Origin of the sequence: Dankookia rubra (genome assembly GCF_004355005.1) — a bacterium.
In the GTDB taxonomy this organism is placed as follows: Bacteria; Pseudomonadota; Alphaproteobacteria; order Acetobacterales; family Acetobacteraceae; genus Paracraurococcus; species Paracraurococcus ruber_A.
The window spans coordinates 55581-112114 of sequence record NZ_SMSJ01000013.1 but is presented as its reverse complement, the minus strand read 5'-3'; the positions used below and the strand labels follow the sequence as shown (position 1 = coordinate 112114).

The following is a 56534-nucleotide window of genomic DNA, read 5'->3' as shown; positions in this document are numbered from 1 at the left end:
AGACGCAGATGAGGGGCTGGGCGCATGCGTCCGACGGGGGAGAATTCCTTCTCTCCCGGCCTTCCTTCAGCCTTCCTCGTCCAACGCCCGCCCGGCCCGGTGCCGCCGCAGCAGCCTGAGCCCCAGCAGCACGGATCCCGCCAGCATCGCCGCCGCCAGGCCGATCTGCCAGGCGCCGTCCACCCGCACGCCCTTGCCCAGCAGCGCGAAGACCAGCGTTTGCGGGAGGTAGCCGGCCGCCGAAGCCGCCAGGAAGGGCGCCGCGGCGATCCCCGCCATCCCCGCCAGCAGGTTCAGGGCCAGGTTGTTGCCGACCGGCAGCAGCCGCAGCGCGAGCGTGGTGTCGAAGGGGCTCTCCGCCAGCGCGTCGCGGAGCGGCCGCAGCCGCTGCCCGAAGCGCCCGGCCAGCCGCCGCTCCGCCCAATCCTGGCCGACCCAGCGGGCCCAGAAGAAGGCGATGGCCGCCCCCAGCAGCTGCGCCGCCAGACCAAGCCCGGTGCCGGCCACCGCGCCGAAGGCATAGCCGCCGAGAAAGGCGACGCCCTGCCGCGGCAGCCCGGCGGCGCTGGCCAGGGCCCCGACCAGAAGGAAGATCGTTTCACCGAGCAGCCCCCGGCCGCGGATATAGTGGTCCACCCAGTCGGTGCCGGGCGCCGCCCCCAGCGCCCGCAGCAGCAGCCCGCCGAGGATCAGCCCCGCCGCCAGGACCAGCAGCTTGCCGACCGGCCGCAGCCGCGCCGAGGTCATTCCCGGGCGTCTGCGACCGGGGCCTCGAGCTGGGGCCGCTTCCAGCGCCGCTGCAGCCAGGCGACGCCGACCAGGTCGAAGAGGCTCACCGCCAGCCGGTCCAGCGTGCCGTAGTTGGAGGTGCCGCGCACCCGCGGCCGGTGGTTCACCGGCTCGCTCACCACCCGGCCGCCCTGGCGCAGCACCAGGGCCGGCAGGAAGCGGTGCATGTGGTCGAAGGCCGGCAGGTCGAGGAAAAGCGCGCGCGGGAAGACCTTCAGCCCGCAGCCGGTATCCGGCGTCGCGTCCCGCAGCAGCCGGGCGCGGACGCCGTTGGCGATGCGGCTCGACCGCCGCTTCACCCAGCTGTCCTTCCGCGTCACCCGGTGGCCGGCGACCAGGATCTGGCCGCCTTCGGCCTCGGCCCGGGCCAGCAGGCGGGGGATGTCGGCCGGGTCGTTCTGCCCGTCGCCGTCGAGCGTCGCGATCCAGTTGCCGCGCGCCGCGCGCACCCCGGTGACCACCGCGGCCGACTGGCCGCAGCTGGCGCGGTGCCGCAGCACCCGCAGCGGGGCGCCCGCCGCCGCCGCCCGCAGCGCCGCCGGGGTGCCGTCCGAGGAGCCGTCGTCGACATAGACGATCTCGTGCGGGATGCCGGCCAGCGCCGCCTCGATCTCCGCCACCAGCGGCGCGATGTTCGGCGCCTCGTTGCGCACGGGGACGACGACGGAGAGCGGCAAGCGGGGAAGCGGCGGCGCAGCGGCTGCCGTGCGGCCCGGGGCGCCCTGCGGCGCCAGCGCGTAGGAGGCGCCCTGCGGCGCCGGCGCGTCGGCCGCGGGCGCCAGATGATCGGCGGGGGGCATGGCGGCGCGGGTAGCAGCCCGGCGTTCGGCCTGCAAGCAGGGGCTGCGGGCCATGACGCCCGCGGATGCGCGGCGGGGGGCGCCGCCCTATACTTGCGTCATGCCCTTCGACGCCCAGGCCGATGCCGCCCATCGCTCCGCCCCGCAGCGGGCCTCCGCCAACCGCGCCATCGCCGCCTGGCTGCTGGCGGTGGCCGCCATGGTCTGGGTCATGGTCGCCCTGGGCGGCGCGACGCGCCTGACCGGCTCGGGCCTCTCGATCATGGAATGGGCGCCGCTGTCGGGCGCGCTGCCGCCGCTGTCGGAGGCCGAGTGGCGCCGGCTCTACGCGCTGTACCAGACCATCCCGCAATATGCCCTGGTCAACCAGGGCTTCGGGATCGAGGGTTTCAAGGAGATCTTCTGGCTGGAATGGGCGCACCGGCTCTGGGGCCGGGTGATCGGCCTGGCCTATGCGCTGCCGCTGGCCTGGTTCTGGCTGCGCGGGCGAATTCCCGCCGGCCTCAAGCCGCGCCTGCTGCTGCTGCTGCTGCTGGGCGGCATGCAGGGCGCGGTCGGCTGGTTCATGGTCGCCTCGGGGTTCGAGGCCGACCGCACCGCCGTCTCCCCCTATCGGCTGGTGATGCACCTGTCGCTGGCGCTCGGCCTTTATGCCGCGCTGCTCTGGACCGGGCTCACGCTGCTCCGGGGCGCCCCGCGGCCGCTGCCCGCGACGGCCGGCACCGTGCGCCGCCAGGCCAAGGCGGCGGCCTGGCTGGTGGTGGCGGCGATGCTGGCCGGCGGCTTCGTCGCCGGCATCCGCGCCGGCTTCGACTACAACAGCTTCCCGCTGATGGACGGCCGGGTGGTGCCGGACGGCTACTGGCGGCTGGAGCCGGCTTGGCGGAACCTCACCCTCAATATTCCGGCGGTGCAGTTCAACCACCGCCTGCTGGCGACGCTGGCGACGCTGGCCGCGCTCGGCGCCGCGATCGCCGGCTGGCGCAGGTTGCCGCCGGGCGCGGCACGCAAGGCCTGCCTCGGCCTCGGCGCCGCGGTCTGCCTGCAATATGCGCTCGGCGTCGCCACCCTGCTGATGGTGGTGCCGGTCTGGCTCGGCACGCTGCACCAGGCCTGCGCGGTGCTGGTGCTGACCGCCGCGCTGGTCGCCCTGCACTGCCTGCGTGACACCCGGAGCGCCGCATGACCCATGACGGGACAGGCCAGGACGGGGGGACCCATCCGGGGACCGGCGACCCGGCCTCGGCCGCCGCCCTCTCGGCCGCCCTCTCGGCCGCCCTGGCCGCGCTGCCGCTCGGCGTCTGGGTCGTCGGCGCCGACGGCAGGCTGGCCTTCGCCAATGCCGCGACCCGGCAGGTCACCGGGATCGACCCCGCCGAGACGCCGCCCGGCCTGCCGGCCGCCGAGCTGGTGCGGCGCTTCGCCTATCGCGGCATCTACGGCGAGGGCGACCCGGCCGCCCTGGCCGCCGAGCACCTGGCCATCGACCGCAGCCGACCCTTCCGCCGGCAGTTCCGCCGCACCGACGGCGCCAGCTTCGAGCAGGCCGGCGTGCCGCTGCCGGGCGGCGGCTATGTCGCCGCGGTGATCGAGCTGACCGGCCACCTCGCCCGGGAACGGGAGGCGCAGGCGCGCGCCCGGCGGCTGGAGAGCCTGCTGGCGCAGCTGCGCGGCGGCGTCGCCGCCTACGACCCCGAGCGCCGCGTGCTGTTCAACAACCCCGCCTACGAGGACCTGCTGGGCCTGCCGCGCGGCGCACTCCGCCCCGGCACCTCCTTCGAGACGCTGTTCGAGATGCTGTCCGCGCGGGGCGAATTCGCCAATACCGACGCCGCCGCGGTGATCGACCACCGCCGCCGGCTCGACCGCACCCGCCCGGTCGCCTACCAGCGCATCCGGCCGAACGGCCAGGCGCTGCAGGTCGAGAGCCAGCCGCTGCCCGAAGGCGGCTACCTGGTGGAGCTGACCGACATCACCGCGGCGAAGCGGGCCGAGGACGAGGCGCGGCGCCGCGCCGCGCTGCTCGACGGCGTGCTCGCCTCCCTGCCGCACGGCGTCGTCGTTTATGGCGCGGATGGCCGCGTCGCCATGGTCAATGCGGCATACCAGGCGATCATGGCCGGCGCCGAGCTGGCGGTCGGCGAGCACCGCGACGACATCACCCGCCGCCGCGCCGCGGCAGGCGAGTACGGGGCGGAAACGCCGGCGATGCTGGCGCTGATGCAGCTGAAGGCGGTGCCGCAGCAGCTGGCGCCGGTGCAGCGGACCAGGCCGGACGGCCGGGTGCTCGACCTGCGCTACGCGCCGCTGCCGGATGGCGGCATCGTCCAGGTCACCACCGACATCACCGACCTGCACGCCGCCCGCGCCGAGGCGACCGCGCACGCGGCGCAGCTGCAGGTCATGCTCGACAACATGCGGCACGGCATCGCGCTGTACGACGCGGAGCTGCGGCTGGTGGTCTCGAATGCGCTGGCCGCCCGCCTGACCGGGCTGCCGGCGGAATCGATGCAGCCGGGGCGGCACATCCATGACCTGGTGCGGGAACAGGCGGCGCGCGGCGTCTTCGGCGAGCCGGCGGAGACCGGGCGGGTGCTGGCCTCGGCGCTCGCCATCGACCGCCGCCGGCCGAGCAGCCGCACCCTGCACCGTCCCGACGGCACGGTGGTCGAGGTGGTGACCGACCCGACGCCGGATGGCGGCTATGTCGTCAGCTTCAGCGACGTCACCGCCTCGGCCGCAGCGCAGGAGACGGCGCAGGCGCAGGCGGCGATGCTGCAGGTGGCGCTCGATTCGATGCGGCACGGCTTCATCCTGTACGACGCCGCGGCGCGGGTGATCGCCGCCAATGCGCTCGCCGCCGCGTGCTGCGGCCTGGCGCCGGCGGATATCGCCCCCGGCCGGACGCTGGAGCAGGTGCTGCGGCGGCAGCGGGCAGCCGGCGTCTTCGGTTCGGGCGAGGCGGCCGAGGCGACCTTCCGCGCGCTGCTCGCGCTCGACCGCAGCCAACCCTTCGAGGCACGGCGGCACTTGCCGGACGGGCGGGTGATGGAGATCCGTTCCGCGCCGACCCCGGCGGGCGGCTTCGTCATCACCCTGACCGACGTCACCGCCAGGGCCCAGGCCGAGGCCAGGGCCGAGCAGCGCGCAGCCGTGCTGCAGACGGCGCTGGAATCGATGCAGCACGGCTTCGTGCTCTACGACGCGGCGGCCCGGCTGGTCGCTGCCAACAGCCTCGGTGCCGCCTATAGCAGCCTGGCGCCGGAGGAGCTGGTGCCGGGCCGGCCGCTCGCCTCCCTGCTGCGGGCGCAGCGCAAGGCCGGCGCCTTCGGGCCTGAGCCGGCAGCGGCGGTGCGCGAGGCCGAGCTGGTCGCGCTCGACCGCGGCCGGCCGCACGAATACCGCCGCACCACGCCGGATGGCGGCATCCTCGAGGTCCGCTCGGCGCCCACCGCCGAGGGCGGCTTCGTCGTCACCCTGACCGACATCACCGCCCTGGCCCGGGCCGAGGCGGCGGCGCGCGACCGGGCGAACCTGCTGCAGGCGATGCTCGACCACATGCGGCACGGCATCGTGGTCTTCGGGCCGGACCACCGCGTGCTGGCGGCCAACGAGCTCTGCAGCACCCTGGGCGGGATGGCGCCCGGCACGGTGCGGCCCGGACGCGGCCTGCCGGAGCTGGTCGCCGAGCGGGTCGCCGCCAACGGCCCCTTCGAGCCGGCGGCGGCCGCGGCGGCGATCGCCGAGGATCTCGGGCTCGACCGCCGGCTGCCGCTGCGGCGTGAGCGGCTGAACGCGCATGGCCGGGTGGTGGCGGTCAGCTCCGATCCGCTGCCGGATGGCGGCTTCGTCATCAGCTACGTCGACACCACCGAGGTGAACGCGGCCAAGGCCGAGGCGCAGCACCGCGCCATGCTGCTGCAGACCATGCAGGATTCGATGCGGCACGGCATCGCGCTGTTCGGCCCCGACCAGCGGCTGATCGTTGCCAACCGGCTCGCCCCCGACCTCGCCGGCCTGCCGGCCGAGGAGATGGTGCCCGGCATCACGCCGCACGACCTGGCGATGTGGCAGCTGCGCCGCGGCGTCTTCGGCCAGGGCCCGGATGCCGAGGCCGAGGCGCTGGAAGTGGCACGGCGTGACCGCAGCCGATCCTACCCGGTGCGCCGCCGCATGCCGGACGGACGGGTGGTGGACAGCGTCTCCGACCCCACGCCGGATGGTGGCTTCGTCATCACCTGGACCGACACGACGGCGCAGGTCGCCGCCGAGGCCGCGGCGGCGGAGCGCATGGCGACGCTGCAGGCGATGATCGACACCATGCACCACGGCGTGGTGCTGTTCGGTCCCGACCACCGCTTCATCGCCGACAACCGCCTGTCGCGCGAGCTGGCCGGGGTGCCGGATGCGGCGGCGCGTCCCGGCGCCAGCTTCGATTCGATCACCGCGGCGCTGTTCAGCGCCGGCGCGACCGGCGACCCCGCGCTCGACGAGCAGCTGGCCGGCATGTCGCTGCAGGCCGACCGGTCGCGCCCGCTGCACTACATCCGGCCGACGCGGGACGGCCGGACGCTCGAGGTCTTCTCCGACCCGATGCCCGATGGCGGCTTCGTCATCACCCTGTCCGACATCACCCCGCTGGCGCGGGCCGAGGCGGAGGCGAAGCGGCGCGCCGCGACCCAGGCAGTGATGCTGGACGTGATCCGCCACGGCATCGCGCTGTTCGGCCCGGACCACCGGCTGGTGGCGGCCAACCGGCTCGCCTGCGACCTCAGCGGAGTGCCGGCGGAGATGCTGCACCCCGGCATGCGGTTCGAGCACGCGGTGCGGTACCAGCGGGAGGCCGGCGTCTTCGGCCAGGGCGAGGAGGCTGCGGCGATCGAGCGGCTGGCCCTCGGCGCCGACCGGACGCGGACGCTTCGCTACCACCGCCGCAGCCCGGATGGCCGGCTGATCGAGGTGGTGTCCGACCCGACCGCGGATGGCGGCTTCGCCCTCACCTATTCCGACATCACCGCCCTGGCCGCGGCCGAGGCGGCGGCGGAGTCCCGCGCCGGCATGCTGCAGGCGGCGCTCGACCACATGCGGCACGGGCTGCTGATCTACGGGCCGGACCGCCGGCTGCTGGCGGCCAATGCCCTGGCGGCGGAGCTGTCCGGCCTGGTGCCGGAGGACGTCGCCCCGGGTGCCGGCTTCGACGACCTGGTCCGGCGGCAGCATGCCGCCGGCCAGTTCGGGCCGGAGCCGGAGGCGACGGCGGTGCTGCACCGCCTGCTGAGGGCCGACCGCAGCAAGCGCGGCCGGCGGATCCGCCACACGCCGGATGGGCGGCAGGTCGAGGTCTTCACCGACCCGACGCCGGATGGCGGCTTCGTCATCAGCTTCACCGACATCACCGCCCGGGCCCGGGCCGAGGCCGAGGCGAAGCAGCGCGCCGGCCTGCTGCGCGACGCGCTCGACAGCATGCGGCACGGGCTGATGCTGTTCGGCCCCGACCGCCGGCTGCTGACCGCCAACCGGCTGGCCGGGCCGGATTACGGCATCCCCGATCTCCGCGGCCGGGAGGGCGTGCTGTTCGAGACCCTGGTGGCCGAACAGGCCGCGGCTGCGGAATTCGGCGATGCCGCGCCGCGGCCGCTGGGCGAGGAGGTGCTTGCGCTCGACCGCGGCCAGCCGGCCCGCTACCGGCGGCGCCGGCCGGACGGCCGGGTCATCGAGGTCGGCTCCGACCCGACGCCGGGCGGCGGCTTCGTCGTCACCCATACCGACGTGACCGAGCTCGCCCGGGCACAGGACGAGGCCTCGGCGCGGGCCGCCGTGCTGCAGCTCATGCTCGACAACATGCGGCACGGCATCGCGCATTTCGACGGCGACGGGAGGCTGGTCACCGCCAACCGGCTGGCCGCCGAGTTCAACGGCATCGACCCGGCGCTGGTGCAGCCCGGCGTGCAGGCGCGCGACCTGGCCATGGCGTCGCTGCGCGCCGGGATGATCAGCGCCGAGGAGCTGCAGGCCGGGCTGGCGGATGACTACTCCCGCCCGCAGCGCCGGACCCGGATGCAGCCGAACGGCCGGGTGATCGAGATCTTCACCGACCCGACGCCGGATGGCGGCTTCGTCGCCACCTACAGCGATGTCACCGCGCTGACCGAGGCGGAGGCGAGGGCGCGCGAGCGGGCCGGCATCCTGGAGGTGATGCTGGACAACCTGCGGCACGGCATCCAGCTCTTCGATGCCGACCAGCGGCTGGTCGCCGCCAACCGGCTGGCCGCCGATCTCGCCGGCTATCCCACGGACCAGCTGCCGCAGGGCGCCTTGCTGTCGGAGCTGGTCGCCGAGCAGATCCGGGTCGGCGCGATCCGGGGCGACCAGCTCAGGATGCAGGCGATGGCGCAGGCGATCGACCGCACCCAGCCCGCCCGCTACACCCGGCCGCACCGTGACGGCCGCATCATCGAGGTGACCTCCGACCCGACGCCGGGCGGCGGCTTCGTCATCACCATGGCCGACATCAGCGCCCTGGCCGAGGCGGAGCAGGCGGCGCAGCACCGCGCCGCGCTGCTGCAGGCGATGCTCGACAACAGCCGGCAGGGCGTCATCCTGTTCGACATGGAAGGCAGGATCCTGGCGGCCAACGGCATCGCCGCAGACCTCAACGGCGTGCCGCCCGAGCTGATCCAGCCCGGCGCCACGATCCGCGCGCTGATCCGTGCCCAGGGCGAGCTCGGCTATTTCGACGCCGAGACACTGGAGGAGGCGCTGTCGCTGGTGCCGGAGCACGCCGCCTGGCCGACGCCCTATTCCCGCCGCCGCACGCTGGGCCAGAACCGCATCGTCGAGGTGACCACCGACAGCGTCGGCGGCGTCGGCTATATCCGCAGCTACCGCGACATCAGCGAGGAATTGCGTGCGCGGGCCGAGCTGGAACGGGCCAGGGATGCGGCGGAGACGGCGAACAAGGCCAAGTCGCGCTTCCTCGCGACGATGAGCCACGAGCTGCGGACGCCGCTGAACGCGGTGATCGGCTTCTCCGAGGCCATCACCGTGGACCCCGACCCGGTGCGCGGCAAGGAATACGTCCGCTCGATCCACGAGGCCGGGCGGCACCTGCTCTCGCTGATCGACGACATCCTCGACGTCACCCGGGCGGAGACGGTCGGCTTCACCACCACCGAGGGCGAGGTCCAGCCGATCCCCCTGCTGGAGGGCGTGGCGCGGGTGATGCAGGTGACCGCCGCCACCGCCGGCGTCGCCGTGGTGCAGGCGCTGCCCGCCACGCTGCCGCTGCTGCGGGCGGACGAGCTGCGGCTGCGCCAGGTGCTGCTGAACCTGGTCTCCAATGCGGTGAAATTCACCCCGCAGGGCGGCCGCGTCACCATCTCGGCCGAGGAAACGCCGGAGGGCGGGCTGGTGATGCGGGTGACCGACAGCGGCATCGGCATTCGGCCGGAGGACATCCCGCGCGCCTTCGAGCCTTTCACCCAGCTCGATTCATCGCTGTCCCGCCGCTTCCCCGGCTCCGGCCTCGGCCTATATCTGTCGCGGGCCCTGGCCGAGGCGCAGGGCGCGACGCTGACGCTGGACTCCATTCCCGGCGCCGGCACCACGGCCGTGCTGTGCTTCCCGAAATCCCGGCTGATCACCCCGCTCGCGGCGTAGGCCGCCCGCATCCACGGAAGGGTTCTCCCATGCCGCTCGACACGCCGCTGTCCGTCACCGACCGCCTCTTCTTCGCCGAGCTCGACCGTGCCGGGTCTGAGCGGATCCTGAAACAGGCGCTCGACGGCGCCGAGGACGGCGAGCTCTTCCTCGAATATCGCGAGAGCGAGATGATCTCGCTCGACGATGGCCGCATCCGTTCCGCCACCTTCGACGCGACCAAGGGCTTCGGCCTGCGCGCCGTGGCCGGGGAGGCCGCGGGCTATGCCCATTCGGGCGAGCTGTCGGAGGCCGCGCTCGCGCGTGCCGCCGATACGGTGGGCGCGGTGCGGCAGGGCCGGTCCGGCACGCTCGACGTCGCGCCGCGCGCAACCAATGCCCGGCTGTACGAGGACGCCAACCCGCTGGCGCGGCTCGACTTCGGCGCCAAGACCACGCTGCTCGGCGAGATCGATGCCTATGCGCGCGCGCGCGATCCGCGGGTGAAGCAGGTCATGGCGTCCATGTACGGCGAGTGGCAGGCGGTGCAGATCCTCCGCCCCGACGGCACCCGCGTGGCCGATATCCGCCCGCTGGTGCGGCTGAACGTCGCCGTGGTGGTGGAGCAGGACGGGCGGCGGGAGACCGGCAGCCACGGCATGGGCGGCCGCTTCGACTATGCCCGGATCGTCACGGAAGATTCGTGGAAGGCGGCGGTGGACGAGGCGCTGCGCCAGGCCCTGGTGAACCTGGACAGCGTCCCCGCCCCGGCCGGGGAGATGGAGGTGGTGCTCGGCCCGGGCTGGCCGGGGATCCTGCTGCACGAGGCGATCGGCCATGGGCTGGAGGGCGACTTCAACCGCAAGAAGACCTCCGCCTTCGCCGGCCTGCTCGGCCAGCGGATCGCGGCGCCCGGCGTCACGGTGATCGACGACGGCACCCTCCCCGACCGCCGCGGCAGCCTGACCGTGGACGACGAGGGGACCCCCACCAACCGCACCGTGCTGATCGAGGACGGCGTCCTGGTCGGCTTCCTGCAGGACCGCCAGAACGCCCGGCTGATGGGCGTCGCGCCGACCGGCAACGGCCGGCGGCAGAGCTATGCCCACAGCCCGATGCCGCGCATGACCAACACGGTGATGCTGGGCGGCGCACAGGCGCCGGAGGAGATCATCCGCAGCGTGAAGCGCGGCCTCTACGCGGTGAATTTCGGCGGCGGGCAGGTCGACATCACCTCGGGCAAGTTCGTGTTCTCGGCCAGCGAGGCCTACCTGATCGAGGACGGCAGGCTCGGCGCGCCGGTGAAGGGCGCGACGCTGATCGGCAACGGGCCGGACAGCCTGACCAAGGTGGCGATGGTCGGCAACGACATGGCGCTCGACCCCGGGATCGGCACCTGCGGCAAGCAGGGCCAGGGCGTCCCCGTCGGCGTCGGCCAGCCGACGCTGAAGCTGGCCGGGCTGACCGTGGGCGGGACGGCGGTGTGACGATCCGCCCGGCGCGGCCCGAGGAGGCGCCGCGCCTCGCGGCGATCGTCGAGGCCGCCTATGCCCCCTGGGTGCCGGTCGTCGGCCGCCGGCCCTTCCCGATGCAGGACGACTACGCCGCCCGCATCGCCGCCGGCGAGGCCTGGGTGCTGGAGGAGGCCGGCGCGCTGTGCGGCGTGCTGGTGATCGAGACGCATCCCGGCCACCTCATGCTCGACAACATCGCCGTCGACCCGGCGCGGCAGGGCAAGGGCGACGGCCGCGTCCTGCTCGACTTCGCCGAGGCCGAGGCGCGGCGGCGCGGGCTGCCGGAGATCCGGCTCTATACCAACGTGCTGATGGAGCGGAACATCGCGCTCTATGCGAAGCGCGGCTATGCCGAGACCGAGCGGCGGCAGGAGAAGGGCTTCGCCCGGGTGTTCATGGCGAAGCCCCTGGCCTGATCGGCCTCACACCTCCGCGTGCAGCAGCGCCCGCCCGGCATCGCCGCCCCAGGCGCCGTGGTACAGCGCCAGCAGCCGGTCCGCCTGGGTCAGCCCGCTGGCGACGATCTCGTCGAGCGGCGCGAGGTAGACATCCTCGCCCAGGTCCCGCGCCCGCAGCCCGTCCCGCGCGATGGCCAGCACGTCGCGCGCGACCTCGCGCACCGGCCGGCCGCGGATCGTGGCACCCAGCGCCTCCCGCGGCGCGGCCAGCCGGAGCGCGCGGATCTCGTCCACGCTCCAGTCCCGCACCAGCGCGGCGGCCGCCTTCTGCGCCGCATCGTCGTACAGCAGCCCGACCCAGAGCGCGGGCTTCGCCACGATCATCGCCGCGCTGCCGGCATCCGACCCGCGCATCTCGAGGAAGCGCTTCAGCCGCACATCGGTGAAGGCGGTCGTCACATGGTCGGCGAAGTCGCCCATGGTGGCGCGCTCGCCCGGCAGGACATCCAGCTTGCCGTCGAGGAAGTGGCGGAAATTCCGCCCCGCCGCGTCCAGCCAGCGGCCGTCGCGCATGACGAAGTACATCGGCACGTCGAGCAGCCATTCGGCGAAGCGCTCGAAGCCGAAGCCCGGCTCGAAGACCACGCCGGGAATGCCGGTGCGGTCACCGTCGGTATCGGTCCAGACCTGGCCGCGCATGCTGCGGAAGCCGTTCGGCTTGCCCTCGGTGAAGGGCGAGTTGGCGAAGAGCGCCGTCGCCACCGGCTGCAGGGCCAGGCTGATCCGCAGCTTCTCGACCATGTCGGCCTCGTCGCCGTAGTCGAGATTGGCCTGCACCGTGCAGGTCCGCTGCATCATGTCGAGCCCGAGCGAGCCCACCGTCGGCATGTAGCGCCGCATGATGGCGTAGCGGCCTTTCGGCATCCACGGCATCTCGGCGCGGCTATGCGTCGGGTGGAAGCCGAGCGGCGCGAAGCCGACCTGCATCGGCCCGGTGACCTCGTGCACCTCGCGCAGGTGCTGCTGCAGCTCCAGCCAGGTGGCGTGCAGGTCGGGCACCACGCCGCCCGAGAGCTCAAGCTGCCCCGCCGGCTCCAGGCTGATCGAGGCGCTGCCGCGCTTCAGCCCGATCGGGTTGCCGGCATCGAGGATGGGCTCCCATCCCTTGGCCTGCAGCCCTTCCAGGATGGCGCGGATGCCGCCCGGCCCCTCGTACTCCGGGGTTGCCAGGTCGCCCCGGTGGAAGCCGAATTTCTCGTGCTCGGTGCCGACCCCCCATTCCCCGCGCGGCTTGCTGCCGGCGGCGAACCACTCGGCCAATTGCCGCGTGGAAGTGATCGGCGTCAGGTCCGCCTCGCCGGGATTAGACATCCTGCCCTTCCATATCGTCGGGGCCTGGGCAGGACGCCCGGCGCACGATCAAACCCTGTTCCAGTCGCCGGCCAGTGCCTGCAGCACCGCCAGCCCTGCCACCGCCGCGGTTTCCGCCCGCAGGATGCGGGGCCCGAGGGAAACCGTCGAAACAAAGGCACGGCGGCGGAGATCGTCAAGCTCCGCCCGCTCGAACCCGCCTTCCGGCCCGACCAGCCAGGCCCAGGGACCGGCGGGCATGGCCCGGACCGCCGCGGTGAGCGGCGGCGATTCCCGCCGCTCGTCGCCGACCAGCAGGGGCGTGGCATCCCATGCATCCAGCACCGCGTGCAAGGGGGCGGCCGGCGCCACCCGGGGCACGGTCAGCCGGCCGCATTGCTCGGCGGCTTCCTGGGCGATGTTCGACAGCCGCGCGGTGTTGACCTTGTCCGTGATGCTGCGCCGGGTCAGCACCGGCTGGATCAGCCCGATGCCGAGCTCTGTCGCCTTCTCCGCCATCCAGTCCATGGCGTCGCGCTTCACCGCGGCGACCAGCAGGCGGCAGCCGGGCAACGGCTCCTGCGGCCGCACCTGCCGCTCCGGCCGGAAGCTGCAGCGGTCCTTGCGCAGGGCGGCGATGCTTGCCGCCCATTCGCCGTCCCGGCCGTTGAACAGCAGCACCGCGTCGCCCGGGCCGCGGCGCATCACCCCGCCGAGATAATGCGCCTGGCCGGCGGTGGCGGGGACCTCCGCCCCCTCCGCCAGGGGCTGGTCCAGGTAGAGGCGCGGGGTGGACATGCGGCCCTTTCGCTGACACGGAGCAGGCGTGCAAGGCTATACCGACATTCGCACCCAGGGCCTCGTCGCCCGCCTCCCCGCGGGCTGGCGCCCCTATGCGCTGCTGGCGCGGCTCGACCGGCCGATCGGCTCCTGGCTGCTCTTCCTCCCCGGCCTCTGGGCCTTCGCCATGGCGGCGCCGGACTGGGCCGAGGGGCTGCGGCTGACGCTGCTCTTCGGCATCGGCGCGGTCGCCATGCGCGGCGCGGGCTGCGTGGTGAACGACCTCTGGGACCGCGACATCGACCGGCAGGTGGAGCGCACCCGCGGCCGGCCGCTGGCGGCGGGGACGGTCACGCCCTTCCAGGCGCTGTGCTTCCTGGCCGGGCTCTGCACGGTCGGGCTGCTCGTCCTCGTCCAGCTCAACCTCACGGCCATCCTGTTCGGCCTCTGCGCCCTGGTGCCGATCCTGCTCTATCCGCTGGCCAAGCGCGTCACCAACTGGCCGCAGGCGATGCTCGGCCTGGTCTTCTCCTGGGCGGCGCCGGAGGGGATCGCGGCGGCGACCGGGCGGATCGACGCGGCGGCGCTGCTGCTCTGGGCCGCGGGCTTCTGCTGGATCCTCGGCTACGACACGATCTACGCCCACCAGGACCGGGAGGACGACGCCGCGGTCGGCATCGGCAGCACCGCGCTGCGCTTCGGCGAGGACACCCGGCCCTTTCTCGCGGCCTGCTACGGCGCGACGCTCGCCCTGCTGGCCGCGGCCGGCTGGGCGGCGGGGCTGCACTGGGCTTTTCTGCCCGGCCTGCTGCTGCCGGCGGCGCTGCTGGCGCGGCAGGTCGCGACGCTCGACATCCACGACCCCGGTCACTGCCTGGTGCTCTTCAAGGCGAACCGGGAGGTCGGGCTGGCCATCGCCCTGGCCTTCCTGCTCGGGCGCATGTGACCGGCCCCGAAGCCTTCATCCGCGCCCAGACCGCGATCGCCCGGCCGCCCATGGTGCCGGAGATCCCGCTGCATCTCGCCACCGAGATCACCCCGATCTGGCAGGCGACCGAGGCCTGGCTGGGCGCGCAGGGGATCGAGCCGCCCTTCTGGGCCTTCGCCTGGCCGGGCAGCCAGGCCATGGCGCGGCTGATCCTCGACCATCCCGCGCATGTCGCGGGCCGCGGGGTGCTGGACTTCGCCGCCGGCTGCGGCCTCGCCGCCATCGCCGCCGCCCGCGCCGGGGCGGCCAGCGTCGAGGCGGCCGAGATCGACCCGCTGGCGCTCGCCGCGACCCGGCTGAACGCCGCGCTGAACGAGGTCTCCGTCGCCACGCCGGAGGGCGACGTGGTGGGCGCCGCCTGCCGCTGGGACCTCATCCTCGCCGGCGACGTCTGCTACGAGGCGCCGATGACCCGCCACATCCTGCCCTGGCTGCGGGCCATGGCGGCCGCCGGCGCCGAGGTCTGGCTGGCCGATCCCGGCCGCGCCTATGTCCCGCGGGACGGCATGGCCGAGCTCGCCCGCTTCGAGGTGCCGGTGACGCGGGAGCTCGAGGACAGGGACCACCGCCTGGTCACCATCTGCCGGCTGCTGGCCTGAGCAGGGTTGGGGAGGGAAAGGCATTTCCTCCCCAAGCCCCACCCTTCCCTTTTGGGAGTCGGCACTCGCCGCGCGGCAGATGCCAGACTCGGAAAAATAGATGAGGGGGCCTGGGGGAGAATACTTTCTCCCCCAGACTTGCCTTCGCCTCCCTCACCGCGTCGCCACCTCGAGGAAGCGGATCAGCGCCGCCAGATCGCCCGCCTCCCCCACCGTCTGCACCGGCATCCGCGTCCCCGGCGTCACCACGTCCGGGCCGCGGGTGAAGAGGTCGGCCAGCGTCTCCGGCGTCCAGGTGATGTCGCCGCGGGCGAGGCGCGGCGAATAGGCATAGCCGGGCAGTGCCCCCATCCGCCGGCCGAAGATCCCGTGCAGGCTCGGCCCGGCCATCGGCCCGGTTCCGGCGCCGAGCGCGTGGCAGGCGCTGCAGGCGCGGAAGACCCGGGCGCCTTCCGCATCGGCCCCGGCCGGCAGCGCCGGCTCCGCCTCCCCGGCCAGCGGCCCGAGCGGCGCGCCGGTCGCCGCGTCCCAGCGGCGCACCCGGCGGTCCTGCCCGCCGGTCCAGAGGCTGCGGCCATCGACCGAGAAGGCGACGGTCCAGAGCGGCAGGCCAGGCCCGTCCAGCGTATGCAGCAGCCGGCCATCCGCCACCGACCAGATCGCCGCGCTGCCGCCCATCGAGGCGACGGCGAGGCGCCCGCCGTCCGGCGCCGCGGCCAGGGCGACGACCGGCCGCGGGCTGGCGGCGAATTCGCGCGAAGACCCGTCGATGCGCAGGATTCGGACAAAGCCGTCCGCCCCGCCCGCCGCCAGCGCCCCGCCCGGCAGGGCGGCCAGCGCGTTCTGCGGCAGGCCGGGCTCCGCCAGTACCCGGCCGCCGGACGTATCCCACATCCGGACCGTGCCATCCGCCCCGGCACTGGCCAGGCCCGCCGGCATCCAGGCCAGCGCGCCGACCGGGCCGGCATGGCCCTCCAGCACCCGTGCGGTGCCATCCCGCCGCCAGATCCGCACCGTGCCGTCCCAGCCGGCCGAGGCCAGCACCCCGTCCGGCGCCACCGCGAGCGCGGTGACCGGCCCTGCATGGCCTTCCAGCACCCGGGCCGGGGTCTCGGCGCCGCCGTCGGGCCAGAGGGCGATCCGCCCCTCCTCCCCCGCGCTGGCCAGCCCACCGCCGGGCAGCGCCGCGAGCGCCGAGAGCGCGCCGGCGTGCCAGCGCAGCACGCGGCGCGCCGTGCCCGCGCCCGGATCCCAGAGGATCACCGCCTGGTCGAAGCCGGCCGAGGCGAGGCCGCCGCCCTCCAGCACCGCCAGGGCGCGGACCGGCCCGCCATGCCCGGCCAACTCCTGCGTCCGCGCGGCGGGCGCGATGAGGAGGAGGAGGAGAAGCAGGATCAGCAGGGGCATGCGGCGGGGCGCCTCGGGGCAGCGGCGGCGTGATGCTTCGGCAACGCCGGATTCGGACAAAGGGCCAGGGGACGAACCGCCGACGAAATGCGCCGAGCAGGCCATGGCGGGCGGCAAGCCATCCGGCGGTTCCCGCACCGCCGGGAAGCGGGGCGACCATGGCCGCGCCGGCATGGCGCGGGCGGGGGGTGAGGAAAGGTGGGCACCGAATCCATGCGCCTGCCTCCTGAAAGCCCCGCTATAATAGGAATTATATCATAAAACCGCAAGCGTAGCAGGCGCAACGAAGCGCTTGATCTCGCATGACCACTTCATTACAAGCGATCCATTCCGGGCGCCGAAGACCCGGAAGCAACGGGAGGCTTCCATGAACCGATCGCACGACACGACTGGCTTGGCGTTGCTGCTCGGCGGGGTGACCCTTGCCGCGGCCACCGCGCTGTTCCTGCCGGTGCTGCATTTCCGCGGCCCCGACCAGGCGCTGCTCGGCCTTTCCGCCTGGCAGGCGGTGCCGCTGGTGACCCTGCTGAAATTCGCGGTGCTCGGCGCCGCGCTGGCCGCCGCCTTCCTGCCGCGGCTGCAGCCGCTGCGGGTGCCGATCATCGCCGCGGCCGTGGCCATGACCTTCCTGCCCGCCCTCGCCGCCCTGGTCGCCGGCGTCTACCACTGGAGCAGCCTGCGCGAGGCGATCGTCGCGCTCAGCGGCAACCGCAGCCCCTGGATCGATCCGGGCTGGGGCATCGTCGCCCTCGGGGTCGCGGCGCTGATGCTGGTCGGCGCGGCCGTCCGCGCCGCCCGGGCGGAACCCCGCCCGGCCTGAGCCGGGGCGGCGGCATCACGCGGTGATGCCGCCATCCACGTGCAGCACTTGGCCGGTGATGTAGCCCGCCGGGGGTGAGGCGAGGAAGGCGATCGCCGCCGCCACCTCCTCGGTCGCGCCGAGGCGGCGCATCGGGATGCGGGCGATCCGCTCCTCGAAGGCCTTGGGATCGAGCGCGGCATGCGCGCCGGGGTCCTTCTGGGTGAAGCCCGGCGCCACCGCGTTCACCGCGATCGCCGGTGCCCATTCCACCGCCAGCGCCCGCACCAGTGCCTCGAGCGCCGCCTTGGCCGCGGCCGAGGCGGGGAAGACCGGGTGCTCCAACCGAAACACGTGGGCGACGAAGGAGGAGACGGCGACCAGCCGCGGGTCCCGCCCCGCCAGCAGGTGCGGCTTCGCGGCGCGGGCCAGCCGCAGCAGGGCGAAGGCGATGGCGTCGTGGCTGGCGGCGAAGCCGGCATCGGTCAGGCTGGCCAGCGGCGTCCGGTCGGCGAAGCCGGCATTCGAGATCACCACGTCGAGCCCGCCGAGCGCCGCCACCGCCTGGTCCACCGCGCGGGCCGGCGCCTCGGGCCCGGCCAGGTCGCCGAGCAGGACATGGGCGGCGCCGCCCTTGCCGCGCACATGCTCCGCCATCCGCTCGGCGCCGTCGCGGTTCTTGCGGGTATGGAGCGCGATCGCCGCGCCTGGGCCGGCCAGCACGCGGCAGCAGGCGGCGCCGATGCCGCTCGCCGCGCCGGTGATCAGGTATCGCCGCATGCCGCTGTCCTTGTCCTGCCGCCGGCGATGATGCGGCGGCGGCCGTCCGGGCGGAAGGGCGATGCCGGTGCGCCGCCGGGTGCTTCACAGCGCACCTTGCATATGCGAATGAGTCGCATATGCACCGTAGGAAGGGATCATGAGGGGGCGGATCGCGCTGGCGCTGGCGGCGCTCGGTGCCCTCGTCGCCTGCTGCTCGCTCTGGTTCGACGGCGGGCTCGACCCCTTCAGCGTCCCCGCGGTGATCCTCGGCCTCGGCCTCTGGCTGCACGACCAGCCGCGCTGATCGCGGCGGGGTCGGGCCCGGGTTGCAGGACCGGAGGGTGGGACGCATCCTCGGCGCACCAATCATTGGGGGAACGACATGACGCTGACGGTGCTCGAGCCCGAGGGGCTCTATCCCGACACCCGCCTCGAACAGGGCATCCTCGGCCCCGATGTCCGCATCCTGCAGGGCAACGCGAAAGCCAGCCTGGCCGAGCTGCCGGACAGCCTGCTGGCGGAGGCCGAGGGGCTGATGACGCTGCGGATGGCGGTGCCGGCCGAGCAGGTCGCGCGCATGCCAAAGCTGAAGGTCGTGGTGCGGATGGGCGTCGGCTACGACCGGGTCGACCGCGCGGCCTGCGCCGCCCGCGGCATCACGGTCTGCAACGTGCCCGACTACGGCACGCAGGAGGTCGCCGAATTCGCCGTGCTGCTGGCGCTGTCGCTGCGCCGCGGCCTGATCCTCTACCATGAGACCCAGCGCGGGCCGGACCCGGCGCCCTGGGCCGTCCTGCGCTCGCCGCTGGTGCGGCGACAGGAGGTGCAGACCTTCGGCATCCTCGGATTGGGGCGCATCGGCAGCGCCGCGGCGCTGCGCGCCAAGGCCTTCGGCTACCGGGTGGTCTTCCACGACCCGGCCCAGCCGAATGGCTGGGACCGCGCGCTCGGCATCCAGCGTGCCCGGTCGATGGAGGAGCTGCTGGCGCAGTCGGACGTGCTGTCGATCCACTGCCCGCTGACGCGCACGACGCGCGGCCTGATCGGCGAGCGCGAGCTGCGGATGCTGCCGCGCAACGCCGTGGTGGTGAACACCGCGCGCGGCCCGATCCTCGACATCGATGCGCTGGAACGCTGCCTGCGCGACGGCCACATCGCCGGCGCCGGGCTGGACGTGATCCCCGAGGAGCCGCCGAAGGATCCGATCCCGTCCCTGCTGCGGGCCTACCGGGCGCGCGAGGCCTGGCTGGAGGGCCGCCTGGTGATCACCCCGCACATCGCCTTTCACTCGCCGGAGGCCTGGGACGACATCCGGCTGAAAGGTGCCGAGACGATGCGCGACGTGCTGGTCGAGGGCCGGCGGACCAACGTGATCCCGCCCGAGGGCGACTGAGCCGTCGGATCGCGCGGCACGGCAGCGGCGGGTGGTGGGCGGCCTCACGGACCGCCAGGGCGCCGTTCGACGGACCATGCCAGCCGCCACATGAAACGGCGCCGATCTAAGGCCGGCTCCGTGCATCCGCGACGCGCCGCATCACAACGTGAACCTTGACCTGAGGCCGGAACCCGTGGCCGAAGGCTGGGCGTCCATCGCATGTTGTACAATTTCGGAAGATTGCGCGCCCAGCAACACTTTGATTACCGCAATAGTATCGGCCAATTTTCGCAAATTAGGAGAAGTTCACATACCCTCGACAATGAGAAAAAAGGCTTCAATTTTGTCCTGGCGACATGGTGAAGTTTACCTGTGGTCGGGTCAAGAAAGAGGAGCGAGGAAGTTCTCCAAAATGGCGAGCTACCGAAATCCTCAATAATATTGTTTGTTTCTATGAATTATACACTGCATGACGAATATGCTACCGGCCACAGTTTGATACCCACGTTTTCCGTCAGTCACGGAGGCCAAAATGGGCAATCACTACGGTTGGGATAAAGGCAATGGCCACGGTCACGGTGGTGACAAGTTCAGTTTCGACGACATTACCTTGACCTTTACCGGCGGCGACGGCGGCAGCGCCAATGGCGGTGCAGGCGGCGACGGCGGCGACGCGACGGGTGGGAACGCGACGGTCGGGGATGTCTATGTCGATCTCGGCAAGGCCCACATCAAGCTGATGGACCTGCCGCATAGCGGCGACGGCGACCTCACCGTCACCATCGAGATCGGCAATGCCACGGGCGGCGCCGCCACCGGTGGCGCCGGCGGGGATGGCGGCAACGGCGGCGTGGGCGGTGACGGCGGTGCCGGTGCCGACGTCCACCTTTTCGGCGTCTAGGATGCATCCCGGTCGGGCCTGAACGCCCGGCAGCGTGAATCCACCCGACGAAAACAGACCACAGCGGTGCCGCGTTCAACTGCGAACGCAACCGCCATAGTACAGGCCCATAGTACAGGCCAAGCAACCGGTCCGGCGCGCAGTGCGCCGGGCCACCTGGCGACTAGCCGCAGGACGGGACGAGGCAGGCCCGGGCGTACCCAGGCAGTTCTGCGCGCGCGGAAGCGGCTGGCAGCACGGCATGACGTGACGGCGCCTGACTGCGGAATGAGCGACCCCCATTCCGAGGGGAATGCGAATGACCCAGATGACAATCGGAGAGATCATCGCCGCTCAGGCCCAGGGCCTGGCCGGCGCGGCGGAGCATGGCGCCCAGGGAGCAGCGGGACACGGCGCCGATGGAACGGCCGGTGTCGGAGGGACGCCCGAGGTCGGCGCCGCCTCGGATGCCGGCGCCCTGTTCCTCGACACGCCGCTCGACCTGCATGTGACGATCAACGGGGCGACAGGCGGGACGAACCTCGTGATCGGATCGATCGACGGGCAGACCCTGCTGGCCTTGGACGGAGGCCTGCTGATCGAAGTCGCCGACGGCCAGGACGCCCAGGACCCGGGCGAGCACATTGACCATGCATCGTTGGCTGCGCCTCGGCCGGGCTTTCCCGACCTGCACGCGCCGCAGCACGACATGCCGGCGCTGGACCTGGGCGACCGCCTCATGGCGAAATTCCATGAGCATGGCGACTGGTCCTGGATGGGCTGACGCGCAATCGACCCGTGCCGGTCGGGGCCCCGCCGCGTCGGGACGGCGAGGATGCGGGAAGGGGCTCCGCCCCCGTGGCCGGGACGCGTCCTGGCCGGGGCGCACCGCGGCAGGGCATGACGCTGCCCTGACCACACCCGGCCAGGGCGGTGCCGCGTTCACGTCCGCAGGCAAGCCGCGGCGGGCAGCAGGCCGGCTTCGGCGGCGCAACGGGCGCCGGCCGGGTCAGGCCCCGGCCGCGGCGGCGCCCCCGGACAGCCCCCGCCAGCGCCGCAGCATCAGCAGCGCGACGCAGCCGAGCCCCGCCGCCAGGCCGATCCAGAGCCCGACCGGCCCGAAGCCCGCCTGCCAGGCCAGCAGCAGCCCGACCGGCATGCCGAGCCCCCAATAGCCGAGCGCCGCCAGCAGCATCGGCACCCGGGTGTCCTTCAGCCCGCGCAACGCGCCAGCGGCCACCGCCTGCACCCCATCCGCCAGCTGGAAGATGCCGGCGATGGTCAGCAGCGTGGCGCCGAGCGCCGCGGCCGCGGCGGCCTCCGCATCCCCGGCGCCGAGGAAGCCGCGCGCGATCGGCGCCGAGGCCACCACCAGCAGCAGCGCCGTCGCCAGCATGAAGCCGGCGCCGAGGCCGATCGCCACCCAGCCGGCCCGCGCCGCGGCGCGCGGCTCGGCGGCGCCGGCGAAGAGCCCGACCCGCGCCGTCGCCGCCTGGCCGATGCCGAGCGGGATCATGAAGGTCATCCCCGCGGTCTGCAGCGCGATGGCGTGCGCGGCGACCGCCACCGCGCCGAACCAGCCCATGGCGATGGCGGCCGCGCTGAAGACGCCGATCTCGAGCAGCATGCTGCCGCTGATCGGCAGGCCGAGCCGGACGACCTCGGCCAGCTTGGCGAGGTCCGGCCGCCAGAAGCGGCCGAGCAGGCGGAAGCGTCCCAGCACCCGGTCGCGCGCCATCAGCCCGAGCAGCCCGCCCAGCATCGCCGCATTGGCCAGCGCGCTGGCGATGCCGGCGCCGAGGATGCCGAGGCCGGGCCAGCTGAGGGCACCGAAGACCAGAAGCCAGCACAGCGCGCCGTTCAGCAGGATGCCGCCCCCGGCGACCCAGAGCGCCGGCGCCGGGCGTTCCATCGCCGCGAGGAAGCCGCGCAGCACGATGAAGCCGCAGAAGCTCGGCAGGCCCCACATCATCGCCCGCAGGTAGGTGCCGGCCAGCGCGGCCAGATGCGGCTGCTGCCCCAGCGCCAGCAGCACCGGCTCGGCGAACCAGAGCAGCAGCATCGAGGGCAGCAGCAGCGCCAGCGCGGCCCAGAGCGCGCTGCGCGCGCCGCGCCGCATCTGCCTGACCCAGCCCCGCCCCGCCCCGCCCGGCAGCCGGCCGGCGCCGCGCGCCTGGGCCAGCATAGGCCCGGCGGCGAAGGCGGTGCCGAGCGGCGCGGCCATCACCGCCCAATAAAGGTTGGCCGCCAGCGTCCCGGCCGCCAGCGCCTCGGTCGAGAGCCAGCCGAGGATGACGGTGTCGGTCAGGGCGAGCGCGTGCTGGCTGAGGTTGGTCAGCGCCAAGGGCCAGGCCAGCGCCAGGGTGGCCCCCGCCTCCGCCAGCCAGGCGGGCCGCCGGGTGATGCCGCCGATGGGATGTGCCTGCATCGCGCCCCTGTAGCGCAGCGGCGGCGCGCGGTCGCCTGGCATGCCGGCGGGTGGCTGGCGCGGCACCGCTTCCGCGCTAGGCTGCCGGCCAAGCCACACCCGAGGTGGCAGGATCCTCAGGAGTGACGTCATGCACCGCCGCGCGCTTCTCGCCACCCCCTTGGCCACCCCGATGATCGCCGCGGTCCCGGCCCAGGCCCAGTCCCAGCCGGCCCAGCTCGCCACCGAGGAATTCATGGTTCCCTCGAAGGACCCGGGGATCGAGATCTTCGTCCGCAACAAGCGGCCGGAGGGGATGGCCGCCTTCACCCCGGGCCGCACCTTGCTGTTCGTGCATGGCGCGACCTATCCGGCGCATACCGCCTTCGACCTGCCGCTCGGCGGGCTGTCCTGGATGGACTACATCGCCGGCCGCGGCTTCGATGTCTGGTGCATGGACATCCGCGGCTATGGCCGCAGCACCCGCCCGCCCGAGATGGCGCAGCCGCCCGAGGCCAATCCGCCGCTGGTCCGCGGCGACGCGGCGGTGGCCGATATCGGCGCGGTCAACGCCTTCATCCGGCAGCGGCGCAACCTGCCGCGGATCGTCCATATGGGCTGGTCCTGGGGCACCGGGCTGACCGGGCGCTTCGCCGCCGACAACCCCGCCGTGGTGGAACGCGTGGTGCTCTATGCGCCGCAATGGCTGCGCGAGGGACCGAGCCTAGCCGCCGCCGGGCAGCCCGCCGAGCTCGGCGCCTACCGCTGGGTGACCCAGGCCGCGGCGAAGCAGCGCTGGCTGACCGGCGTGCCGGCCGAGAAGGTCGCCGCGCTGATCCCGCCCGGCTGGTTCGAGCACTGGGCGGGCGTCACCTGGGCGACCGACCCGGAGGGGCAGCGGCGCAACCCGCCGGCGCTGCGGGCGCCGAACGGGGTGACCCAGGACAGCCGGGACTACTGGCAGTCCGGCAGGCCCTACTACGACCCGGCGAAGATCACCGCGCCGGTGCTGCTGGTGGTCGCCGAATGGGACCGCGACACGCCGCCGGCGCTGGCCAGCACGCTGTTCCCGCTGCTGGTCAACAGCCCGGGCAAGCGGCTGGTCATGCTGGCGGAGGGGACGCACACCATCCTCATGGAGCGAAACCGCGGCGCGCTGTTCCAGGCGGTGCAGGTCTTCCTCGAGGAAGCGGCGGCCTGACGGCCGCGGCTTTACCGTTTTCTCATCCGGGCGGTGTTCCCTGCCGCGGCGGCCGCTTCCGGGCCGCCCAGGCAGAGGAAAACCTTGGCATGCTCATCCCCCGTCATGCGGCGCCGCTGGCGGCCGTCACGCTGCTCCTGCTCGGCGCCGCTGCCGCCGAGGCGCAGGGCAACGACCCGTCCTTCAGGCTGACCAACAACAGCGCGGGCAAGATCAACGAGATCTACGTCTCCTCCTCCGGCGTGAATTCCTGGGGGCCGGACCGGCTCGGCGACCGGTCGCTGAACTCCGGCGGCAGCTACACCATCCGCCTGCCGAGCGGGCAATGCGTGAACGACATCCGCGTGGTCTATGGCAGCGGCGAGGCGACGGAGCGGCGGCGGGTGAATACCTGCGGCCTGTCGGACCTGGTCTTCCCCTAGCGCCGGGTCATCGCCACAAGCCGCGCGCCGCCAGCCAGTCCTGCACCACCTGGGCGACCGCGCGGTTGTTCCTGTCCATCATCATCATGTGGCTGTTGCCCATGATCCCGCGTTCCGGCAGCGCCACGACATCGACGCTGCCGCCCGCGGCCCGGAGCTTCGCGTAGAAGTCGAGCCCGCGCTGGCGGATCGCCGGCCAGCGGCCATCCTGCTCGATGAAGTCGCCATAGAGCGCGAGGACGGGAATGCCGCGCAGCGCCGCCAGCGCCTCCGGCGTGGCCTCGCCGAAGCCGGCGGGCTCGACCAGCACCAGCGCGCGGACCTGCGCCGGCTCGGCCTGGGCGGCGCGGGTCGCGAACATCCCGCCCTGGCTATGCGCCAGCACCACCGCCGGCCCCGCCCGGCGCAGCAGCGCCCGGTAGGCCGCGAGCTGCGCCGCATCCGTCGTGGTCCAGCGCGGCACCACCTGGCGCATGAAGTCGTCATAGGCCTCGATGGGGAACTGCGTCCCCGGCAAGGCCGTGCGCGTGCGGTAGCTGCCCGGGCCGGCGCCGATCCGGAAGCGCTCCCAGGGATCGGCCTTGGTCAGGAAGACCGGCTCGCCCGCGAAGATCTCGGGATACATCGCCCAGCCGGCGCGGCCGCGCTCCACCGCATCCGAGACATAGGTCGCCCAGCCCCGGCGGAGGAAATACTGCTGCCAGCCCTCCCGCCCGTCCGGCGTGCTCTCCCAGGTCACGCCGGTCAGCCCGCCGCCATGCCAGAGCAGCAGCGGCACCCTGCCGCGCTCGGCCGCGGGCAGGTGGTACTGCACGTACATCGCCTCGACCTGGTAGGGGCCGTTGGCGTCGATCCGGGCGGGGACGCCGCCGGGGACCAGCAGCACCTCCCGCACCGGCTTGTCGGCGACCACGGCTTCCCGCCCGCCGACATGGAAGCTGCCCATCCCGCGCAGCGCGAGCGGCGGATCCTCCTGCGCCTGGACCAGGGCGGGGGCGAGGGTGACGAGCGCGGCGAGCAGCCGGTGGCGCAGCATGGCGGGGGTCCCAGGGCGGACGTTCCGACGCGGACGTTCCGACGCGGACGTTCCGACGACGCTACCCTGCGCGCGCGCCGTTGACACCCCAACTCAGCCGTCTAAGCCTTCCACCCCAGCGGGAGTGAATGCCATGGCCGGCTCCGACCAGACGAAGAAGCATTTCAAGCTGCGCAGCCAGCGCTGGTTCGACGACCCGGAGGATCCGGGGATGACCGCGCTCTATACCGAGCGCTACCTGAACTTCGGCATGACGCGGGGCGAGCTGCAATCGGGCAAGCCGATCATCGGCATCGCCCAGACCGGCTCCGATCTCTCGCCCTGCAACCGCCACCATATCGACCTGGCGAAGCGGGTCAGGGACGGCATCATCGCCGCCGGCGGCATCCCGCTGGAATTCCCGATCCACCCGATCCAGGAAACCGGCAAGCGGCCGACCGCGGCGCTCGACCGCAACCTCGCCTACCTGTCGCTGGTGGAGGTCCTGCACGGCTATCCGCTCGACGGCGTGGTGCTGACGGCGGGCTGCGACAAGACCACGCCGGCGGTGCTGATGGGCGCGGCGACGGTCAACATCCCGGCCATCGTGCTCTCCGGCGGGCCGATGCTCGACGGCCACTTCAAGGGCCAGCTCACGGGGTCCGGCACCATCGTCTGGGCGGCGCGCAAGCAGCTCGCCGCCGGCGAGATCAACTACGACCACTTCATGGAGCTGGTGGCGAGCTCGGCGACCAGCGTCGGCCACTGCAACACCATGGGCACCGCGCTGTCGATGAACAGCCTGGCCGAGGCGCTGGGCATGTCGCTCCCCGGCTGCGCCGCCATCCCCGGGCCGTACCGCGAGCGCGGCCAGATGGCCTATGCCACGGGCAAGCGGATCGTCGAGATGGTGCACGAGAACCTGCGGCCCTCCGACATCCTGACCCGGGCCGCCTTCGAGAACGCGATCCTCGCCGCCAGCGCGATCGGCGCCTCCACCAACTGCCCGCCGCACATCATCGCCATCGCCCGGCACATGGGCGTCGAGCTGAAGATCGAGGACTGGGACACGATCGGGCAGGAGATCCCGCTGCTGGTCGATTGCCAGCCGGCCGGGCGCTTCCTCGGCGAGGCCTTCCACCGCGCCGGCGGCGTGTCGGCCGTGATGAAGGAGCTGCTGGACGCGGGCAAGCTGCGCGGCCAGGCGATGACGGTGACCGGCAGGACCTATGCGGCCAACCTCGAGAACCTCGAGGCGCCGGACCGCGAGGTGATCCGCGCCTATGACGCGCCGATGAAGCCGCATGCCGGCTTCGCCATCCTGTCGGGCAACATCTTCGACAGCGCTGTCATGAAGATCTCGGTCATCGATGCCGAGTTCCGCCGCCGCTACCTGTCGGAGCCGCCGGGCGTCTTCAACGGCAAGGTCGTGGTCTTCGAGGGGCCGGAGGACTACCACGACCGGATCGAGGATCCCTCGCTCGGCATCGACGCGCATACCGTGCTGGTCATCCGCAACTGCGGCCCGGTCGGCTATCCCGGCAGCGCCGAGGTGGTGAACATGCAGCCGCCGGCGGCGTTGATCAAAGCCGGGCTCGACACGCTGCCGACCATGGGCGACGGACGGCAGTCCGGCACCTCGGGCAGCCCCTCGATCCTCAACATCTCGCCGGAGGCCGCGGTGGGCGGCGGGCTGGCGCTGCTGAAGTCGGGCGACCCGATCCGCATCGACCTCAACACGCGCAAGGTCGACGTGATGATCCCCGAGGCCGAGCTCGCGGCACGCCGCGCCGCCTGGAAGCCGCCGGTGCTGCCGAACAAGACGCCCTGGGAGGAGATCCAGCGCAGCATGGTCGGCCAGCTCGGCACCGGCGGCTGCCTGGAACCGGCGACGGCCTACCTCAACATCCTCGAGACCCGCGGGGAGAGCCGGCACAACCACTGATACGTATCAGTCCGGCAAATACCGGGCATCGGCCTTTCGCATTGGCAAGGATGGGGGGAAAGCTCCATTTTGGGGGCAACGGGCGGCCACAGGGCCGCCCAATCCCCTGAGGTCGATGTCCATGCCGCGCAACCTGCTTGTCGCCGCCCTCGTGTGGGGCCTGGCCGCTGCCCCGGCCTTCGCCCAAGGCCAGCCTGCCGCCACGCCCGACCCCGTCAGGACGCTGGAGCAGAACCAGCGCGCCTATGTCGCACCGCGTGCCGCGGCGCAGCAGGCCACCCCGGCGAAGGAACGGCCGGTCGCCGCCACCCTGCCCACGGTCAGCGGCCGCCGCGTGGAACTGGCGGACCGGGACCGGTAGCCGCCCGGCGGAACACCCGGTTCCGTTCCCCTCCCGCCCCGTGCCAGACTTGCGGCAACGGGGACGGGAGGATGGCCGATGACCAAGGGCGCATCACGGCGCGGCCTGCTGGCCGGCGCGGCGAGCGGCGGCGCGCTGGCGGCGCATGGCGCCGCGGCCGAGGAGGCGGTCTGGAGCGCCGAGTACTGGGCCGAGAAGGGCCCTCGGGACAGTCCCGTGAAGCTTTACCTCTTCCGCAAGCGGCTCGGCGCGCCGCGGCCGGGGGAGCCGGCGAGGCCGGTGCTCTTCCTGGTGCACGGTTCCTCCAACTCGGCCCGTCCCTCCTTCGACCTGACGGTGCCGGGCAAGGGGGAATACTCGCTGATGAACGTCTTCGCCCGGCTCGGCTACGACGTCTGGACGATGGACCACGAGAATTACGGCCGGTCGTCCCGCACCGAGAGCAATTCCGACATCGCCTCGGGCGCTGCGGACCTTGCCGCCGCCATGCCGGTTGTGGCGCGGGAGACGGGTGCCGCGCGGCTCCACATGATGGGCGAAAGCTCCGGCGCGCTGCGCGCCGCGGTCTTCGCGGCGAAGGACCCGTCCCGGGTGGACCGGCTGGTGCTGACCGCCTTCACCTATACGGGCAAGGATTCGCCGACCCTCACCGAGCGCGCCAAGCGGCTCGATGCCTTCCGCGCCAGCAACAAGCGGCTGCGCGACCGCGCCATGATCCGCAGCATCTTCACCCGCGACATGCCCGGCACCTCGGACATGGCGGTGGCCGAGGCGCTGGCGGATGCCGAGCTGGTCTTCGGCGACCAGACGCCAACCGGTACCTATCTCGACATGACGTCGAGGCTGCCGGTGGTGCAGCCGGAGGATGTCGGATCTCCGGTGCTGCTGATCCGCGGCGAGCATGACGGCATCGCCGCGATGGCCGACCTGCAGGATTTTTTCGGCCGGCTGCCGAACGGCGACAAGCAGTTCGTCTCGCTCTCGCATGCCGCGCATGCGCTGCATTACGGGCTGAACCGGGCGCAGTTCTGGCACGCGGTGCACGCCTTCCTGTCGATGCCACCGCCGGTCGCGGCGTAGGGCAGCAGGCCCTCCCTGCCGCCGCGCCGCGGCTGCCGACCCCCGGACAAAGGTGAGTGGAGGTCCGGGGAGAAAATTCTTCCCTTCCCCGGGGCATTGACGCAGGGAGCGTCCCCGTGAAGATGGCGCCCGCAATCCAGGGCGGGAAACGGGTCATGGCCGGCAGGCTGCAGGGCAAGCGGTGCTTCGTGACGGCGGCGGGCCAGGGGATCGGGCGTGCCACGGCGCTGGCCTATGCCGCGGAAGGCGCCAGCGTCGTCGCCACCGACCGCGATGCGGAGAAGCTGCAAGGCCTCGACGGGATCGAGACGCTGGCGCTCGACGTGCTGGACGACAAGACGGTGGCCGCCGCCGTGCAGGGTGCCGGGCCGCTCGACGTGCTGTTCAATTGCGCCGGCTTCGTCCACCAGAACTCGATCGAGACCTGCACCGACGACGAATGGGACTTCGCCTTCGCGCTGAACGTCCGCGCGATGTGGCAGACGACGCGCGCCGCGCTGCCGGGCATGATCGGCAAGGGCGGCGGGTCGATCGTCAACATGTCCTCCGCCTGTTCCAGCCTGAAGGGCGCGCCGAACCGGTTCCTCTACGGCACCACCAAGGCGGCGGTGATCGGGCTTACCAAGTCGGTCGCCACCGACTATGTCTCGAAGGGCATCCGCTGCAACGCGGTCTGCCCCGGCACGGTGGACACCCCGAGCCTCGGCGACCGCATCGCCGCCAATGCGGCGCAGGCCGGGGGCATGGATGCGGCGCGCGCCGCCTTCGTCGCGCGGCAGGCGATGGGGCGGCTGGCCACCGCCGAGGAGATGGCGGCGCTGGTCGTCTATCTCTCGGCGCCCGAGAGCACCTTCGTCACCGGCCAGGCCATGGTCATCGACGGCGGCTGGATGCTGTAAGTTTCCCCCCGCGCGGCAAGCCGCCACACCAACCCTTGCCGCGCGGGGCCCCTATTCTGGAGGACCCATCATGAAGCTGCTGCGCCACGGCCCCGACGGCCAGGAAAAGCCCGGGATGCTCGATGCATCCGGCACCATCCGCGACCTTTCGGGCGTCATCCCCGACCTTGCCGGGGACGCGCTCTCGGCCGCCGGCCTGGCGAAGCTCGCCGCGCTGGATCCGGCATCGCTGCCCGCGGTCCCGGGAAGCCCGCGCCTCGGGCCGCCGGTCGCCGGGATGAAGAACCTGATCTGCATCGGCCTGAACTACGCCGACCACGCCGCCGAGACCGGCGCGCCGGTGCCGAAGGAGCCGATCGTCTTCCTGAAGTCGCTCGGCGCGCTGTCCGGCCCGAACGACGACGTCATCATCCCGAAGAACTCGGTGAAGTCCGACTGGGAAGTCGAGCTCTGCATCATCATCGGCACCAAGGCCAAGTGCGTCACGGAAGACCAGGCGCTCGACCATGTCGCCGGTTATGCCCTCGGCAACGACGTTTCCGAGCGCGAGTGGCAGATCGAGCGCGGCGGCGCCTGGGACAAGGGCAAGGGCTGCGACACCTTCGGCCCGGTCGGCCCCTGGCTGGTGACCAAGGACGAAGTCCCCGACCCGCAGAACCTGACCATGTTCTGCGAGGTGGACGGCAAGCGCTACCAGAACGGCTCCACCCGGACGATGATCTTCGGGGTGAAGACCATCGTCTCCTACGTCTCGCACATGATCACCCTGCACCCGGGTGACGTCATCTTCACCGGCACGCCGCCCGGCGTCGGGCTCGGCGTGAAGCCCTCGCCGGTCTTCCTGAAGGCCGGGCAGGTGATGCATCTCGGCATCCAGGGCCTCGGCGAGCAGACCCAGAAGACGGTGGCCTACGCTGCCGGCTGACGCGCCGGTCCTGCTGATCCTCGACTTCCCGGCCCGCCCACCAGGCGGGCCGGCACAGGCGGCGGCGCTGCGCGCGCTGGCCGAGAGCATCGCGCAGGAGCCGGGCCTTGCCTGGAAGATCTGGACCGAAAGCGCCGCCGAAGGCCGCGCCGGCGGGGTCTACCTGTTCGAGAGCCGCGCCGCGGCCGAGGCCTGTCACCGGATGCATGCCGAACGGCTCGGCCGGGCCGGCGTCACCGGGATCGAGGCGACCTACCGCGAGATCAACGCGCCGCGATCCCGCATCACCCGCGCGCCGTTACCCTGAGCCCCGCCGCGGCGAAGAATGCTTTGCCGCGCGGACGTGGCAATCGCTAGCCTTCCCCGCACCCCGTCGCGGCAGGAGACGCCCCGGATGCTAGAACTCGAAAGCTTCATCGATTCCTGCCATGCCGCGCTGGCGGAGGATGCCGGTGGCCATCGCGCGGTGCGCGAGCTGCTGGCCCGCACCGTCGCGGAACCGGGCGGCGTCATGGCCGGGCTCGGCGACCCGCAGCGGGCGGGCATCACCGCGCTGCACCGCTCGGCCGACCTCACCATCCTCAACGTCGTCTGGGGCCCGCGGATGACCATCATGCCGCACGACCACCACATGTGGGCGGTGATCGGCGTCTATACCGGCGGGGAGGACAACATCTTCTGGCGCCGGCTGCCGACGGGCAAGGTGGAAGCCGCCGGGGCGCGATCCCTCCGCGCCCGGGACTGCGCGGTGCTGGGACGCGACATCGTCCATTCCGTCACCAACCCGCTGCCGCGGCTGACCGGGGCGATCCACATCTATGGCGGCGACTTCTTCGCCGCCGAGCGCAGCGAATGGGACCCGGAGACGCTGTGCGAGGGCCGCTACGACGTCGAGAAGGCGAAGCGGCTGTTCGAGGACTCGAACAGCCGCTGACCCGTCCGGGTCAGATCAACGGCGCGTCCGACGCACCGGACAGGAAGGACGCCGCCACCGCGCCGGCATCCGCAAGCTGGAAGCTGCCGAGCGCCTCCCCCAGCGGCAGCAGGATGCCGTTGGCGACCGGCAGGTCCGCCTTGTAGCCGGCGACGCCGTTCACCTCGCCCGGCGTTCCCTCGCCCTCGGTCGCCGGAACCAGCAAGCCGTGGATTTGCAACTCGCGCCCGGTCACCCGGTCCTGCAATTCCTGGAAGATGGCGGCCTGCGCGGGATCGGCAGTGTTGAACCGGTAGTATTCGCTGATCCGCAGGTTGCCGGCGGCATCCGCCCTGGTCACCGGGTTCGGCAGCACGGCATTGCTGATGGAGCCGTCGTCGGTCAGCGCCAGCAGGACCGGCCCGACCACCGGCTCGCCCTCGGCATCCTCGACGAAGCCGTCCCTGTCGGCATCGAGCCGGAAGTTCGGCAGCAGCGACGGCGCGTCGCTGGCGAAGCCGTGGATGTGGCTCGCATGCGCCTGGTCCGGCGTCAGCCCGGTGGCCCAGAGTTCCACCGTGACGACCGCATTGGCCTTGTCGATCTGCACGGCAGCCAGGCCGAGCGCACCCGAGCCGTTCGAGGGCTGCAGCAGCGCCGCATAGGTATCCGTCGCGGCGGTCTGCGCGCCCGCCGGCTCCGGCGCGACCGGGCCGGTGCCGGCGGGATTGAGCGTATAGGGGCCGAGTGCGGCGAGCAGCGTGGAGGCCTGCGCCAGGAAGGCGGCGGACTCGCCGCCGAGCCAGTTGGGGACACCGAGCGCATCCGCCGCCGTGGCCAGCACCGGCGGTACCTCGTAGAGCTGGCCCTGGCTGACCGGCACCTGCGGGTTGTAGCCGGCGGCGCCGTTCACCTCCCCGCCGGTGCCGAGGCCGCCGCCGCCCGGCAGGTCGAGGCCGTGGAATTCCAGCACCCGCCCGTCGAGCCGCGCCTCGACCCGCGCCAGGATCTGCGCATCGTTCGGGTCGGCCGGATCGAGCGTGTAGCTCTGGTGGAAGGCGAGGTTGCCAGCGGCATCGGCAGCCGGGAAATCCGGCGAGACCTCCAGCCCGAAGCCGGCCTTTCCCGAGGCGGTGAGGCCGGCGAGGAGCGGGCCATAGGCGGCGGACTCACCCTCCGCCGTCTCGACGACGCCATCGCCATCGGCATCGTCCAGCCCGACGGCCAGGCGTTCCGGGGCGTCGTTCAGGAAGCCATGCAAATGGAAGGGGTGTACCTGGCCCGGCGTCAGCCCGGAGGCGGCGACGTCCACGCTCAGGACATTGCCGTCGAGGCTGGTGCGGGCGAGGCCGAGCACGCCGGAATTGTTGGCAGGCGTCAGCAGGGTGAGGAATTCGTCGGCCATTCTGGTCGTCTCTCCAGGGCGGGCCGGACAGCCCGCGTGCCGGGAGCAACGCCGATCCGCGCGCCGCCGTTGGAAGCGGCAGCGCGTCACATGCTCGACAGGATTTCCTCCGGAATAGAGCGCGTTCCGGCAGAATCGATCTTAAATTCCGGCCGTTTGGCAGATGATACTACTTGCCCAAGCGGCGCTTTGGCGGTTGCGCTCTTGACCCGTCTGAAACGGCTTTGCGCAAGGCCCGGCGGGGGCTCCGCGCCCTACATCGTCGCGCCGAGCACCCAGGGCGCGAATTCCGCCGCGCCGAAATCGAAGGCCTCGCTCTTGGTCCGGCCGCCGCTCGCGGTCTCCAGCATCTTGGCGAAGATCCGCTCGCCGACCTGCTGCACCGTTTCCTCGCCGGTCACCACGGTGCCGCAATTGATGTCCATGTCGTCCTCCATCCGCTGGAACATCGGCGTGTTGGTCGCCAGCTTGATGGAAGGCGTCGGCTTGCAGCCGAAGACGCTGCCGCGTCCGGTGGTGAAGCAGAGCAGGTTGGCACCGCCCGCGACCTGCCCGGTCGCCCCCACCGGGTCGTAGCCCGGCGTGTCCATGAAGACGAAGCCCTTGGCCGTCACCGGCTCGGCGTAGCGCACCACCTCGACCAGGTTGGTGGAGCCGGCCTTCGCCATGGCGCCGAGCGACTTCTCGAGGATGGTGGTGAGCCCGCCGAGCTTGTTGCCGGGGGACGGGTTGGCGTCCATCTCGGCACCCTCGCGCGCGGTGTACTCCTCCCACCAATGCATGACGTCGACCAGCTTCTGGCCGACCGCGGGGGAGACCGCGCGGCGGGTCAGCAAATGCTCGGCGCCGTAGGTCTCCGGGCTCTCCGACAGGATCACCGTGCCGCCGTGCCGCACCACAAGGTCGGAGGCCGCGCCGAGCGAGGGGTTGGCGGTGATGCCGGAGTAGCCGTCCGAGCCGCCGCATTGCAGGGCGACGCAGAGCTCGCTCGACGGCACCGGCACGCGGGCAACCTTGTTCGCCTCCTCCAGCACCTCCTTCACGAAGGCGATGCCGGCGGCCACCGTCTTCCGGGTGCCGCCCATCTCCTGGATGTCCATGTTGCGCAGCCGCCCGGACAGCCGCTGCTCGTCCAGCAGCCCGCCGATCTGGTTGACCTCGCAGCCCAGGCCGATGGCGATGACATGGGAGAAGTTGGCATGCCGGGCGAAGCCGCCCAGCGTCCGCCGCAGCAGCGTCAACGGCTCGCCCTGGGTCATGCCGCAGCCGGTCTTGTGGGTCAGCGCCACCACGCCATCCACGTTCGGCCAGGCCGCCAGCGGGTCCTCCCCGGTCAGCGGGTTGCGGCGGAAGGCCATGGCGATCAGCTCGGCGACATGCGCCGAGCAGTTCACCGAGGTGATGATGCCGATGTAGTTGCGCGTGGCGACCCGCCCGTCGGCGCGGATGATGCCCTGGAAGGTGGCGGGGGTGGCGACCTGCTCAAGCGGCTTCGCGTCGCGGCCGAAGGCATAGTCGCGGGAGAAGTCGCCCATGCCGAGGTTGTGGGTATGCACCCAGGCGCCGGGCGGGATGGCATCGGTGGCGAAGCCGATGATCTGGCCGTAGCGCCGCACCGGCTCGCCCTTCGCGTGCGCCTTGACCGCGATCTTGTGGCCGGCCGGGACGCGCGCGGCGGTCGAGACGCCGCCGCCGAGAGGCGTGCCCGGCGGCAGCACCTGGCGGGCGATGACCACGCCGTCCTCCGGATGGAGGCGGATGACGGGCGGCTGGGTCATGGCGTCCATGCTGGTTCTCCCTCTCGGCGGTACCTTAGCCGCTGGGGGGGAAATCGCCATCCGCCAGGGCGGTGTCGGTTGCGGTGTCGGTCGCCAGCCGGCTCGGCAGCAGCTCGCCGCGGCGTTCCAGCAGCGGGTGGGCCACCAGGGCGATATGCCCGCCGACCCGGCGCAGGTCGCGCACCGCGTCCAGCAGCAGCCCGGCCGCGTCGCCCTCCCCGGCCGCCAGCCGGCGCGCCGCGTCGCGCTCCGCCACGCGCAGCCCTTCCTTGCCGCGGACCAGGGCGCGGGCGGCCTCGGCATCCTCCAGCATGAAGACCGCGATCGCCAAGCGGAGCTGTTCCTGCAGCGTCCCGTGCAGCTCGGCGATCTCCTGCAGCCCGGCTTCCTCCAGCGGGGCGCCGCGGCGCAGCCGCTTGCCGGCATGGCGCAGCAGGTCGCGCTCCATCACGTCGGCGGCGTGCTCGAGCGCAATGGCGAAGGCCTGCACCTCCTCCAGCCGGCGGATCTCCTCCTCGCCCAGGGCGTCGCGCGGGATCTGCGAGAGATAGTCGTGCACCGCGCGGTGCAGCCTGTCGACCTCGTCGTCCAGCCGGCCGGCGGCGCGGGCGGCGTCGCGGTCGGCGGCGCGGAAGGCCTCGGCCGAGGCCTTCAGCATCGCCTCCACCCGGTCGGCGATGCGCAGCACCTCCCGCGCCGCATTGGCCAGCGCGACGGAAGGCGTGCGCAGCGCCGCCTCGTCGAGGTAGCGCGGCGCGCCGGGATCGGCCGCGGTGCGGTCCGGCAGCAGCCGCACCAGCAGCCGCGCCAGCCCGGGCAGCAGCGGCAGCGCCAGCAGGCCGGTGGCCAGGTTGAAGGCCAGGTGGGCATTGGCGACGAAGCGCGCCGGCGCCGCATCCAGCGCCTGCAGCCAGGCGACCGCCTGCGGCAGCAGCGCCAGGCCGATGGCGGCGCCCAATACCCGGTTGATCAGGTTGCCCATCGGCACCCGCAGCCGCGCCGTGTCCTCCCGGTCGCCGCCGGCTTCCAGCAGCGGGTTCAGCGCGCTGCCGAGATTGGCGCCCAGCACCATGGCGAAGGCGGCACCGGGCGCCGCCACGCCGCTGCCGGCGAGCGAGGCCACGAACAGCACGCCGGCGACGCTGGAATGCGCTGCCCAGGCGATCGCGGCGGCCAGCAGCAGGTTGGGCAGCGGCTGGTCGGCCAGCGCCGCCAGCAGCGCGCGGAGGGTGGGAGAGGTCTCGACCGGCGCCATGCTGGCGACCATCAGGTGCAGCGCCAGCAGCATCAGCCCGAGCCCGATCGAGACGCGCCCGAGATCCCGCGTCCGCGCCCGCTTCGCCCGGCGGAAGGCCAGCACGCCGACGAGGACCAGGCCAGGGAAGACCGCCGCCACGTCGAATGACAGCAGCTGCACGATCAGCGCGGTGCCGAGGTTGCCACCCAGCATGGCGGCCAGCGCCGGCGCCAGCGCCACCGCCCCGGAAGCGGCGAAGGAGCCAACCATCAGCGCCGTCGCGGTGCTGGACTGCAGCACCGCCGTCACGCCGAGCCCGGCGGCGAAGGCCCGCACCCGGCCACCCAGCGCCACGCCAAGGGCATGCCGCAGCCGGCTGCCGAAGGCCTTCTGCACGCCGCTCTGCACCATGTGCAGGCCCCAGAGCAGCAGGGCCGCCTCGCCCGCCAGGTCCAGCAGCAGCCGGAATTCGGTCATTCCCGGTCCGTCACCTCCGTGGCGGCGCGGTCAGGCAGTGCCGGCCACCGTTGTGCGGAACATCAACCGGGTATGGCGCGTGTGGTCGAACAACGATGCGGTGTGCAGGACGGAGCGGTTGTCCCAGGCCACCAGGTCGCCCGCCCGCCAGCGGTGGCGGTAGAGGTAGCACTCCTGCGAGGCATGGGCCATCAGCGCCTCGATCAGCGCCCGGCCCTCCTCCGCATCCATCCCTTCGATGTGGCTGATCACGGCAGGGCAGAGGAAGAGCGAGCGCCGGCCGGTCACCGGATGGGTGCGGACCAGCGGCTGCGGCATGGGCGGGAATTTCCGCCGCGCGTCCTCCGACAGCGGCGGCCGGCCCGGGGTGTGGCGGGCATTCCAGGCATAAAGGGTGGCGAGGTCGTGCACCGCGGTCAGGCCCTCGATCCGCGCCTTCATCGCCGCGTCGAGGTCGTCATGGGCCGCCTGAGCGTCGAGGAACCAGGTCTCGCCGCCCTCCGGCGGGCAGATCGCGCCGTAGAACAGGGAGGCGGCGCTCGGCACCGCGCGGAAGCTGCTGTCAGCGTGCCATTGCTCGACGCCGGTGGCGAAGTTGGCCTTGATGCCGTCGGCCTCGTAATTGCCGACGCAGAAGATCTCGGGGTGAAGCGGGTGGGTATGGGTGGTGCCGGAATGCAGCTCGAGCGGGCCGAGCCGCCGGCTGAAGGCGACCTGCGCGCCGGGGTCGTTCGGCACGTTGCGGATCAGCACAACATGGTGGCGGTGCAGCGCGGCGAGGAAGGCGGCGACATCGGCCGCGGGCGCATCGCCGGCGATCGTCAGGCCGGTCAGCTCGGCGCCGAAGCTGGCGTCGAGCGGGTGCGTCGCCACGCGGGTGGCGGGGGATAGGGCAGCGCTCATCTCTGGCAGGCTCCTGCGAGGACGACCGTGGACTTCGGCGTGTTGCGACCATCCTGCCCCGGCCGCCCGGCCAGGGCCACCCCTTCCCGCGCCGCGCATCCTGCCCTATCGCGCAGCCCCGAGGGGGAGTGACGCCATGCAACGACGCAGCATCCTGAAGGCCGCGGGCCTGATCGGCCTGCCGCTGCCGGCCTTCGGCCAGGGCAGCCGGGCGCGCACGCTGCGCTTCATGCCGCAGGCGGCGCCGGCGGTGCTGGACCCGATCCTCAACCCCACCACGATCGCCACCACGCATGGCTACTGCGTCTTCGACACGCTCTACGGCTGCGATTCGAAGCTGCAGCCGCGGCCGCAGATGGCGGAAGGGCACACGGTCTCGGCCGATGGGCTGACCTGGACCATCCGGCTGCGGGACGGGCTCCGCTTCCACGACGGCGAGCCGGTGCGGACCAGCGACTGCGTGGCGTCCCTGCAGCGCTGGGCGGTGCGGGACGGCTTCGGCCAGGTGCTGGCGAAGGCGGTGGCGGAGTGGGGCGCGCCGGAGGACCGGGTGCTGGCGATCCGCCTGCATCGCCCCTTCCCCGCCCTGCTGGACGCGCTGGCCAAGCCAGCGGCCAGCCCCGCCTTCATCATGCCGGCGCGGATCGCGGCGACGCCGGCCGACAAGCCGATCGGCGTGGAGGGCATGGTCGGCAGCGGCCCCTGGCGCTTCCTCGCCGGCGAGTTCGTCCAGGGCGCCCGTGCCGCCTATGCCCGCAACGAGGCCTATGTCCCGCGCGAGGAGCCGGGCGAGGCGGCCGCGGGCGGCAAGCGGGTGCATTTCGACCGGCTGGAGCTGGTCTGGATCCCGGATGGCGGCACGGCGGCGGCCGCCCTGCAGACCGGCGAGATCGACTGGGTCGAATACCCGCTGCCCGACCTCGTCCCGGTGCTGGCGCGCGACCGCAACATCACCACGCAGGTCTACGACCCGAACGGCTTCCTCGGCTTCCTCCGCTTCAACCACCTGCACGCGCCGTTCAACGACCTGCGGGTGCGCCGCGCGATCCGCGACGCGATGGTGCAGCCCGACTACATGGCGGCCGTCGCATTGCCGGGCGATTGGCAGGAATGCCACGCGGTCTTCCCCTGCGGCCTGCCTGACGTGAAGGAGTTTACCCCCGCGCCGCGAGGGGACGCCGCGATGGAGCGCGCCCGCGCGGCGCTGCGCGAGGCCGGCTACAAGGGCGAGACGGTGGTGCTGGTGAATCCCAGCGACTTCCCCGCCGTCACCCAGCAGGGCCGCGTCACCGCCGACCTGATGCGGCGGCTCGGCATTAACATCGAGCTGGTCGAGAGCGATTGGGCGACGACCATCGCCCGCCGCGCCAACAAGGCGCCGCCCTCGCAGGGCGGCTGGAGCCTGCACAACACCAATTTCCCGGCGGCGGCCATCGCCAACCCGGCGGTCAGCCCGATCATCCGCGGGCATGGCGAGCGTGCCTGGTTCGGCTGGCCGACGGATGCGGCCTCCGAGGCGGAGGTCGAGGCCTGGATCAACGCGGCCGACACCGCGACCCAGGCGCGGGCGATGGCGGCGCTGCAGGAGGCGGCCTGGGAGAGCGTGCCCTTCGCGCCGACCGGGCTGTTCCGGCTGCGCACGGCCTTCCGGCGGGACCTGAGCGGGGTGCTGCAGGGGCCGAACCCGTTCCTGTGGAATTTGAAGCGGGGGTAAGGAAGGTTGGGGAGGAAAAAGCATTTCCTCCCCAAACCCCACCTTTGCTTTTTGTGAGTCGAGTGCCGCCGCGCGGCGAATGCCAGACTCGTAAAAATAGATGAGGGGTCCGGGAAGAATAGCTTCTCCCCGGCCTTACTTCCGCTCGATGTTCCAGAACACCGGGAAGGCAAACGGCACCACGCCCTTCACCTCCGACCGATAGGCCGCCGGCGCCGAGAATTGCCCGCCCCAGAGGTAGTTCACGTTGCGATGGAAGGCGGCCTGCAGTTGCGCCGCCAGCGCCTTCTGCTGCGCGGGGTCGGCAGCTTCCGCCACCTGGCGCAGCAGCGCCGTGGTTTCCTCGTCGCAGTGCCAGCCGGGGTTGAACTCCGAGCAGTTGTTGGACACGGCGGGATTGGAGAGCGGGTTGATGAGGTCGATGCCGTTCCAGACGATCGGCATCACGCTCCAGCCGCCTTGCTCGGCCGGCGCGCGGCTCAGCCGGCGCTGCGCCGCGGTCGCATAATCCGTGGTGAAGACATCGACGTTGAAGCCGGCGCGCTTGAGCTGATCCGCCATCACCAGCCCGATCGGGTTCAGCAGCGCCGAGCTGGCCGCGTGCAGGAAGACCACCTTCTCGCCCTTGTAGCCGGCTTCCTGCAGCAGGGCGCGGGCGCGCTCGGGGCCGGCGCCGCGGAGATACCCGGTGCCGGCCTCGTTGGTCAGCGGCGCGTCGCACATGTAGATCGACAGGCAGGGCCGCGCCATGTCGGCGGGCAGGCCGAGCCCGGCCATCACGTCAGGCTGCTGGATCGCCGCCTGCAGCGCGCGCCGCATGCGGATATCGTTGAAGGGCGGCTGCACGTGGTTGATGTTGAGCACGGAGACCATCTGCTGCACGCCGCGCTGGGAGGCGATGGTCACGTTGCGGTCGCGCCGCAGCGCCGCGATGAAGTCGAAGGGGACGATCTCCAGCAGGTCCATCTCGCCGGCCTGCAGCGCGGCGACACGCGTCGCCTGGTCCGGCATGCTGATCAGCTCGACCCGGTCGAGCTTTACGACCTTGCCGCCCGCGAGCCCGTCCGCCGGCTCGGCGCGCGGCCGGTAGCGCGGGTTGCGGTCGAAGCCGGCGCGGTCGCCCGGGCGCCATTCGGCGCGGCGGAACAGGAAGGGGCCGGACCCCACGATCTCCGGCACCGCCTTGTCGGCCGGCAGGTCGGCGAGCCGCGCCGGCATCATCACCGGGATGGTGTGGCCGGGCTTGCCCAGCGCCTCGATCACGAAGGCGAAGGGGCGGTTGAGCTTCAGGGTGAAGCGCCGCTCGTCCACCACCTCCAGCGCCTCGGCCGAGCGCATGAGCTGTCCGCCCAGCGCCTCCCGCTTCGCCCAGCGGCGGATCGAGGCGACGCAGTCGGCCGCGGTCACCGGGGTGCCGTCGGCGAACTCCAGCCCCTCGCGCAAGGTGAAGCGCCAGGTCAGCCGGTCCTCCGAGACCTCCCAGCCCTCGAGCATCTGCGGCCGGAAGGTGCCGGCATTGTCGATGCCGACCAGGGTGTCGAAGACCATGTAGGCGAAGACGCGGGTCGCATTGATCGTGGTGACGATCGGGTCGAGCACCTGCAACTCGGTGTTCAGCGAGACGCGGAGCGTCCTGGGCTGCGCGCTGGCGGGGCCGAGGGTCGCGGCCAGCAGCGCGGCGGCGAGGGCGAGCCGGCGCATCAGGCCGCACCCGCCTTCCGGACATGGTCGTAATTCTGGTTGCGGAACCAGGCCATGTACGCCCCGGTCGTCATGGCCGGGAAGCGCGGCGGCTCGGCATCGCAGCCCGGCAGCAGGTCGATCAGCGTGTCCGGGTTGGGGTGGAAGAAATACGGGATGGCGTAGCGCGGCCCGCCCGAGGTGTTGAAGGCACGGTGCGGCGTGGACAGGAACCGGCCGTTGGTCCAGCGGTGCAGCACGTCCCCGGTATTGACCACGAAGCTGTCGGGGATGACGGGCACGTCGAACCAGGCGCCGTCGGTGGTGCGCAGCTGCAGGCCGGGCACCTTGTTCTGCGCCAGCAGGGTGAAGAAGCTGCTGTCGGAATGCGGCGCGATGCCGAACTCGTTGGCGCCGTAGCTGCACGGCGGGTAGTGGGTGAAGCGCAGGTTGGTCAGCGGCCGGTCGCAGAGCGGGGCGAAATGGCCGGCCGGCAGGCCGAGCGCGGCGGCGTAGAGCGGCAGCATGGCCTGGGCCAGCGCGTCGAGCGCGTCGTAATAGCGCAGCGCCACCTCGCGGAAGCCGGGCAGGCCGGCCGGCCAGCATTCCGGGCCGCCGGCATCCGCGCCGGTCCGCTTCATGAAGAAGGCCTCGTTCTCGTTCGGCTTGTTGTCGGGGTTGATCCTCGAATGTCGCGTGGTGCTGCCGCGCAGCGGGACGTAGCCCTGCAGCTGCGGGTTCGCCTTGACCGCCAGCTTGGCGTCCAGCGGCTGGGCGTGGAAGCGGGCGCAAGCGGCGAAGGCCTCCTCGACCAGCGCGGCCGGGACGCCGTGGTTGACGATGGTCAGGAAGCCGATCGTCTCGCAGACATGGCGCAGCTCGGCGGCGGTTGCCTGCAAGGCGCCGGGCTCATGGGCGAGGTAGGGGCCGAGGTCGAGGACGGGGATCGCGGGCGCGGCCATGGCGGCTCTCCTGCAGCAGGCGGGGCTGGGTCGGGTGCCATGCGCCGGCTTGCGCGTTCTTGCGGCAAGTCAATCACGCGCGGTGCCGCGGGGTCAAACCGCCGGACAGCAAAAAGGCCCCGGCGGTGACCGGGGCCTTGGCAGCGCAGCGAACGGGCGGGCGGGCGGGCGGCTCAGCAGGGGTTGGGCAGCAGCGCCAGCTCCTGCAGCGCGCCGTTCACGCTGAACTCGCCGAAATCCATCTGCATCTCGTCGGCAACGCCGTTGGCATAGTAGCGCAGCCCAACCTCGTAGTCCGGGGCGCTGGCGCCGCCATTGGCGCCGCTGTCGTTGCGGTCGAAGAAGGCGACCCGCATCCGCGCGCTGCCGAGCTTGGCCAGGTCGGGGAATTTCGCATTTGCCGCCGGCGGCTGCCAGGCGGAGATCACCGTGGTGGTGTCCTGGGCGCCCTCGGCGCTGGTGCCGTCGAAGAGCGGCACCACCATCATGCGCTTGCCCGCCTTGGCCGCGGCCAGGCTGCGGATGGTGTGCAGCATGGGCAGCAGGGTGCCCTTCGGCAGGTCCTCCTGCTTCGCCTCCGGCTCGGTATAGGTCACCGTGCCGCCGGCCTCGGTCACCTCGGCATCGCCGGCGATCCGTTGGGAAACAGCGCCCTGGCTGGTCTGGGTCAGGCTGAAGCGGATCTTCTTCCCGTCCTTGGTCTCGAAGGTCGAGTAGTCCGAGGTGGTCTCGACATCCTGGCCGTCGCGGTCGGTCAGCCGCAGTTGGAAGCGCTGGCGGGTCGCCCAGCCGTCGCAGCTGTCCACCACCTCGTACAGCATGGCCCCGTCGGCCCGGGCGATGTCCGAATTGTCCCGCACCTTGTCGAGGGTGAGCCGATAAGCGGCGCGATGGCCGGCCATCGCCTCCGCTCCCGGCTCGGCCGCCGCGGCCGGCAGGGCGACCGACACGCCGAGCGCAATCGTCACGGCCATGAAGGCGGCAGTTAGGGGGCGGCGCAACGGCATGGCGCGGGTCCTTGGGTGCATCGGCAGCAATTAGGGCGTCTTGGCCGGCACTGCACCCTGGGGCGCATCCTTCGGCGCGGGCTTTTCGGCCGATGGCTTGGCCGGCGGCAGCACGGTGCGGATATGCAGCTCCCGCGTCCGCGCCTCCTCCACCGGGGACGGGGAACCCATCATCAGCTCCTCGCCCTGCTGGTTCATGGGGAAGAGGTTGACCTCGCGCAGGTTCGGTTCTTCCGCCAGCAGCATGACGATGCGGTCGATGCCGGCGGCCATGCCGCCGTGCGGCGGGGCGCCGTAGCGGAAGGCGTTCAGCATGCCGCCGAAGCGGTCCTCGACGGCCTGGGGCGGGTAGCCGGCGATGCCGAAGGCCTTTACCATGATTTCCGCCTTATGGTTGCGGATGGCGCCGGAGGCCATCTCGTAGCCATTGCAGACCACGTCGTACTGGTAGGCCCCGATGGTCAGCGGGTCCTGCCCCTCCAGCGCCGCCATCTCGCCCTGCGGCATCGAGAAGGGGTTGTGGCTGAAGTCGACCTGGCCGGTCTCCTCGTTCAGCTCATAGAAGGGGAAGTCGGTGATCCAGCAGAAGCGGAAGCCGGCCTTCTCGGTCAGGCCGAGATCGGTTCCGAGCTTCAGCCGCGCCTGGCCGGCAAGCTTGGCGGCATCCGCCGCCTTGCCCGCGGCGAAGAAGACGGCGTCGCCCGGGCCGACGCCGCAGGCGGCGCGGATCGCCTCGGCGCGGTCGGCCTCGAGGTTGCGGGCGATCGGGCCCTTCGGGCCTTCCGCGTCGAAGGTGATGTAGCCGAGCCCGCCGGCGCCCTGCTCGCGCGCCCATTCGTTCATCTTGTCGAAGAAGGAGCGCGGGTTGGCCCCCGCGCCCGGCGCCGGGATGGCGCGCACCACGCCGCCGGACGCGGCGATCTTCGAGAACAGCCCGAAGCCGCTGCCGGCGAACTGCTCCGTCACGTCGCGAATCACCAGCGGGTTGCGCAGGTCCGGCTTGTCCGAGCCGTAGTCGAGCATCGCCTTGGCATAGGGGATGCGGATCCAAGGGCCGGCATCGACGTGGCGGCCCTCGGCGAAGCGCTCGAAGGTACCGCGGATCACCGGCTCCATGGTGGTGAAGACGTCCTCCTGGGTGACGAAGCTCATCTCGACGTCGAGCTGATAGAACATCAGCGTGCGGTCGGCGCGGCCGGCCTCGTCGCGGAAGCAGGGGGCGATCTGGAAGTAGCGGTCGAAGCCGGCGACCATGGTCAGCTGCTTGTATTGCTGCGGCGCCTGCGGCAGGGCGTAGAATTTGCCGGGATGCAGCCGGGCCGGCACCAGGAAGTCGCGCGCGCCCTCGGGGCTGCTGACGGTCAGGATCGGCGTCTGGAACTCGTTGAAGCCGGTGGCGATCATGCGCTCCCGGATGTCCTGGATGATCTGGGCGCGCAGGATCATGTTGCGCTGCAGGCGTTCCCGCCGGAGGTCGAGGAAGCGGTAGCGCAGCCGCATCTCCTCCGGCGCCTCCTGCTCGCCGGCGACCTGGAAGGGCAGCACCTCGGCGGCAGATTGCAGGGTAAGCTCGCGCACCCGCAGCTCGACCTCGCCGGTGGGGAGCTTGGCATTGACCGTGCCGGGCTCGCGGTTCACCACCTCCCCGGTCACGGTGACGACGCTCTCGGCGCGCAGCCGGTCGGCCGCCTCGAAGACCGGCGACCCTTGGGCGACCACGCATTGGGTCAGGCCGTAATGGTCGCGCAGGTCGAGGAAGAGCAGCCCGCCATGGTCCCGCTTGCGGTGCACCCAGCCGGAAAGCCGGACGGTCGCGCCGGCGTCGCTGGCGCGAAGGGCGCCGCAGGTATGGGTGCGGTAGGCGTGCATGGGGCGGGGACCTGGATCTGCGAGGAAGGGCGGGTTTGAGGCGCCGGGGGTATGTCCTGTCAACCCCGCGATGCGCCGTCGATGATTTCGGCGGGGCGGATGGCCATCGTCATGGCCATCCCGTGGGTAAACGGCCGGAGAGCCAGCCTACAGCGTCGCCGAAGCCAAGGACGGCCTGCCTGCCCTGCTCGCCGCCGCCGGGCGGGGGGGGGAGCCGGTCACCATCACCCGCCGCGGCAAGCCGATCGGCGAGTTCAAGCCGGTGCGGCTGGTGGCGGAGAAGCGCGTCAGCCGGGAATCAATCGACGAGCTGCGCCGCGCCCCGGCCGTTCAGACCTTGATGAAGGTCGATGCAGGCACCTTCATCCGCACCATGCGCAACGCGGACGACGAGGTGTGATCTACCTGGATACGAGTGCCCTCGTGTCCCTGTTCGTGGCGGATGCCCATAGCCTGTCGATGCCGGACTGGATCGAGGCGGAGCAACCCGCGGTGGTGGTCGGCACCTCCGAGCCGGTCGAATTCGAGGCGGTGATCAGCGCGCTGCGGCGGATTTGCCGCCTGGATCACGCCCAGGCTGTCGAGATCCTGCGGCGCTGCGGCCGACGGGTCGCTGGACGGGCGGGGACGGAGGATGTCGAGCCGGCCGACCACCGCGTCGCCGCCCGCCGTGCCCGCCGCTTCGACCTTGGCCCGCGCGCGCCGGACGCGCTCCACCTTGCCGCCTGCGCCCGGCTCGGCCTGCCGCTGCTGACCTTCGGCCAGCGCCAGGCCGCCGCCGCGACGGCGCTGGCCCCCGCCGGGGCGGGTGCTTGACCGGCATCCCCGCTTTCCCCCGGCTTTCCCACTTCCTCCCCCGGCGGTAGAAGCATCGGCATGAGCCGTCGCCCGCCTGCCGAAGCCAGCGCCCCCGCCCTCGTCACCACCTCCGCCGAGCTGGCGGCGCTCTGCGAGCGCCTGAGCGCCGAGGAATTCGTCACCGTCGATACCGAGTTCATGCGGGAGCGGACCTATTGGCCCGAGCTCTGCGTCGTCCAGCTGGGCGGGACGCACGAGACGGCGGTGGTCGATGCCCAGGCGGAAGGGCTCGACCTCGCCCCGCTCGGCCTGCTGCTGGCCAATCCGAAGGTCACCAAGGTCTTCCATGCCGCCCGCCAGGACGTCGAGATCTTCCTGCTGAAATACGGCGCGGTGCCGACCCCGCTGTTCGACACCCAGGTCGCCGCCATGGTCGCCGGCTTCGGCGACCAGGTGAGCTATGACGGCCTCGCCCGGGCGCTCGCCAATGCGCAGATCGACAAGGCGCACCGCTTCTCCGACTGGTCGGCCCGGCCGCTCTCGGCCTCGCAGATCGCCTATGCTGCGGCCGACGTCACCCACCTGCGGAAGATCTACACGGCGCTGACCGCACGCCTCGCCAAGGAAGGCCGGCTCGACTGGGTGGCCGAGGAGATGGCGGTGCTGAACGAGCCCGGCACCTACCGGACCGAGCCGGAGAATGCCTGGGAACGCCTCAAGCCCCGGACCACCAACCGCCGCTTCCTCGGCATGCTGCAGGCCATCGCCGGCTGGCGCGAGAAGGAAGCGCAGCGGATCAACATCCCCCGCCAGCGCCTGGTGAAGGACGAGACCCTGCTGGAGCTCGCCGCCACCGCGCCGGAAACCCCGGCCGACCTGGCCCGGGCGCGCGGGATCTCGGAAGGCTTCGCCAAGGGCCGCAGCGGCGCCGGGCTGCTGGCCGCGGTGAAAGAGGCCAAGGCGCTGCCCGACAGCGCCCTGCCGGAGCCGCCGAAGGAACGTGGCGGCCCCTCGCCCTCCCCGGCGCTGGTCGCGCTGCTGAAAGTGCTGTTGGCAACCAAGTCCGAGGAGCACAATGTGGCGCCGAAGCTGCTGGCCAGCTCCGACGACCTGGAACGGCTGGCGACCGAGGCGAGCCCCGACCTGCCGGCGCTGCATGGCTGGCGGCGCGAGGTCTTCGGCGATGCGGCGCTGGCGCTGAAGGCGGGCCGGCTGGCGCTCGGCGTCGACGGCCGGCGGATCAAGCTGATTCCGGCAGGGTAACGCGCCCCGATGACCAGAGCGCCGCATGGCGCAGAGGACTGACACGGTGGCGCCGACGGACCAGTCCATGGCAGGGACCTATGCCGCCTCCTTCTACGAATCCCATGCCGCGGCCTCGCTGCGCTCCGCCCGCTGCGCGCTGGGCCGCGCCTTCGGCCTGCTCGGCGTGCCAGCCGGCGTGGTCGATCTCGGCTGCGGGGTCGGCACCTGGCTGCGGGCGGCGCAGGAGCTCGGCACCGCCAGCATCCTCGGCGTCGATGGCGACTGGGTGCCGCGGGACCACCTGCTGATCCCGCAGGACCGCTTCCTCGCGGCCGACCTCGCCGCCCCCGACCCGGCGGCGATCGCCGCCCGCCTGCCGCGGCCGGCCGATCTGGCGATGTGCCTCGAGGTGGCGGAGCATCTCGACCCGCCGCAGGCGCCGGGCCTGGTCGGGCTGCTGGCCGGCCTCGCCGATGCCGTGCTGTTCTCCGCCGCCATCCCCTACCAGGGCGGCGAGCACCATGTGAACGAGCAATGGCCGGACTACTGGGCCGCGCTGTTCGACGCCGAGGGCTTCCGCTGCTTCGACCTGCTGCGCCCGGCACTCTGGCTGCACCAGGAGCTCGACTGGTGGTACGCGCAGAACATGCTGCTCTTCGCCCGCACCGGCAGCCCGGCGGAGGCGGCGCTGCTGCGCCACGGCGCGCCGGCCACGCCGATGCGGCTGGTGCACCCGCAGCCCTGGTCGGGCCTGGCCGGCCGGCCGCAGCAGCCGGCCGACCCCATGCCGCTCGGGCTGCCCTTCGGGCAGGAGGCCGCCCCGGCGCCGGCCGGCCCGCTGCCGCTGCCGGCGGGCGGCACCGTCACGCTGACCAACTCCAACCCCTGGACCCATGCCAAGGCATCCGGCATGCAGCTCCACCCCAACTCCCCCTGGGAGCCGGCGCTGCGCCTGGTCTATGCCGGGCTGCCGCGCCTGCGGGCCGGACGGCGCCTGTTCCAGGCGACCCTGATGACCGCGCCGGCGGCGCCGCCGCTGCTGCTGCGGATCGGGCTGGTGACCGCCGAGGGCCATGTGCTGGACACGCCCCTGGTGGAGATCCCCCCCGGCACGCACCGCCTGCTCCGCCGCGTCTTCTGGCCGCATGCCGAGGCCTGCGGGCTGATGCTGGAACTGGTGGTCGCCCCGGGCCAGCCGAACAACTACGACGGCGCCCTCTTCGTCGAGGCGCCCTGGCTTGAGTGAGGCACCGGCCCGGCGCGGGCTGTTCGACATGCCCTGGTTGCTGATGATGGCGACGGCACTGTTCTGGGCCGGCAATGCCATCCTCGGCCGCGCCGTGGCCGGGCAGGTGCCGCCGATCGGGCTGGCCTTCTGGCGCTGGGTGGTCGGGGCGGCGATCATCCTGCCTTTCGCCTGGCCGCACCTGCAGGCCGACCTCCGGTCCATGCTGCGGGCCTGGAAGCCGATGCTGGCCTTCTCGGTCTTCGGCATCGCGGTCTTCAACACCACGCTCTACATCGCGGCGCAAAGCACGACCGCGCTCAACATCGTCATGCTGCAGTCGACCATGCCGGTGCTGATCGTCGCCGCCTCCTTCCTGCTGTTCCGGGAAAGGGTCAGCGTGCGGCAGGCGCTCGGCATCGCCATCTCGCTGGCCGGGGCGGTGACGCTGGTGAGCCGGGGCAACCCGGCCGTGCTGGCCGGGCTCGACCTCAACCGCGGCGACGTCTGGATGCTGGCCGGCATCGTCAGCTACGCGGTCTACACCGCCCTGCTGCGGCGCCGGCCCATGGTGCATGGGCTGAGCTTCGTCGCCGGCACCTTCCTGACAGGGGCGGCGATGCTGCTGCCCTTATACCTGGCGGAGACGCTGTCCGGCCGGCCGGTGCCGCTGACACCCGTGGCGGCCGGGGCGATCCTCTATGTCGCGCTCTTCGCCTCGGTGCTGGCCTATCTCTGCTACAACCGGGCGGTGGCGCTGCTTGGGGCGAATACGGCGGGGCTGGCCGTGCATCTCGTGCCGGTCTTCGGCACGATCCTGGCGGTGCTGCTGCTGGGCGAGGTGCCACGGGCCTTCCACGCCGCCGGCATCCTGCTGATAGGCGGTGGCATCTGGCTGGCCCGGCGGGGCGGCTGACGCCGCCGCTCTCCCGGCTGCCACGTCCTCGGCTATCGGAGCGGTGGATCGTCGAGCGGGCATCCCGGCCAGGTTGCCGCGGAGGCCAGCCAGGGACCGGAAGGGCCTGGACGGGTCGGGTCCCGGTGTCCCGCGCCTCGACCCTCTCCGCCTCGGGCGCCGATGATGCCGGCCGGAGTCGCAAGCGATTGCGATGAGGGACCCGGGACGCCAGCGTCGCCCCGGCCCTGCCTTTTGCCGTCAGCCCCGCGCGACCTCCACCACCGCCTCGAGTCCAAGCGTTGCGCCAAGTGCCTCCACCCGCCGCAGCACGCTCTCCCCGGCGAAGACGCCGGTGCCCGCGGCCAGCCGCAGCACCAGCCGGCTGCCGTCGCGTCGCAACGTGGTGCCGGCCAGCAGCGCCGGGGTGCCGCCGCAGAGCGTATAGGCCAGCCGCAGCGCCGCCCCCAGCGACTCCGCCCGGCGGATCGTCGGCACGTCCAGCAGCACCCGGGTCGGCGCCAGGTAGGGCGCGTTCGGCTCGGCCTCGTAGCGGAGCGCGGCGACCAGCGCGAGGAAGGCGCGGGCATGGTGGTCGAGCCCCACGCCATGCTGCCGCAGCACCCGCAGGAAGGCCTGCTCGGCGCGGTATTCCGGATGGTCGTGGCTGCCGATGTCGGAAACCCAGCAGGCGGCTTCCCGCAGCGCCCGCTGGATGGAATCCTGGTCGGCGAAGACCGGGTCGGTCCAGTCGAGCAGCGCCGGCGGAAGGCCGGGGTCGCGGCCCCAGCGCCAGGCCAGCTCCTGCGAGGCCGCCAGCAACGGCTCCTCGCCGCGGATCCCGGGCGGCAGCATGCGGGCATACCAGCCCTCCCGCAGCCCGTTGGCGGAGAAGACCACCCGCCCCGCCCCGGTCGCCCGCAGCAGCCGGCGCAGCGCGACGGCGGCGAAGGGCAGGTCGCCCAGCCGCTTCTGCGGCGCCCCGGCCATGCGTTCCAGCGTGCGGCGCGACGCCGCCATGACGACCCCGGCCATGTCGCGCGCTTCCTCCCGCCGCAGCACGTAGTGGTGGACGATCGCCAGCGGGTAGCCGGTCTGGGCGATGTGCATCCGCGCCATGGCGCGCCAGGCGCCGCCCACCAGGTAGAGGTCGCGCCCCGCTCCCTCGGCCAGCCAGGGCGTCCGGCCCAGCTCCTGCTCGGCGATGGCCCGGGCCCGGACCACGTCGCCATTGGCGCGTTCCGCCAGGCGGATGACGCCGAGCGGCAGGGAGGCGGCGCGGGAGGCCCGGCCGGCCTCGAGGCGCACCAGTTCCAGGCTGCCGCCGCCGAGGTCGCCGAGGATGCCGTCGGCGCCGGGGAAGCCCAGCAGCACGCCGTCGGCGGAGAGCTCCGCCTCGGTCTCCCCGGCGAGGATGCGGATCGGCACGCCGGGCATCCGCGCCTGCAGCGCGGCGACGAATTCCGGTCCGTTGCTGGCATCCCTGACCGCCGCGGTCGCCACCACCTCCAGTGGATCGGCCCGCATGGCGCGGGCGACGGCGTGGTAGCGGTCCAGCACCAGCAGGATCTGGGCGATCGCCTCCTCGTTCAGCCGTCCGGTCGATTGCAGTCCGCGGCCGAGACCGAGCACGGCCTTCTCGTTGAAGATCGCCTGCGGGTTGCGGCCCAGCCCCTCGAAGATGACGAGGCGGACGGAATTCGACCCGAGATCGACGATCCCGCTGCGGCAGGGGCCCTGCTGGTCGCCATCGGGCCAGGCGTGGTGCGGTATGTCCAAGCGGCTCAGTCCTGTGTCACGCGGTCCTGCCGGCTGCGTCGCGCCGTCTGGGTCGTGCGTCGCAACGCGCTGCCCCGGCCCGAGAGCGAGGGGTTGGTCATGAAATATTCATGGGCCGAGACCGGCGCCTCGCCGCGGCCGACCCGCTTCCACTCCCCGCCCGGCTGCAGCTGCCAGCTTTGCGCCGAGTCCTTCAGGTTCACCACCATGATCTGGTCGAGGATCTGGGCATGCACCGTCGGGTTCTCGATCGGCACCAGGCTCTCCACCCGCCAGTCCATGTTGCGCGCCATCCAGTCGGCCGAGGAGATATAGACCCGGGCTCGACGGGAGGGGAGCCGGTGGCCGTTGCCGAAGGCGATGATGCGGGAGTGTTCCAGGAACCGCCCGACGATCGACTTGACCCTGATATGGTCGGACAGGCCGGGCACCCCGGGCCGCAGGCAGCAGATGCCGCGGATCACGCAGTCGATCTTCACCCCGGCCTGGCTGGCGCGGTACAGCGCATCGACCAGTTGCGTGTCGACCAGGCTGTTCATCTTGATCCAGATCGCCGCCGGCTTGCCGTCCCGGGCGAAGCGGATCTCCTGCTCGATCAGCCCGAGCAGGGTCGGCCGGGTGGTCAGCGGGGAGAAGGCGAGCAGGTCCATCGCCTCCGGCCGGGCATAGCCGGTCATGTAGTTGAACAGCTTGGAGGCATCGCGGGTCAGCGCCGGGTCGGCGGTGAAGAAGGACAGGTCGGTGTAGATGCGCGCGGTGATGGGATGGTAGTTGCCGGTGCCGAAATGCGCGTAGCTGCGCAGCACCTGCCCCTCGCGCCGCACCACCAGCGAGACCTTGGCATGCGTCTTCAGCTCGACGAAGCCGAAGACCACCTGCACGCCGGCGGCCTCCAGCTCGCGCGCCAGGGCGATGTTGCGCTCCTCGTCGAAGCGCGCCTTGAGCTCGACCATTGCGGTTACGCTTTTCCCCGCCTCGGCCGCCTCGATCAGCGCGCGGGCGATCGGGCTGTCGCGGCTGGTGCGGTAGAGCGTCTGCTTGATGGCGACGACGCTGGGGTCGCGCGCCGCCTGCCGCAGGAACTGCACCACCACGTCGAATGATTCGTAGGGGTGGTGGACGACGATGTCCTTGGCCCGGATCGCGGCGAAGCAGTCGCCGCCGAAGTCGAGGATGCGTTCCGGGAAGCGCGGCGTATAGGGCGTGAAGAGCAGGTCCGGCCGGTCGTCGACGATCAGCTGCTTCAGGTCGGCGATGCCGAGCAGCCCGTCCACCACCACGACGCTGTCGGGCGAGGCGTCCATCTCCTCGACCACGAAGTCGACCATGTCGGCGGGCGTCGCGGCGGTGACGGTCAGGTGGATCGGCCGGCCGCGGCGGCGGCGCTTCAGCGCGGTCTCGTAGGACCGCACCAGGTCCTCGGCCTCTTCCTCGAACTCCACGTCGGTGTCGCGGATCAGCCGGAACAGCCCGTGCTCGGCCGGGATGAAGCCCGGGAAAAGCCGGCCGAGCGAGAGGTTGATCGCGTCCTCCAGCAGCACGAAGCGGATCGGCGCGCCGGCCTCGGCCGCCGGCAGGCGGATGAAGCGGTCGATCTGCGGGGGCAGCGGCAGCAGCGCCCGCATGGTGCCGCCATCCTCCTCCCGCACCAGCTTCAGCACCATGCAGAGCGCGAGGTTCTGGATGAAGGGAAAGGGATGCGCCGGGTCGACGGCCAGGGGGGTCAGGACGGGGAAGACCCGGTCCATGAACCAGGCGCCGAGCCAGTCGCGCTCGGCATCGCTCAGCTCCTCCGCCTGCGCCAGGGCGATCCCGGCATCCGCAAGCAGCCGGCGCAGCACCCGCCATTCGTGCTGCTGCCCCTCGATCAGCGACTGCGCGCGGGCCAGGATGTCGGCCAGCTGCTGCGAGGGCGTGCGGCCATCCGGCGAAAGCGTGGCGATGCCGGCGCGTTCCTGGCCGATCAGCCCGGCGACGCGCACCGAATAGAATTCGTCGAGGTTGGAGGCGGAGATGGCGATGAAGCGCAGCCGCTCCAGCAGCGGGTGGTGCGGGTTCGCCGCCTCCTCGAGCACCCGCGTGTTGAAGTCGAGCCAGGAGAGCTCGCGGTTGATGAAGCGCGCGGGCTGGTCGAGCGCGATGGCGGTCCCCGGGGCGGCCTCGGCCGCCACCTCGACGGGCGGCTTCGTCTCGACGAGCGACATGGCGGAGGCCTCCTGCATGATGGCCGCCAGCCTAGAGCAGGGTGGGGGTCTCCGGCCAACCGGCTTCCCGGTCCGCCATCGAATCGTCATCCTCCGCGCCCTGGCCGAAGCCCGGCAGTTCGGCCAGGGCGGCGCGGGCGAGCGCCCGGGTCACCCGGCCGCCGGCGGCCAGCGCGGCGCGGTCCAGCCGGGCCGCGGCCTCGGCCATCGCCGCCGCCTCGCGCGGCAGCCGGGCCAGCAGCCAGTCCTGCAGTGCCCGGTCGACCCGCAGCTGGCGCAGCAGGAAATGCCGCCGCAGCAAGGCCGCCAGCAGCGCATCCCCGGGCGGGCGGACGCCGGCCGCGGTCATCGCCCTGAGCCGGCTGCGGAGGTCGGGCAGCGCCACCGGCCAGCGCGCCGGGGCCTCCCGCCCGGTCAGCAGCACCGCCTGACGACGTTCGGCGCAGAGGTTCAGCAGGTGCAGCAGCGCCTCCTCCTCCGGCGCGCAATCGGCATCATCGAGCACGAGGCCGGCGCCCGGCGCGGGCTCCGGCAGGCCGCGCAGCGCGAGGCCCTCGATCGCCGGCCAGCCGCGCTCGGCGGCCAGGCCGCGCAGCATGTGGGTCTTGCCGGTCGCCGCCGGGCCGAACAGCGCGAGCCTGCCGCCCGGCCAGGTATCGGGCCGGCGCAGCCAAGCCAGGGCGGCGGCATTGCTCGCATCCTCCAGCAGGTCGCCGAGCTCGAAACGCGCGGCGATCGGCAGCGGCAGGGCAAGCTGCCGTGAGGAAGCGGCGCCGAGCATCAGAGCCCCGTGCGCGGCGGGTCGAGGTAGAGCGGGCTTTCGAGGTAGCGCCGCAGCCAGTAGCGGGCGATGACGCCGGCGACCGCGGCGATCGGCACCGCCAGCAGCACGCCGAGGAAGCCGAAGGCGACGCCGCCGGCGAAGAGCGCGAAGATCACCCAGACCGCATGCAGCTCGACCCTGTCGCCGAGCAGGCGGGGGTAGATGATGTAGCCCTCGACCACCTGTCCCGTGACGAAGACCGCCAGCACCACCAACAGCCCGTTCCAGGTGCCGAACTGCGCCAGTGCGAGGCCGAGCGCGGTGATCATCCCGGTGATCGAGCCGATATACGGGATGAAGGAGAGGATGCCCGACATCAGCCCGACGGTGAGCCCGAGCTCGAGCCCGATCGCCGACAGCGCCGCGGCATAGTAGACCGCGAGCAATGCGCAGCACAGCAGCTGCCCGCGCAGCCAGGCCGAGAGCAGCCGGTCGGTATCCCTTGCCAGCTGCCGCAGCGTCGCGGCCGAACGCCGCGGCAGCCAGGCATCCATCCGCAGTAGCATCCGCGGCCAGTCGCGCAGCAGGTAGAAGGCGACCACCGGCGTCACGGTGACGAGGGTAAACACGTTGAACAGCGCCACGCCGCCGCCGATGAGCCGCGCCAGGGAAGTACCGATCCAGGAGATGATCGCCCCCGCCTGGCCCACCGCCAGGTCCTGCAGCCGCTGGTCGAAGACATCCGGCACGCGTTCCGAAAGCGCCACCAGCGCGTCCCGCATCGCCTGGCCGACGCCGAGCACGTAGCTCGGCAGCCGCTGCAGCAGCACCGTCACCTGGGCGATCAGCAGCGGGTAGAGCAGCAGCAGCGCCAGCAGCGCCATCGCCACCATCCCGAGCACCAGCAGCAGCGCGGCGAGCGACCGCGGCACGCCGATCCGGTTCAGCCGGCCGGCGACGGGGTCGAGGAAATAGGCGATGACGCCGGCCAGCACGAAGGGTGTCAGGATCGGCGAGAAGAGCCAGAGCCCGAGCAGCACCGCCCCGGCCAGGCCGGCGAAGAGCGCGATGCGCTGCGCCCGGGTGGCGACGCGGGGCGAGGGCAGCGGACGCGCCGCGGCGGGCGCCGGCTCGGCCAGCGGCCTCGGCGGCGGATCGGGCGGTGCGGGCGGCGCCGCCGGGCGGGCCAGCGGGCGGTTCTGCAGCAGCTTCATGGCGCGCGCATCAGGACCCGCCCCGCGGGGCCGACCAGGGCCGGCGCAGCGCGGCGGTGACATAGGCCGCGCCGGAGGCAAGGGTCGAGAGCGCGACCGCCCATACCATCAGGTCGAGCAGCCCGTCCGCCGCCAGGCGGAAGCCGGCCAGCAGCAGGGCCAGCGCCGCGAGGCCGATCTGCAGCGCGGTGTTCAGCTTCGAGATCAGCAGCGGCTTGATCGCCGGCGGCTGGCCGAGCACCCAGAGCACCAGGATGCCGCCGACGATCACCACGTCGCGGAAGACGACGAGGATCGCCAGCCAGTCCGGCAGCACGCCGATGCCGGCCAGCGCCACATAGACCGAGACCAGCAGCGCCTTGTCGGCCACCGGGTCGAGGATGGCGCCGAGCGCGCTGCGGGCATTGCGGACCCGCGCCAGCCAGCCATCAATGCCGTCCGAGATGCCGGCGCCCACGAAGACGAGGAAGGCCGTGTCGAGCCGGTGCTGCAGGATCAGCCAGATGGTCGCCGGCACGGCGCAGAGCCGGGCGAGCGTGATCAGGTTGGGCAGGGTGAGCAGCACCGCGGGCGGATTGGCGCCAGGGCCGCCGGCCGGCCCCTCGCCCCCGGGCAGCGGCTCAGCCGCCGCCGGCCCCGCCTTCCCCGGCGGCGGGTCAGCCGCCCCCGGCAAGGCCGACGCGCCAGGTTTCGCCCGGCCGCGCCCCGACCGCGGGCACGAGCTGGATGCCGAGCCCGGCGAGGTCGCCCATCACCGTCTCGGTCGGCCCCCGCAGGCCGAGCCGGACGCGCGCCGCGTCCACCGCGATCGCCTGGATATCGACCGAGGCGATCTGCCCCGCTCCCTTCAAACGCCGCACCAGGTCGAGCCATTCCGCCATGGAGCGGTAGGTGGCGACGGCGTCGACCCAATTCGAGGCCGGGCCGGCGGGGGCCGGCGCGGCCGCACCGCCGCCAGCGACCGGGGCCAGGCCGGGCACCCGGCCGCCGAGCTGGCTGCGCACCCGATTCGGGTTGAAATTGACCGTGATCCGCCCGCTGTAGCGGGTGGGCGAGGTGCGTTCCTCCTCGATGACGATGGAGCTCACCATGTCGTCGATCTGCTGGTCCGACAGGCCCGGCCCGCTGGTCCCGGCCTCGGCCAGCAGCTTCGACCAGGCGGCGCGGCGGCCGGCGGCGAGCGCCTTCTCCTTGGCCAGCACGCCGTTCTCGGCGCTGGCCTCGGCCGGGACGCCGCGCTGGGTGAAGTTGAGGCTGGCCGCGGCAGGTTCGGCGGCCGCGGCGGCGGGCTCGCCGGCGGACGGCGGCGGCACCTGCGCGAGTGCGGGACCGGGGCCAGCCAGGATCAGGCCCCAGGCCAGGACCAGCGTGGCACCCCTGCTGCTTGCCGGCATCGGCCCCTCCTGCATCCGGGTGGCCCCGGCGGTTGCGCTGCCCGCGCCAGGTGCCGGCGCGGGCCGGGACTCTGTCGCGAAGATCGTACCGGACGGTTAGCAGGAAGCGGCGGGTTTGGGCGAATCCCATCCCGGCGAATCGCCCAGGACGGCATCATGGTCTGGACTTGCGGGCGCGGCCCGCGTAGGGCGCGGCCTCCATGGCCGTGCTGCTGCCCTTCCCCACCCCGCCGATCGGAGGCCGCCTTGACCACTCCCCCGGAGACCACCCCCCCGGTCGCGGCACCGGCCAGCCTGACCTACCGCGAGGCGGGAGTGGACATCGCTGCCGGCGACGCGCTGGTCGAGGCGATCAAGCCGCTGGCGAAGTCCACCGACCGCCGCGGCACCATGGGCGGGCTCGGCGGCTTCGGCGCGCTCTTCGACCTGAAGGCGGCGGGGTTCCGGGACCCCGTGCTGGTGTCGTCCACCGACGGCGTCGGCACCAAGCTGCGGGTCGCGATCGATGCCGGCAGCCATGCGACGGTCGGCATCGACCTCGTCGCCATGTGCGTCAACGACCTGGTGGTGCAGGGCGCCGAGCCGCTCTTCTTCCTCGACTACTTCGCCAGCGGAAAGCTGCAGCTCGCCCAGGCGCGCGACGTCATCGCCGGCATCGCCGAGGGCTGCCGTCGGGCCGGCTGCGCCCTGGTCGGCGGCGAGACGGCCGAGATGCCGGGCATGTACGCCGCCGAGGAC

General features: G+C 72.5%; 49 protein-coding genes and 1 pseudogene (1 of these 50 only partly in view). 28 read left to right on the top strand and 22 right to left on the bottom strand.

Annotated elements, in window-relative coordinates:
* Positions 1-66: 66 nt before the first annotated feature.
* Together E2C06_RS12915 and E2C06_RS12910 are read right to left on the bottom strand one after the other, a co-directional pair.
* A complete protein-coding gene (locus tag E2C06_RS12915; protein WP_133289012.1) occupies positions 67-747 on the bottom strand; it encodes a TVP38/TMEM64 family protein in 681 nt (226 codons plus the stop codon).
* Positions 744-1625 carry a glycosyltransferase family 2 protein gene (locus tag E2C06_RS12910; protein ID WP_241671249.1) on the bottom strand — a complete coding sequence of 294 codons (882 nt, stop codon included), beginning with the start codon at positions 1623-1625 and terminating at the stop codon, positions 744-746. The genes E2C06_RS12915 and E2C06_RS12910 overlap by 4 nt, the downstream gene beginning before the upstream one ends.
* A 64-nt stretch (positions 1626-1689) precedes the next feature.
* Here E2C06_RS12910 and E2C06_RS12905 point away from each other — a divergent pair, with 64 nt between their 5' ends.
* Genes E2C06_RS12905 through E2C06_RS12890 form a run of 4 tightly spaced genes read left to right on the top strand, consistent with a single transcriptional unit; the run spans position 1690 to position 11157 of the window.
* A complete protein-coding gene (locus E2C06_RS12905) occupies positions 1690-2775 on the top strand; it encodes a COX15/CtaA family protein (protein WP_133289029.1) in 1086 nt (361 codons plus the stop codon).
* Entirely contained in the window at positions 2772-9248 is a 6477-nt protein-coding gene (locus E2C06_RS12900; RefSeq protein ID WP_133289011.1) for a PAS-domain containing protein, read from the top strand. The genes E2C06_RS12905 and E2C06_RS12900 overlap by 4 nt, the downstream gene beginning before the upstream one ends.
* Positions 9249-9277: 29 nt before the next feature.
* Positions 9278-10714, top strand: a complete 1437-nt coding sequence (gene tldD / locus E2C06_RS12895; protein WP_133289010.1) for a metalloprotease TldD — start codon at positions 9278-9280, stop codon at positions 10712-10714.
* Complete coding sequence (locus tag E2C06_RS12890; RefSeq protein ID WP_133289009.1) at positions 10711-11157, top strand: GNAT family N-acetyltransferase; 447 nt, start codon at positions 10711-10713, stop codon at positions 11155-11157. Before tldD ends, E2C06_RS12890 begins: the two co-directional genes overlap by 4 nt.
* A gap of 6 nt (positions 11158-11163) precedes the next feature.
* Here E2C06_RS12890 and E2C06_RS12885 read toward each other — a convergent pair whose 3' ends face one another.
* A complete protein-coding gene (locus E2C06_RS12885; RefSeq protein WP_133289008.1) occupies positions 11164-12510 on the bottom strand; it encodes a glutamate--cysteine ligase in 1347 nt (448 codons plus the stop codon).
* Positions 12511-12558: 48 nt separating this feature from the next.
* Positions 12559-13287, bottom strand: a complete 729-nt coding sequence (locus E2C06_RS12880; RefSeq protein ID WP_133289007.1) for a 16S rRNA (uracil(1498)-N(3))-methyltransferase — start codon at positions 13285-13287, stop codon at positions 12559-12561.
* 28 nt (positions 13288-13315) lie between these two features.
* Here E2C06_RS12880 and ubiA point away from each other — a divergent pair, with 28 nt between their 5' ends.
* Positions 13316-14215: a 4-hydroxybenzoate octaprenyltransferase gene (gene ubiA, locus E2C06_RS12875; RefSeq protein WP_133289006.1), complete on the top strand. Its 900-nt coding sequence runs from the start codon at positions 13316-13318 to the stop codon at positions 14213-14215.
* On the top strand, positions 14212-14856 hold the full coding sequence (locus E2C06_RS12870; protein WP_370451433.1) for a class I SAM-dependent methyltransferase: 645 nt from the start codon (positions 14212-14214) through the stop codon (positions 14854-14856). Before ubiA ends, E2C06_RS12870 begins: the two co-directional genes overlap by 4 nt.
* 153 nt (positions 14857-15009) lie before the next feature.
* Here E2C06_RS12870 and E2C06_RS12865 read toward each other — a convergent pair whose 3' ends face one another.
* Positions 15010-16263 carry a hypothetical protein gene (locus tag E2C06_RS12865; RefSeq protein WP_133289005.1) on the bottom strand — a complete coding sequence of 418 codons (1254 nt, stop codon included), beginning with the start codon at positions 16261-16263 and terminating at the stop codon, positions 15010-15012.
* 367 nt (positions 16264-16630) lie between these two features.
* Here E2C06_RS12865 and E2C06_RS12860 point away from each other — a divergent pair, with 367 nt between their 5' ends.
* Positions 16631-17083, top strand: coding sequence for a hypothetical protein (locus E2C06_RS12860; RefSeq protein ID WP_133289004.1), 453 nt, complete (start codon positions 16631-16633; stop codon positions 17081-17083).
* A 15-nt stretch (positions 17084-17098) separates the two neighbouring features.
* On the opposite strand, the gene E2C06_RS12855 is transcribed toward E2C06_RS12860, so the two are convergent.
* On the bottom strand, positions 17099-17842 hold the full coding sequence (locus tag E2C06_RS12855; protein WP_133289003.1) for an SDR family NAD(P)-dependent oxidoreductase: 744 nt from the start codon (positions 17840-17842) through the stop codon (positions 17099-17101).
* A 139-nt stretch (positions 17843-17981) separates the two neighbouring features.
* Between E2C06_RS12855 and E2C06_RS37540 the strand changes: the two genes are divergently transcribed.
* The 4 genes from E2C06_RS37540 to E2C06_RS12840 all read left to right on the top strand — a co-directional run bounded on the left by E2C06_RS37540 (position 17982) and on the right by E2C06_RS12840 (position 20863).
* Positions 17982-18128 carry a hypothetical protein gene (locus E2C06_RS37540; protein ID WP_165982362.1) on the top strand — a complete coding sequence of 49 codons (147 nt, stop codon included), beginning with the start codon at positions 17982-17984 and terminating at the stop codon, positions 18126-18128.
* A gap of 78 nt (positions 18129-18206) precedes the next feature.
* The gene (locus E2C06_RS12850) at positions 18207-19217 is read left to right on the top strand and encodes a C-terminal binding protein (protein WP_133289002.1); all 1011 of its coding nucleotides are present in this window, start codon (positions 18207-18209) and stop codon (positions 19215-19217) included.
* A gap of 514 nt (positions 19218-19731) precedes the next feature.
* The gene (locus E2C06_RS12845) at positions 19732-20100 is read left to right on the top strand and encodes a hypothetical protein (RefSeq protein WP_133289001.1); all 369 of its coding nucleotides are present in this window, start codon (positions 19732-19734) and stop codon (positions 20098-20100) included.
* A gap of 298 nt (positions 20101-20398) precedes the next feature.
* A complete protein-coding gene (locus E2C06_RS12840) occupies positions 20399-20863 on the top strand; it encodes a hypothetical protein (protein ID WP_133289000.1) in 465 nt (154 codons plus the stop codon).
* 225 nt (positions 20864-21088) lie between these two features.
* Here the strand turns inward: E2C06_RS12840 and E2C06_RS12835 are convergent, their stop codons facing one another.
* Positions 21089-22549 (bottom strand): MATE family efflux transporter, encoded by a 1461-nt coding sequence (locus E2C06_RS12835; protein WP_241671247.1) that lies wholly within the window; start codon positions 22547-22549, stop codon positions 21089-21091.
* A gap of 88 nt (positions 22550-22637) precedes the next feature.
* On the opposite strand from E2C06_RS12835, the gene E2C06_RS12830 reads away from it, so the two are divergent.
* On the top strand, positions 22638-23687 hold the full coding sequence (locus E2C06_RS12830) for an alpha/beta hydrolase (protein WP_133288999.1): 1050 nt from the start codon (positions 22638-22640) through the stop codon (positions 23685-23687).
* A gap of 89 nt (positions 23688-23776) precedes the next feature.
* On the top strand, positions 23777-24109 hold the full coding sequence (locus E2C06_RS12825) for a hypothetical protein (RefSeq protein WP_133288998.1): 333 nt from the start codon (positions 23777-23779) through the stop codon (positions 24107-24109).
* Between the two features lie 7 nt (positions 24110-24116).
* Here E2C06_RS12825 and E2C06_RS12820 read toward each other — a convergent pair whose 3' ends face one another.
* The gene (locus E2C06_RS12820) at positions 24117-25145 is read right to left on the bottom strand and encodes an alpha/beta fold hydrolase (protein WP_133288997.1); all 1029 of its coding nucleotides are present in this window, start codon (positions 25143-25145) and stop codon (positions 24117-24119) included.
* Positions 25146-25278: 133 nt separating this feature from the next.
* On the opposite strand from E2C06_RS12820, the gene E2C06_RS12815 reads away from it, so the two are divergent.
* The 7 genes from E2C06_RS12815 (at position 25279) to E2C06_RS12785 (ending at position 31268) form a co-directional block, all read left to right on the top strand.
* Positions 25279-27069 (top strand): IlvD/Edd family dehydratase, encoded by a 1791-nt coding sequence (locus E2C06_RS12815; RefSeq protein ID WP_133288996.1) that lies wholly within the window; start codon positions 25279-25281, stop codon positions 27067-27069.
* Positions 27070-27190: 121 nt separating this feature from the next.
* Positions 27191-27430 carry a hypothetical protein gene (locus E2C06_RS12810; RefSeq protein ID WP_133288995.1) on the top strand — a complete coding sequence of 80 codons (240 nt, stop codon included), beginning with the start codon at positions 27191-27193 and terminating at the stop codon, positions 27428-27430.
* 78 nt (positions 27431-27508) lie between these two features.
* Positions 27509-28510 (top strand): alpha/beta hydrolase, encoded by a 1002-nt coding sequence (locus E2C06_RS12805; RefSeq protein ID WP_133288994.1) that lies wholly within the window; start codon positions 27509-27511, stop codon positions 28508-28510.
* 155 nt (positions 28511-28665) lie between these two features.
* Positions 28666-29409 (top strand): SDR family oxidoreductase, encoded by a 744-nt coding sequence (locus E2C06_RS12800; RefSeq protein WP_133288993.1) that lies wholly within the window; start codon positions 28666-28668, stop codon positions 29407-29409.
* Positions 29410-29479: 70 nt separating this feature from the next.
* Positions 29480-30334 carry a fumarylacetoacetate hydrolase family protein gene (locus E2C06_RS12795; protein ID WP_133288992.1) on the top strand — a complete coding sequence of 285 codons (855 nt, stop codon included), beginning with the start codon at positions 29480-29482 and terminating at the stop codon, positions 30332-30334.
* Complete coding sequence (locus tag E2C06_RS12790; RefSeq protein WP_338324209.1) at positions 30273-30641, top strand: YdhR family protein; 369 nt, start codon at positions 30273-30275, stop codon at positions 30639-30641. The genes E2C06_RS12795 and E2C06_RS12790 overlap by 62 nt, the downstream gene beginning before the upstream one ends.
* Positions 30642-30728: 87 nt before the next feature.
* Complete coding sequence (locus tag E2C06_RS12785; protein WP_133288990.1) at positions 30729-31268, top strand: cysteine dioxygenase family protein; 540 nt, start codon at positions 30729-30731, stop codon at positions 31266-31268.
* Positions 31269-31278: 10 nt separating this feature from the next.
* Here the strand turns inward: E2C06_RS12785 and E2C06_RS12780 are convergent, their stop codons facing one another.
* The 4 genes from E2C06_RS12780 to E2C06_RS12765 all read right to left on the bottom strand — a co-directional run bounded on the left by E2C06_RS12780 (position 31279) and on the right by E2C06_RS12765 (position 37047).
* Complete coding sequence (locus E2C06_RS12780; RefSeq protein ID WP_133288989.1) at positions 31279-32652, bottom strand: hypothetical protein; 1374 nt, start codon at positions 32650-32652, stop codon at positions 31279-31281.
* A 254-nt stretch (positions 32653-32906) separates the two neighbouring features.
* A complete protein-coding gene (locus E2C06_RS12775; RefSeq protein ID WP_206664524.1) occupies positions 32907-34439 on the bottom strand; it encodes a UxaA family hydrolase in 1533 nt (510 codons plus the stop codon).
* Positions 34440-34464: 25 nt separating this feature from the next.
* Positions 34465-36144: a Na/Pi cotransporter family protein gene (locus E2C06_RS12770; protein ID WP_133288988.1), complete on the bottom strand. Its 1680-nt coding sequence runs from the start codon at positions 36142-36144 to the stop codon at positions 34465-34467.
* Between the two features lie 30 nt (positions 36145-36174).
* A complete protein-coding gene (locus E2C06_RS12765) occupies positions 36175-37047 on the bottom strand; it encodes a TauD/TfdA dioxygenase family protein (RefSeq protein WP_165982361.1) in 873 nt (290 codons plus the stop codon).
* 136 nt (positions 37048-37183) lie between these two features.
* Here E2C06_RS12765 and E2C06_RS12760 point away from each other — a divergent pair, with 136 nt between their 5' ends.
* Positions 37184-38761 (top strand): ABC transporter substrate-binding protein, encoded by a 1578-nt coding sequence (locus E2C06_RS12760; protein WP_133288986.1) that lies wholly within the window; start codon positions 37184-37186, stop codon positions 38759-38761.
* Positions 38762-38896: 135 nt separating this feature from the next.
* On the opposite strand, the gene E2C06_RS12755 is transcribed toward E2C06_RS12760, so the two are convergent.
* From E2C06_RS12755 to aspS, 4 genes are all read right to left on the bottom strand, one after another.
* Positions 38897-40462, bottom strand: coding sequence for an ABC transporter substrate-binding protein (locus E2C06_RS12755; RefSeq protein WP_133288985.1), 1566 nt, complete (start codon positions 40460-40462; stop codon positions 38897-38899).
* On the bottom strand, positions 40462-41403 hold the full coding sequence (locus E2C06_RS12750; protein WP_133288984.1) for an isopenicillin N synthase family dioxygenase: 942 nt from the start codon (positions 41401-41403) through the stop codon (positions 40462-40464). Before E2C06_RS12750 ends, E2C06_RS12755 begins: the two co-directional genes overlap by 1 nt.
* Positions 41404-41576: 173 nt before the next feature.
* Positions 41577-42410, bottom strand: coding sequence for a cell envelope integrity EipB family protein (locus tag E2C06_RS12745; RefSeq protein WP_241671246.1), 834 nt, complete (start codon positions 42408-42410; stop codon positions 41577-41579).
* Between the two features lie 30 nt (positions 42411-42440).
* Entirely contained in the window at positions 42441-44279 is a 1839-nt protein-coding gene (aspS, locus tag E2C06_RS12740; protein ID WP_133288983.1) for an aspartate--tRNA ligase, read from the bottom strand.
* A gap of 160 nt (positions 44280-44439) precedes the next feature.
* On the opposite strand from aspS, the pseudogene E2C06_RS40775 reads away from it, so the two are divergent.
* The 6 genes and pseudogenes from E2C06_RS40775 to E2C06_RS12720 form a co-directional block, all read left to right on the top strand.
* Positions 44440-44520 (top strand): annotated as a pseudogene (locus E2C06_RS40775) (hypothetical protein); the annotation flags it as partial.
* Positions 44521-44550: 30 nt separating this feature from the next.
* Positions 44551-44679 carry a hypothetical protein gene (locus E2C06_RS40265; protein WP_277751815.1) on the top strand — a complete coding sequence of 43 codons (129 nt, stop codon included), beginning with the start codon at positions 44551-44553 and terminating at the stop codon, positions 44677-44679.
* Positions 44676-45095: a type II toxin-antitoxin system VapC family toxin gene (locus tag E2C06_RS37530; protein WP_165982360.1), complete on the top strand. Its 420-nt coding sequence runs from the start codon at positions 44676-44678 to the stop codon at positions 45093-45095. Before E2C06_RS40265 ends, E2C06_RS37530 begins: the two co-directional genes overlap by 4 nt.
* Before the next feature lie 60 nt (positions 45096-45155).
* Positions 45156-46340: a ribonuclease D gene (rnd, locus tag E2C06_RS12730; protein WP_133288981.1), complete on the top strand. Its 1185-nt coding sequence runs from the start codon at positions 45156-45158 to the stop codon at positions 46338-46340.
* Between the two features lie 25 nt (positions 46341-46365).
* Entirely contained in the window at positions 46366-47568 is a 1203-nt protein-coding gene (locus tag E2C06_RS12725; RefSeq protein WP_133288980.1) for a class I SAM-dependent methyltransferase, read from the top strand.
* A complete protein-coding gene (locus tag E2C06_RS12720; protein WP_241671245.1) occupies positions 47561-48463 on the top strand; it encodes a DMT family transporter in 903 nt (300 codons plus the stop codon). Before E2C06_RS12725 ends, E2C06_RS12720 begins: the two co-directional genes overlap by 8 nt.
* 240 nt (positions 48464-48703) lie before the next feature.
* On the opposite strand, the gene E2C06_RS12715 is transcribed toward E2C06_RS12720, so the two are convergent.
* Genes E2C06_RS12715 through E2C06_RS12690 form a run of 6 tightly spaced genes read right to left on the bottom strand, consistent with a single transcriptional unit; the run spans position 48704 to position 55796 of the window.
* Positions 48704-50221: a Ppx/GppA family phosphatase gene (locus E2C06_RS12715; RefSeq protein ID WP_241671244.1), complete on the bottom strand. Its 1518-nt coding sequence runs from the start codon at positions 50219-50221 to the stop codon at positions 48704-48706.
* A 5-nt stretch (positions 50222-50226) separates the two neighbouring features.
* On the bottom strand, positions 50227-52443 hold the full coding sequence (locus E2C06_RS12710; RefSeq protein WP_133288979.1) for an RNA degradosome polyphosphate kinase: 2217 nt from the start codon (positions 52441-52443) through the stop codon (positions 50227-50229).
* 13 nt (positions 52444-52456) lie between these two features.
* On the bottom strand, positions 52457-53206 hold the full coding sequence (locus E2C06_RS12705) for a P-loop NTPase family protein (RefSeq protein WP_133288978.1): 750 nt from the start codon (positions 53204-53206) through the stop codon (positions 52457-52459).
* Complete coding sequence (locus tag E2C06_RS12700; RefSeq protein ID WP_133288977.1) at positions 53206-54402, bottom strand: AI-2E family transporter; 1197 nt, start codon at positions 54400-54402, stop codon at positions 53206-53208. The genes E2C06_RS12705 and E2C06_RS12700 overlap by 1 nt, the downstream gene beginning before the upstream one ends.
* 10 nt (positions 54403-54412) lie before the next feature.
* Positions 54413-55075, bottom strand: a complete 663-nt coding sequence (locus E2C06_RS12695; protein WP_338324208.1) for a CDP-alcohol phosphatidyltransferase family protein — start codon at positions 55073-55075, stop codon at positions 54413-54415.
* The gene (locus E2C06_RS12690; RefSeq protein ID WP_133288976.1) at positions 55059-55796 is read right to left on the bottom strand and encodes a hypothetical protein; all 738 of its coding nucleotides are present in this window, start codon (positions 55794-55796) and stop codon (positions 55059-55061) included. The genes E2C06_RS12695 and E2C06_RS12690 overlap by 17 nt, the downstream gene beginning before the upstream one ends.
* Before the next feature lie 246 nt (positions 55797-56042).
* Between E2C06_RS12690 and purM the strand changes: the two genes are divergently transcribed.
* A protein-coding gene (gene purM / locus E2C06_RS12685; protein ID WP_241671243.1) for a phosphoribosylformylglycinamidine cyclo-ligase crosses the window boundary here: on the top strand, positions 56043-56534 show its start. 606 nt of this gene lie beyond the right edge of the window; only the first 492 of its 1098 coding nucleotides appear in the window; it begins with the start codon at positions 56043-56045; its stop codon lies off the right edge, out of view.

Coding starts and splice junctions, on each gene's coding strand:
- E2C06_RS12915 (WP_133289012.1), bottom strand. CDS start 747: ATGACCTCGGCGCGGCTGCGGCCGGTCGGCAAGCTGCTGGTCCTGGCG.
- E2C06_RS12905 (WP_133289029.1), top strand. CDS start 1,690: ATGCCCTTCGACGCCCAGGCCGATGCCGCCCATCGCTCCGCCCCGCAG.
- E2C06_RS12900 (WP_133289011.1), top strand. CDS start 2,772: ATGACCCATGACGGGACAGGCCAGGACGGGGGGACCCATCCGGGGACC.
- tldD (WP_133289010.1), top strand. CDS start 9,278: ATGCCGCTCGACACGCCGCTGTCCGTCACCGACCGCCTCTTCTTCGCC.
- E2C06_RS12885 (WP_133289008.1), bottom strand. CDS start 12,510: ATGTCTAATCCCGGCGAGGCGGACCTGACGCCGATCACTTCCACGCGG.
- E2C06_RS12880 (WP_133289007.1), bottom strand. CDS start 13,287: ATGTCCACCCCGCGCCTCTACCTGGACCAGCCCCTGGCGGAGGGGGCG.
- E2C06_RS12865 (WP_133289005.1), bottom strand. CDS start 16,263: ATGCCCCTGCTGATCCTGCTTCTCCTCCTCCTCCTCATCGCGCCCGCC.
- E2C06_RS12860 (WP_133289004.1), top strand. CDS start 16,631: ATGAACCGATCGCACGACACGACTGGCTTGGCGTTGCTGCTCGGCGGG.
- E2C06_RS12855 (WP_133289003.1), bottom strand. CDS start 17,842: ATGCGGCGATACCTGATCACCGGCGCGGCGAGCGGCATCGGCGCCGCC.
- E2C06_RS37540 (WP_165982362.1), top strand. CDS start 17,982: ATGAGGGGGCGGATCGCGCTGGCGCTGGCGGCGCTCGGTGCCCTCGTC.
- E2C06_RS12850 (WP_133289002.1), top strand. CDS start 18,207: ATGACGCTGACGGTGCTCGAGCCCGAGGGGCTCTATCCCGACACCCGC.
- E2C06_RS12845 (WP_133289001.1), top strand. CDS start 19,732: ATGGGCAATCACTACGGTTGGGATAAAGGCAATGGCCACGGTCACGGT.
- E2C06_RS12840 (WP_133289000.1), top strand. CDS start 20,399: ATGACCCAGATGACAATCGGAGAGATCATCGCCGCTCAGGCCCAGGGC.
- E2C06_RS12835 (WP_241671247.1), bottom strand. CDS start 22,549: ATGCCAGGCGACCGCGCGCCGCCGCTGCGCTACAGGGGCGCGATGCAG.
- E2C06_RS12830 (WP_133288999.1), top strand. CDS start 22,638: ATGCACCGCCGCGCGCTTCTCGCCACCCCCTTGGCCACCCCGATGATC.
- E2C06_RS12825 (WP_133288998.1), top strand. CDS start 23,777: ATGCTCATCCCCCGTCATGCGGCGCCGCTGGCGGCCGTCACGCTGCTC.
- E2C06_RS12820 (WP_133288997.1), bottom strand. CDS start 25,145: ATGCTGCGCCACCGGCTGCTCGCCGCGCTCGTCACCCTCGCCCCCGCC.
- E2C06_RS12815 (WP_133288996.1), top strand. CDS start 25,279: ATGGCCGGCTCCGACCAGACGAAGAAGCATTTCAAGCTGCGCAGCCAG.
- E2C06_RS12810 (WP_133288995.1), top strand. CDS start 27,191: ATGCCGCGCAACCTGCTTGTCGCCGCCCTCGTGTGGGGCCTGGCCGCT.
- E2C06_RS12805 (WP_133288994.1), top strand. CDS start 27,509: ATGACCAAGGGCGCATCACGGCGCGGCCTGCTGGCCGGCGCGGCGAGC.
- E2C06_RS12800 (WP_133288993.1), top strand. CDS start 28,666: ATGGCCGGCAGGCTGCAGGGCAAGCGGTGCTTCGTGACGGCGGCGGGC.
- E2C06_RS12795 (WP_133288992.1), top strand. CDS start 29,480: ATGAAGCTGCTGCGCCACGGCCCCGACGGCCAGGAAAAGCCCGGGATG.
- E2C06_RS12785 (WP_133288990.1), top strand. CDS start 30,729: ATGCTAGAACTCGAAAGCTTCATCGATTCCTGCCATGCCGCGCTGGCG.
- E2C06_RS12780 (WP_133288989.1), bottom strand. CDS start 32,652: ATGGCCGACGAATTCCTCACCCTGCTGACGCCTGCCAACAATTCCGGC.
- E2C06_RS12775 (WP_206664524.1), bottom strand. CDS start 34,439: ATGGACGCCATGACCCAGCCGCCCGTCATCCGCCTCCATCCGGAGGAC.
- E2C06_RS12770 (WP_133288988.1), bottom strand. CDS start 36,144: ATGACCGAATTCCGGCTGCTGCTGGACCTGGCGGGCGAGGCGGCCCTG.
- E2C06_RS12765 (WP_165982361.1), bottom strand. CDS start 37,047: ATGAGCGCTGCCCTATCCCCCGCCACCCGCGTGGCGACGCACCCGCTC.
- E2C06_RS12760 (WP_133288986.1), top strand. CDS start 37,184: ATGCAACGACGCAGCATCCTGAAGGCCGCGGGCCTGATCGGCCTGCCG.
- E2C06_RS12755 (WP_133288985.1), bottom strand. CDS start 40,462: ATGCGCCGGCTCGCCCTCGCCGCCGCGCTGCTGGCCGCGACCCTCGGC.
- E2C06_RS12750 (WP_133288984.1), bottom strand. CDS start 41,403: ATGGCCGCGCCCGCGATCCCCGTCCTCGACCTCGGCCCCTACCTCGCC.
- E2C06_RS12745 (WP_241671246.1), bottom strand. CDS start 42,410: ATGCCGTTGCGCCGCCCCCTAACTGCCGCCTTCATGGCCGTGACGATT.
- aspS (WP_133288983.1), bottom strand. CDS start 44,279: ATGCACGCCTACCGCACCCATACCTGCGGCGCCCTTCGCGCCAGCGAC.
- rnd (WP_133288981.1), top strand. CDS start 45,156: ATGAGCCGTCGCCCGCCTGCCGAAGCCAGCGCCCCCGCCCTCGTCACC.
- E2C06_RS12725 (WP_133288980.1), top strand. CDS start 46,366: ATGGCGCAGAGGACTGACACGGTGGCGCCGACGGACCAGTCCATGGCA.
- E2C06_RS12710 (WP_133288979.1), bottom strand. CDS start 52,443: ATGCAGGAGGCCTCCGCCATGTCGCTCGTCGAGACGAAGCCGCCCGTC.
- E2C06_RS12705 (WP_133288978.1), bottom strand. CDS start 53,206: ATGCTCGGCGCCGCTTCCTCACGGCAGCTTGCCCTGCCGCTGCCGATC.
- E2C06_RS12700 (WP_133288977.1), bottom strand. CDS start 54,402: ATGAAGCTGCTGCAGAACCGCCCGCTGGCCCGCCCGGCGGCGCCGCCC.
- E2C06_RS12690 (WP_133288976.1), bottom strand. CDS start 55,796: ATGCCGGCAAGCAGCAGGGGTGCCACGCTGGTCCTGGCCTGGGGCCTG.